This is a genomic window from Acidovorax sp. 107, assembly GCF_003058055.1.
Taxonomy (GTDB): domain Bacteria; phylum Pseudomonadota; class Gammaproteobacteria; order Burkholderiales; family Burkholderiaceae_C; genus Acidovorax.
Map to the genome: position 1 here is coordinate 3,857,670 of NZ_QBTZ01000001.1, position 55,141 is coordinate 3,912,810.

The following is a 55,141-nucleotide window of genomic DNA, read 5'->3' on the forward strand; positions in this document are numbered from 1 at the left end:
GGCTCGACGATGTACTCGAACTCCTCGGGCTTGCGGATCCAGTCCGTCACCGGGAACTTGCGGTTGGCCAGCAGGGTGAAGAAGGGCACTTCCGGGATCAGCCCGGGCACGCCCACGAGCTCCCAGCCGGTCGCTTTGTAGAGGCGCTCGTTGACCTCTTCAAAACGCGGAATGCGGTCGCTCGCGCCCAGCGAGGGCAGGGCGTCGATGAACGCCTGGCTCGCCAGCCCCGGCAGCAAAGCGCGCTGGCGCTCGTACAGGCGGCGGTAGGTGTCGTGGTCGGCGGCGGTGTAGGCCGCGTAGTCTTGCGGGCAGGTGTAGTCCGCGTTGGCACGCGAATAGTCGCCACGTGGAGGGCGGGTGGATTGGCCATAGACGACAGGGGCTTGTCCCATTTTTTTCTCCTTTGCCGCCATGGTCGGCGCACCGCGATGGGGGTACGCACCAGCCCACGCGGCTGCTAATTGATCTTGATTTTTGCGGCCCGGATCAGGAACTCGTACTTGCTGTTTTCCGAGCGCACAAACTGCGCAAACCCGTCGAGCGTCAGCTCTTCGGGCGTGATGCCCATCTTCTTGAACTTCTCCTTGCCAGCCGGCGAGTGCATCGCGGCGCTGAACGCGTTGGCGTACCGGCGTGCGTCCGCATCGGGCAGCGAGGCGGGTGCAAACAGGCCGAACCAGGTGGACACGTTGAAGCCCTGCACGCTGTCGTTGATGCTGGGCACGTTCGGCAGCGCCTCGTTGCGGCTCAAGGTGGTCACGCCAAGCGCCAGGAACTTGCCCGACTGGATCTGCGGCAGGGCCGAGGCCAGGTTGTCGAACACCAGCAGCACCTGGCCGGATTCCAGCGCCGCCAGCGCGGGCTTGGAGCCCTGGAACGGCGTGTGGTCCATCTTGGTGTTGGTGAGCGACTCGAACATCTCGGCCGAGATGTGGCCGATGCTGCCGTTGCCGCCCGAGCCGTACTTGAACTGGTTCGGGTTCTTTTTCAGGTACTGCACCAGGTCGGGCGTGGTCTTGATGCCCAGCTTGGCCGCCTGCCCCGCATTCACCACCAGCACATTGGGCGTGCGCGCCACGAGGACGAGGGGTTTGAAGTCCTTGAGTGCGTTGTAGGGGAAGTTCTTGTACAGCCAGGGGTTCACCGCGTGCGTGGCCACAGCGCCCATCAGCACCTGGTTGCTGGTCTTCCCGGCCTTGGCAACCTGGTCGGCGCCGGTATTGCCACCGGCCCCCGGTTTGTTCTCCACGGTGATGGCGCCCAACTGGGCGGCAGCACCTTCGGCCACGATACGGGCCGAGGTGTCCAGCGGACCACCAGCGGGGTAGGGCACCACGATGGTGAGCGGGGCAGACGGGTTCTGCGCCAGCGCGACAGTGGCTGCGCCGGCCAGAAGGGTGCTGAACAGGGTGCTACGGAGCGACATCGGGATCCTTTTGAGTTCCGGGGAGCGCGCAGTATAGGCACCTGTGCAGGGTTAACCCTGGATGTCCGATGTCTTATGTGTTCAGCACGCCACGGCGGATCTGGTCGCGCTCCAGGGACTCGAACAGCGCCTTGAAGTTGCCTTCGCCAAAGCCGTCGCGGTAGTCGCCTTCGCGCTGGATGAATTCAAAGAACACCGGGCCCAGCATGGGCGTGGAGAAAATCTGCAGCAGCAGGCGGGGCGTGCCGTCGGCGGTGGTGCCGTCCAGCAAGATGCCACGCGACTGCAGCTCTGGCACAGGCTGGCCGTGGCCGGGCAGGCGGGTGTCCAGCATCTCGTAGTACACGTCGTTGGGTGCGGTGGCCAGCTGCACGCCGGCCATGCCTAGCTTGTCCACCACGTCCAGCAGGTTGTCGCAGATCAGTGCGATGTGCTGGATGCCTTCGCCGTTGAACTGCATCAAAAATTCTTCGATCTGGCCACCGCCCTGCTTGGATTCTTCGTTCAGCGGAATGCGGATCTTGCCGTCAGGGGCAGTCATGGCCTTGGAGGTCAGGCCCGTGTATTCGCCCTGGATGTCGAAGTAGCGGATTTCGCGGAAGCCGAACAGCTTTTCGTAGAAGTTGGCCCAGAAGCCCATGCGGCCGCGGTACACGTTGTGCGTGAGGTGGTCGATGAGGTTCAGGCCATGGCCCACGGGGCGGCGGTCTACGCCTTCAATGAATTCGAAGTCGATGTCGTAGATGGACTTGCCGTCTTCAAAGCGGTCGATCAAATACAGCGGTGCGCCGCCAATGCCCTTGATGGCGGGCAGGCGCAGTTCCATGGGGCCTGTGGGGATCTCGATGGGCTGGGCGCCCAGTTCCAGCGCGCGGTTGTAAGCCTTGTGCGCATCCTTCACGCGGAAGGCCAGGCCACAGGCCGAGGGGCCGTGCTCGGCGCCGAAGTACGCGGCTTGGCTGTGGGGCTCGCGGTTCAGGATGAAGTTGATGCCGTTCTGGCGGTACAGCACCACGTCCTTGGAGCGGTGCTTGGCGACCAAGGTGAAGCCGAGCTTTTCAAACACCGCCTCCAGCACGCCGGGCTGGGGCGAGGTGAATTCGACGAACTCGAAGCCCATCAGGCCCATGGGGTTGTCCCAGGCAGCGAGCTGGGCGGTGGTTTCTTGCGGCAAGGCGGCGTTCATGGGGTGTCTCCGGCATTCGTTGATGAATGTCATGGACTGTAGGCGCGCCCTGCCTCATGTTTCTGGCGAAATCAAGAGGCTTTGCTGCTCGATTTGCAGGAATCTTGTGAATGGTCAAAATTTTGCGCAGTCAGGCGGCGCATGCGGCCGGATTGGACGCCGCATCCATGCGGCGTCGCCAGGAGCCTCCAGAACGCTAGGAGCCCGAAGTGCCTGCATTGAGCTGGCGCAGCGCCAGCGCGGCGTCGATGCGTTGTTGCTCCTCAGGCGAGAAGAGCTGCTGGCGCAACTGTTGCAGGCCAGCGCCTTCGCCTTGCTGGGTGCGCGCCTGGCTGTATTGGTCGAGCCGCTGGTTCCAGTGTTGTTCGTCCCGGTCCAGCTGGGCCATGGCCTGGGCGGCTGCCGGGCCGTATTGCGCGCTGCGGGCGGCGTAGCGGGTGCGCTCGTCGGCGTTGCTGGCATTGAAGGCTGCCGTCTGTGCGGCGGCGGCCATGTGTTCGGTGGCGGCGCTGCGTTCGGCGCGGCGCTCGGCGGAGAGTTCGTTGTCGGCCGCCTGCAGCGCCTGGGTGCGTTGCTCGGGGCTGAGCTGGGTGTTGCGCTCAATCTCCAGGCGCGCCAGGGTGTACCGGTCCAGGTCGGCCTCGCGGGCAAAGAGGGCGTCGTATTCGGCGTCGTCAAAGAACTGCAGGCGCACCTTGTGACGTGCCTCCAGGGCGTCGCGCAGTGCGCGTGGGTCGGTCAGGTCCTGCGGCGCGCGCAGGCTGCCCAGGGCCACCCGGTAGTCCACATAGCGCTCGGCCAAGGCCAGCGCCCGTGTGGCCAGGGCGGCGGGGAAATGCTGGTTGACCAGTGCGGCCAGGCGCTGTTTGAGAGTGGCGGGGTCGCTGGCGTCGCCCGCCTCCATCAGCAGCGCTTCCAGTGTGTCGCGCAGGCCGTGCACCAGCAGCGGGTCGGCCGGGCCGTCGGTGGTGATGGCGTGGCGGCGTGCAAAAAAGCGGTTGTCCGCGCCTGGTGCGGACGATGGTTGGACTTGGGCACCGGCGGAGGCAGCAGCCGCCCCCGTCGTCGCTGTGCGCGCATCCCCCGCGCCGGGCCCGGCAGGGCCTCCCAGCCACCAGACCACGGCGGCCGTGGTGAGGGCCAGGACTGTGGCGGCAACCGCCCAGGTGCGCGAGGGCTGGGCCATGGCTTACAGGCCTTGCTGCTTGAGGCGGTTGGCGTGCTGGCGGTACAGCGTCACCGGGTCGGTGGAGAACCAGTCGCGCAGGCCCAGCAGCTGGTTGACTTCGTCGAGGTGGTTCTGGCGGTAGTCGCCCAGGTTTTTGCCCAGGCGCGACGAGCAGGCCGACACCAGGCCGTCGTTGGCTTCGCCAAACACCAGGCTCAGTGTGGCCAGCAAGGCGTCGCTGGCGTCGAGCACATTGGTCAGCGGCAGGGTGCCGGTCCAGGAGTAGTAGCGCACGCCGTTCACCAGCTCGGCGCCGCTGCCGCAGCCGGAGGTGGGCACGCCTTGTGGGAAGCGGCTGTTGAACTTGGCCGAGCCAGCGGTGGTCAGCGAGTCCAGCGCCGCCGTGGGCATCTGGGGCAGACCGGTGCCGCCGGAGGTCAGGTTGATCAGGCCCACCAACGCCTTGGCGGCGGCGCTGGCCACGGCCTCGGACACCGAACCTGCGGGCGCCACGCCACGCAGGATGTCGGCCACGCGCGAACCCCGGTTCACGCCGCCAATGGACGTGACCGATGCCACCAGCTGCGGCGCCACACCGGCCACATAGCGGGTGGTGGGCCCGCCGTGCGAATGGCCCACGAGGTTCACCTTGGACGCTCCGGTCAGCGCGAGGATGGTCTTGACCTGCGCCAGCAACTGCTCGCCGCGCACCTCGGTGCTGTTGGCGGCCGACACCTGGGCCACGTAAACCTTGGCACCGCCCTGGCGCAGCGCGTCGGGGATGCCGTAGAAGTAGTCGATGCCCAGGGCCGAGTCAAAGCCGAACAGGCCGTGCACCAGCACGATGGGGTAGCGCGTCTGGGTGTAGCCCGTTTGTGCCTGCGCGCCCACGCCCAGCAGCAGCAACCCCGCTGTGGCTGCCAGCACCAGTCGCCGCAAAAAGCGGCTGAAAAATCCGGTCATGTGTTTGTCTCCGTTGGTATGGTTTTTTATGGTTGCAAAAACGAACGACCGTTCTTTTTTGCAAGATCAATTTTTGTATTCGACCCCTGGAGTCACTATCGGGACATACCCGCGTGTGCGCCGCACCATGCAGAAATGGCGCAGTTGTTCGTAAAATCCTGCGCCATGAAAGCCTTTGACGCACTCGACAAGCTGGACCGCGCCATCCTGCGCCGCCTGCAGGACAACGGCCGCGAGACGTACGACGTCATCGGAGAACAGGTGGGCCTATCGCCCAGCGCGGTGCTGCGCCGCGTCAAGCGGCTGGAGGACAGCGGCGTGATCCACCGCTACGTGGCCCTGGTGCAGCCCGAGGCGGTGGGGCTGGGGCTCACGGCGTACCTGAACGTGCGGCTCGAAAAGCACACCGAAAGCCATAAACGCAATCCCATGGATCTGTTCCGCGCCAGCGTGCAGACCTGGCCCGAGGTGGTGGAGTGCGCATCGCTGACCGGCGAAATGGACTACCTGCTGCGCGTGGTGGTGGCCGACATGGCGCACTACAGCCGTTTCATCATGGACACCCTGCTCAAGCACCCCAGCGTGCAGGACTGCAAGACCAGCTTTGTGCTGGACCGCGTGAAGGCGACCACGGCCGTGCCGGTGTAACCCGGGACCGACCTTCATTCTTTGACAGCGCCTGTGCGCGTCGCAGGTGTGACTCTTTGTGGCGTCTGTCGGCGCGGTGGAGGTTGCTGCCAAGCGCTCTGCGCTATACGCTCCGATAGGTGCCGAGGGGATATGGCGCAGTCGGATGTGCGGGCCCCCTGCCGTCGCGTCTGCGGCCCCTGCAGAGGAGATTCAGTCCCTGAGTGCTCCTAAATTAATAGCTATTTGGGCATGTTCAATGGGCGCCTGAGGGCGATTTCGCCGTATTTTGAGTCGGATCACTATTTTGTTGCGGCGCAGCAATTTGGACTGGAAAAGATGAGGGAAAACCCTTATATTTGGCGGCATGTTCGCAACCAAAGACTGGCTCAAGGCATCCTGGTACGCAGGCCGGGACATGCTGCGCCCGGTGACGGGTGGCTCTTCTGCCTCTGACATCCACATCCACCAGCAGGAGACGCCCGTGATGGTTCCTATCCGCTCCCTGGGCCCCTCCTATCGGGAGCGGATCACCCAGCACCTGCTGCAGCTGGAGCCTGCAGACCGCTACCTGCGCTTTGGCTATGCCGCCAACGACGAACAGATCCGTCGCTATGCCGATCAGCTCAACTTCGAGCGCGACGAAATCTTTGGCATCTACAACCGCCGCCTTGAGCTCATCGCCATGGCCCACCTGGCGTTCTCGGAAAACCCCGAACACAAGCCCTGTGCCGAGTTTGGTGTGTCCGTGCTCAAGCAGGCGCGGGGCCGTGGCTTTGGCGCGCGCCTGTTCGAACGTGCCGTGATGCATGCGCGCAATGAGGGCGTGAACATGGTGTTCATCCATGCGCTGTCTGAAAACACCGCCATGCTCAAGATCGCGCGCAACGCCGGTGCCACGGTGCGCCGCGATGGGTCCGAGTCCGAGGCCTACCTGCAGATCCCTCCCGCCAGCCTCGACACGCGCATGACCGAAATGGTCGAGCAGCAGTTCGCCGAGGTGGACTACCAGCTCAAGAAGCAGGCCAAGCAGTTCTGGGATTTCCTGGCCAGCGTGCAAGAAGTGCGCAGCGGCGTGCAGCACGCGCGCCACCAGTCGGCCGAGTGAGCCGCCGAGGCCACACCGGACCGTGATACCGGCCGGTGGTTGCCTGTCACGGCAATCCGCTATCCTAGGGGCCTGATTCACTACCGCACGTCCTGCACTCCAGACAGTGTCTGACCCGCACCCCGCGCACCCCGGGCGACCGCCCGAGAGGGAAGACAAGCGCAGCTTCCTGCAGAAAGTGGCCGAGTTCATCCACCCTGGACCGGATTCGACGGAAGAACTCATCGAAACCCTGGCCGAGGCCGAGGACAACGAGGTCATCGGCGCCGAATCGCGCGTGATGCTGGAGCGCGTGATCCGCATGGCCGACATGACGGCGGGCGACGTGATGGTGGCCGCGCCCCGCATGGACCTCGTCAACATCGATGCGCCTTTTGACGAGCTGTTGCACCTGGTGATCAGCACTGCGCATTCGCGGTTTCCGGTGTACCAGGGCGAGCGCGAGAACATCATTGGCATCCTGATGGCCAAGGACCTGCTCAAGCTGCAGCGCGCCCCCGAGCTCAACATCCGTGCGTTGCTGCGCCCAGCAGCCTTTGTGCCCGAGAGCAAGGGCCTGAACGACTTGCTGCGCGAATTCCGAGGCAACCGCAACCACCTGGCCATCGTGATCGACGAGTTTGGCCGCATGGCCGGGCTCATCACCATCGAAGATGTGCTCGAGCAGATCGTGGGTGAGATTGAAGACGAGTTCGACATCCCCGAAGACCAAGGCGACATCTTTGGTTTGGCCGACCGCACCTACCGGGTGAGCGGCGATACCCCCATCGAACGCGTGGCCGAAGCCTTCGAGGTGGCCATTGCAGGCAGCGACCCGGACCAGCATTTCGGCACCATCGGCGGCCTGATTGCCCACGAGATGGGCCATGTGCCCAAGCGCGGCGAGCACCTTCAGCTCAGCGGCCTGCACTTTGTGGTGCTGCACACCAAAGGCGGTGCGGTGCGCTGGTTCAAAGTGTCCCGGGTCGAAGCTACCGACGCCGCCGACTGATGTCGCGGCGCTCTCGGACGGCGAGCGGGCTGCTGCTGCCGCAACTGTTGCTGGCCCTGGCTGCGGGCCTGGCCCAGGCCGCCTCGCTGGCCTGGCCGGGCAGCGGCCAACCCTTGTGGTGGCTGCAACTGGCGTCGATGGCCGTGCTGGCCTGGCTGGTGCGGCCCGCGGGCGCCGCAACCCCGCGCATGGCCATGCCGTGGCAACGCGGTGCGATCATTGGCGGGGTGTTTGCCACCGCTTGGCTGGCTGGCACCTTCTGGTGGCTGTTTATTTCCATGCATTCGTACGGCGGCCTGCCAGCGCCGCTGGCCGTGGCGGCGGTGCTGGGGCTGGCTGCCTTCCTGGCCAGCTACTATGCAGCGGCTTTGGCCATGTTTTGCCGGTATGCGCCGGTCAATCATGCCGGGATTGCTCTTCTTTTCGGAGCGCTCTGGCTGCTGGCCGAACTGGCGCGTGGCATCTGGTGGACGGGATTTCCGTGGGGCGCTGGCGGTTACGCGCATGTGGATGGTCCGCTCGCCGTGCTGGCCCGCCACATGGGGGTGTATGGCATCAGCGCAGTGGCTGCTGCCCTGGCCATGGGCGTGGTGCAGGTGCGTGCCACTGACCTGCGCAACGTGCGCTGGTGGGTGCTCCTCCTGGTGATGGGGGGGCTGCTGGCTTGGGCCACAGTGGACCGCCTGTGTGCCGTCAACCTCTGCCATACCCCGGCCCACCGCCCAGCGCCCCCCTTGAGCCTGGAGCTGCTGCAGGGCAATATCCCGCAGGACGAAAAATTCCAGTCCGGCAGTGGCGTGCCTGTGGCCCTGCAGTGGTATGCGGAGGCCCTGCGCAACGCCAAGGCTGATCTCGTTGTGGCCCCCGAAACAGCCATTCCGTTACTGCCGCAGCAGCTCATTCCCGGGTATCTGGAGGGCATTCAGCAACGCTATGCACAAGGCGGCCAAGCCGCGATGGTGGGCATTCCCCTGGGCGACGAAGCGCAGGGCTACACCAACTCCGTATTGGGCATGAGTGCCGCCACGCAGGCCGAACCCTACCGCTACGACAAGCACCACCTGGTGCCGTTTGGCGAGTTCATCCCGCCGTTCTTCAAGTGGTTCACGGAGATGATGAACATCCCGTTGGGCGACTTCAACCGGGGCACCGTGGGCCAGGCGTCCTTTGCCGTGGCGGGGCAGCGCATTGCGCCCAACATCTGCTACGAAGATCTGTTTGGCGAGGAGCTGGGCGCGCGGTTCATCGACCCAGCCCAGGCGCCCACCGTGTTCGTCAACTTCAGCAACATCGGCTGGTTTGGCGACACCCTGGCGATTGACCAGCACCTGCACATCAGTCGCATGCGCGCGCTCGAATTTGAGCGGCCCATGGTCCGCGCCACCAACACCGGCGCCACGGTCATCATCGACCACAGGGGCGTGGTGACGCACCAGCTGGCCCGCTACACGCGCGGCGTGCTCAAAGGCGAGGTGCAAGGCCGCGGGCTGGACGCGCAAAGCGGCTGGGCCATCACGCCCTACGCGTGGTGGGTGTCTCGCTGGGGGCTGTGGCCGCTGTGGGGCCTGGGGGCTTTGGCGCTCGTGGGGGCCATGGTCGCCGCCAGGGGCCGCGGGGCGCGCGGCGATTGATCCAGGTCAGGCCTTGCGCACGGTGCGCCAAGGGCCTGCGCAGCCCCCTGTTTAGAGGTGGCTCCCTATGCCTTGATAATAGAGCCCTGCAACCAGGGGCTGGTGTTGCGTAAAAAGATGAGATGACTTGCGCCCAACAAAGGGCGGGCATGCTGATGGCGCTGAAGGCAAAAACCTTGCTGCGCCTCTGTGTGCGCAAGTCCCAATGATTTGAGGCGGGGCCACCCGCCGTTCTGGAGCACGACTGAAAATGGCAGATTCCTTTTCCTACGAACAACTGATCGCCTCGGGCGAGGGCCGGCTGTTCGGCGCTGACAGCGGGCGACTGCCGCTGCCACCCATGCTGATGTTTGACCGCATCACGCACATCGATGGCGATGGTGGCGCGCACGGGCTGGGAAAGATCCGTGCCGAGCTGGACGTCAAGCCCGACCTGTGGTTCTTTGCCTGCCACTTTCAGGGCGATCCGGTCATGCCCGGCTGCCTGGGGCTGGATGCCATGTGGCAGCTCATCGGCTTCTACCTGACCTGGCTGCAGCTGCCGGGCCGGGGCCGAGCGCTGGGTGCGGGTGAGGTCAAGTTCACGGGCGAAGTGGGCCCGGACGTGAAGCTCGTCACCTACGAAATCGACATCAAACGCGTCATCAAACGCAAGCTGGTGATGGCCATTGGCGATGCCCGCCTGCTGGCCGACGGCAAGGAAATCTATGTAGCCAATGACCTGCGCGTGGGCCTGTTCAAACGCGAGGAAGACGGCAAGGAAGCAGCATGACCACCAAGAAGCGCGTAGTCATCACCGGCGCGGGCATCGTCTCGTGCATTGGCAACGACCTGGCCACTGTGGAAGCCTCGCTGCGCGCGGGCACCAGCGGCATCAAAGCCGTGGAAAAGTTCAAGGAGCTGGGTTTGCGCAGCCAGGTGGGCGGCGCGCCCGAGATCGACATCGAGGCGCGCATCGACCGCAAGCAGCTGCGCTTCATGGGCGACGCGGCGGCCTATGCGCAGATTGCACTGGAAGATGCGATCCAGCAGGCAGGCCTTTCGCCTGAGCAGGTCAGCCACCCGCGCACCGGCCTCATCATGGGCTCGGGCGGCGGCTCGCCCGCCAACCAGATCGAAGCGGCCGACACGCTGCGCGAGAAGGGCATCCGCCGCGTAGGGCCGTACCAGGTCACGCGCTGCATGAGTTCCACCGTGTCCGCCTGCCTGGCTACCAACTTCAAGGTCAAGGGCATCAACTACTCCATCACCTCGGCCTGCTCCACGTCGGCGCACTGCATCGGCGCGGCCGCGCAGCAGATCGCCTGGGGTGTGCAGGACGTGATGTTTGCGGGCGGCGGCGAAGAGCTGAGCTGGGGCATGTCGCTGCTGTTCGACGGCATGGGCGCCATGTCCAGCAAGTACAACGAAACGCCCGAAAAGGCTTCGCGCGCCTACGACGCTAACCGTGACGGCTTCGTGATCGCCGGCGGCGGCGGCGCCGTGGTGCTCGAGAGCCTGGAGCATGCCCAGGCGCGCGGCGCCACCATCCTGGCCGAAGTGGTGGGCTTTGGCGCCACCAGCGATGGTGAAGACATGGTGGCCCCGTCGGGCGACGGCGCCATTGCGTGCATGCAGCAGGCCATGGCGGGGCTCGACGCCCCCATCGACTACATCAACACCCACGGCACTTCCACGCCCGTGGGGGATATGCAGGAAGTGCGCGCCATGCGTGCCCTGTTTGGCGACAAGGTGCCGCCGTTCTCGTCCACCAAGTCGCTCACTGGCCACTCGCTGGGCGCGACCGGCGTGCAGGAGGCGATCTACTGCATGCTCATGCTGAACAAGGGCTTCATCGCTGGCTCGGCCAACGTCGAGACACCCGACCTGGCCCTGGGCGACATGCCGCTGGTCACCCAGACCCGCGATGCGCAGCTGACCACCGTGTTGTCCAACAGCTTCGGCTTTGGCGGCACCAACGCCAGCCTCGTGCTGCGCCGCTGGAACGACTGACCGCCTCGCTCCCTCGCGGAGTGGTGGCTTGGCCTGCGCCACGGCCTGCCTGTCTTCGGACCGGCAGGCCGTTTTTCATAGCGTGAACGACCACGCTCAGCGCCTGGTGGCCTTGGGGTTGGGCTGCAGGGCCTCGTGCAGCAAGGCGGGCAGCATGCCCAGCATGCGCGTGGCCTGCAGGCCCGGCGGAAAGGCGCGCGCGTGGTAGCTGTACAGCGACATGGGCGCCAGTTCGTGCAGCTCCTGCGCCACCATTTGCGCAGGGTCCAGGCCCTTGGCGGTGAGAAAGTCCACCACTGTCCAGCCCATGCCACGGCGCACCAGTTCCAGCGCCAGGCGCGATGTCTGCACCTGGATGCCGGGCCCGGCGGGCGAACCGAGGCGGTGCGCGATTTCGTCAATCGCCTGGCGCATGGGGTCGTCACCCACCAGGCGGATCACGGGCACCTGTGCCAGCCGTGCGCCGGGGCTGGCAGCACGGGGCGCACGCGCCCACACGCTGGTTGCCACCGCCAGGTACAGGCGGCCGCTGACCAGCAGGTCGCTCGCAATTTGCGGGTGGGGATGTTTGTAGAAGCCCAGGCAAAAGTCCACGCTGCGCGTGAGCAGGGCCTGGGTCATCTGGTCCTGGTGGATGGTGCGCACCTCCACACCCACCTGCGGATGCTGCTCGGCATGGTGCTGCAGCAGGCGTGGCAGAAATTCGTGGGTGATGGACGGTATGGCACCCAGCCGCACATCGCCCGAATCACTGGTCGCCAGATTGCGCGCAGTGCGTTTGAGGGCGTCCAGCTGCCGGTAGATGCCCGTGGACTCGGTGGCCAGCACCTGGGCCTCGGGTGTGGGGGTCAGGCCGGCCGGCGAGCGGTTGAACAGCCGGTAGCCCAACTGCAGCTCGGTGTGCGCCACGGCCTTGCTTACGGCCGAGGGGGTGATGCACAGCAGGCGTGCGGCAGCACTCATGTTGCCGGTTTGCAGCACGGCCTGAAAAACTTCCAGCTGTCGCAAGTTCATGGCGGGGTCGTTTCGTGGCGTGGGCCGATGGGCCCTTGGCGGCCGTCAAACGGCCCTTCAATGGTATGAGCTCAATTCATAAGGGTGGGTCAATTATTCCGCATGACTGTGTTCTGGTTTCTCATAGGATGCGGCACCGCTTCACCGGCGGTTTTGAACAAAGCGGCGTAACACGCGCCGCGACCCACAAAAATCAGGAGACCTCTTCATGCGCATTGCTTCCTCCCCCACCGCCAGCCGCTGGCTCGCGGGTTTGCTGTTGTCCGCAGCCTCTGCCGTCGCCATGGCCCAGGCGGCCAAGCCCAACGTGGTGGTGCTGGCCACCGGCGGCACCATTGCCGGTGCGGGCGCCTCGGCCGCCAACAGCGCGACCTACGCTGCCGCCAAGGTGCCGGTGGACAAGCTGCTGGCAGGCTTGCCCGAGCTGGCCAACGTGGCCAAGGTGTCGGGTGAGCAGGTGTTCCAGATCGCCTCAGAGAGTTTCACCAACGAGCACCTGCTGCGCCTCGGCCAGCGCGTATCGGCCCTGGCCAAGCAGGCGGATGTGGACGGCATCGTCATCACCCATGGCACCGATACGCTGGAAGAAACCGCGTACTTCCTGAACCTCACCGTGCGCACCAACAAGCCCATCGTGGTGGTCGGCTCCATGCGCCCCGGCACGGCCCTGTCGGCCGACGGCGCGCTGAACCTGTACGACGCCGTGACCGTGGCCGCCAGCAAGGACGCCGCCGGCAAGGGCGTGCTGGTCACGATGAACGACGAGATCCAGAGCGGTCGCGACGTGAGCAAGACCATCAACATCAAGACCGAGGCTTTCAAGAGCCAGTGGGGCCCGCTGGGCATGGTGGTGGAAGGCAAGAACTACTGGTTCCGCGCCCCGGTCAAGCGCCACACGACCAACTCCGAGTTCAACATCGACGACATCAAGGCCCTGCCTGCTGTAGACATCGTGTACGGCTACGGCAACATGAACACCACCGGCATCGACGCCTACGGCAAGGCCGGCGTCAAAGCGCTGATCCACGCCGGCACCGGCAACGGCTCGGTGGCTGCCCAGGCGGTCGATTCGCTCAAGGCCCTGCGTGCCTCGGGCGTGCAGATCATCCGTTCGGCCCGCGTGCCCGATGGTTTTGTGCTGCGCAATGCCGAGCAGCCTGACGACAAGTACGACTGGGTCGTGGCCCATGACCTGCGCCCACAAAAGGCCCGCATCCTGGCCATGGTCGCTTTGACCAAGACCAACGACAGCAAGGAACTGCAACGCATTTTCTGGGAGTATTGAGAAGACCCCCTGAGTCGCTTCGCGCCTTCCCCCTGAAGGGGGACGCCCCCAGCGCGGCGGGGCGGCCCTTGCGCGGGGGCACTGGCCCAGGCAGCGCCTCGTGGTGGCGCTGTGGGCCAGTGTGATGGATCGTGAGTTGATTTGACTTGGTGCACAACGGGTGCACCGACAGGCTACCCGCAAAGGTGGTCACTGGTACGCACCGGCTTATAGCGCGCGTGACTGGTTGGGAAGGCTGGGGCTCCAAAAGGGCTCCGGCCTTTTTTCATGGGTGCGGGCCGATGTTGTGGGCGCTGTCGCAGCACACGCGGCGGGGCGCCGTAAAATCACCGGTTTGCGCGCGCGATGCCCGTCCTGGTTGCCTTGTGGGGCGACGGGCCTGGGGTTTGCTCACGCGCCGCGTTTTCTTCTTTTCCCCTTACTTGCCCGGCCCTGGCTTGCCAGTGCCTCAGCCACAGACGCCATGTTGACATTCCAGCAAATCATTTTGAAGCTGCAGTCCTACTGGGACGCGCAGGGTTGCGCCCTTTTGCAACCCTATGACATGGAAGTGGGCGCCGGCACCTCGCACACCGCCACCTTCCTGCGCGCCATTGGCCCTGAGCCGTGGAAGGCCGCCTACGTGCAGCCCAGCCGCCGCCCCAAGGACGGCCGCTATGGCGAGAACCCCAACCGCCTGCAGCACTACTACCAGTACCAGGTGGTGCTCAAGCCCGCTCCAGCCAACATCCTGGAGCTGTATCTGGGCTCGCTGGAAGCCCTGGGTTTCGACCTGAAAAAGAACGACATCCGCTTTGTGGAAGACGACTGGGAAAACCCCACGCTCGGCGCTTGGGGCCTGGGCTGGGAGGTCTGGCTCAACGGCATGGAAGTCACGCAGTTCACCTACTTCCAGCAGGTCGGTGGCATCGACTGCAAGCCCGCCACGGGCGAAATCACCTACGGCCTGGAACGTCTGGCCATGTACCTGCAGGGCGTGGACAACGTCTACAACCTCAAGTGGACCGACACGCTGAGCTACGGCGATGTCTACAAGCAAAACGAGGTGGAGCAGTCCACCTACAACTTCGAGCACAGCGACGCCGACTTTTTGTTCACCGCCTTCAACGCGCATGAAAAGCAGGCCAAGTACCTGATGGAGCAGCAGCTCGCACTGCCCGCCTACGAGCAGGTGCTCAAGGCTGCGCACAGCTTCAACCTGCTGGATGCGCGCGGCGCGATCAGCGTGACCGAACGTGCCGCGTACATCGGCCGCATCCGCAACCTGGCGCGTGCTGTGGCGCAGAGCTACTACGAGAGCCGCGAACGCCTGGGCTTCCCCATGGCGCCGCGCGAGTGGGTGGAACAGATGACGAAGAAGGCTGCGTGAGAGAAATGACGATGACAACCCAAAACCTCCTCGTTGAACTGTTTGTCGAAGAACTGCCGCCCAAGGCATTGCAAAAGCTGGGCGATGCCTTTGCCACCGTGCTGGGCGACCAGCTCAAGGCCCAGGGCCTGGCGACGGCCGCCTCGGTGGTCACGCCCTTTGCGTCGCCCCGCCGCCTGGCTGCGCATGTGACGGCCGTGGCCGACAAGGCCGCTGACAAGGCCGTGCAGCAAAAGCTGATGCCCGTGACCGTGGGCTTGGACAAAGACGGCAACGCCACGCCTGCATTGCTCAAAAAGCTGCAGGCCCTGGGCGCCGATGTGTCCAACCCCGCAGCCGCCGTGGCTGCTCTCAAGCGTGCCCAGGACGGCAAGGCCGAAGCCCTGTTCTACGACAGCGTGGTGCCTGGCGCCACGCTGCAAGCCGGTCTGCAGCAGGCGCTCCATGAGGCCATTGCCAAGCTGCCCATCCCCAAGGTGATGAGTTACCAGCTCGAAACCGACTGCGAGCTGCCCGGCTGGACCAGCGTGAACTTTGTGCGCCCCGCGCACGGCCTGGTCGCGCTGCATGGCAGCACCGTGGTGCCTGTGAAGGCGCTGGGCCTCACGGCAGGCAACAGCACCACCGGCCACCGTTTTGAAGCAGCCGTGTCGCCCGTGGTGCTGCAGGACGCCGACAGCTACGCCGCCACCCTGAAGAAGGACGGCGCCGTGATCGCCAGCTTTGCCGAGCGCAAGGCGGAGATCGCCCGCCAGCTCGCCGCTGCTGCCGCGAAGGTGGGCAATGGCGCCCGCCCGATTGAAGACGAAGCCTTGCTCGACGAAGTGACCGCGCTGGTCGAGCGGCCCAACGTGGTCACTTGCTCGTTCGAGACCGAGTTCCTCGACGTGCCGCAGGAATGCCTCATCCTCACGATGAAGGCCAACCAGAAGTACTTCCCGTTGCTGGACGCCGCTGGCAAGCTCACCAACAAGTTCCTGGTGGTCAGCAACATCAGCCCCGAAGACACCAGCTTTGTGACCGGCGGCAATGAGCGTGTGGTGCGCCCGCGCCTGGCCGATGCGAAGTTCTTCTTTGACCAGGACCGCAAGAAGACCCTGGCCTCTCGCGTCGAGGGCCTGGGCAAGGTCGTGTACCACAACAAGCTGGGCACCCAGGGCGAGCGCGTGGAGCGCGTGCGTGCCATTGCCAAGGCGATTGCGTCCCAGCTGGGTGATGCGCAACTGGTGCAGGACGCCGACCTGGCCGCGCAACTGGCCAAGACCGACCTCGTGACCGACATGGTGGGCGAGTTCCCCGAGCTGCAGGGCATCATGGGCGGCTACTACGCCCTGAACGACGGCCTGGGCGAGACCGTGGCGAACGCCATCGAAGACCACTACAAGCCCCGCTTTGCGGGCGACACGCTGCCCCGCAACACGGCCGGCGTGGTGGTGGCCCTGGCCGACAAGCTCGAAACCCTGGTCGGCATGTTTGGCATCGGCAACCTGCCCACCGGCGACCGCGACCCGTTTGCGCTGCGCCGCCATGCGCTGGGCGTGATCCGCATGCTGGTCGAGAAGAGCCTTGCCCTCGATTTGGACGTATTTCTGAACATTGGCTGGGCAGTTTTCTGCGACGAAGGTATTCAGAGGAATTGGGCGCAACAACAGCAAGAAAAGGCGATTGCAGCACTCGAAGGGAAACCAGGGCTCCAAGCAGTAGGTCATGGATACGCAGTTCGATCTGTCGAACCATCGACAAAGCAAGCGCTGGCCGACTTCATCTACGACCGCCTTGCCGGCAGCCTGCGCGAGCAGGGCTACCGCGCGCAAGAGGTGGACGCCGTGCTGGCGTTGCGCCCGCAACGCCTGGCCCTGGTCGAGAAACAACTGGCCGCAGTGCGCGCCTTTGCCGCCCTGCCCGAAAGCCCGGCCCTGGCCGCAGCCAACAAGCGCGTGGGCAACATCCTCAAGAAGGCCGAGGTGGAAGGCGTTGTGGATGCCCATGTGAATCCCGACCTGCTGCAGGAAAAGGCCGAGCAGGACCTCTACGCAGCGTTGCAGCGTTTTGTCCCTGAGGCCAATACCCAGTTCGACGCCGGTGACTACACCGCCAGCCTGCAAACCCTGGCCGTGCTGCGCGCGCCGGTCGATGCGTTCTTTGACGACGTGATGGTGAACGCCGAGCAGCTGGACCTGCGCCTGAACCGCCAGGGCCTGCTCAAGACGCTGCACGAAGCCATGAACCGCGTGGCTGACCTGTCCCGTCTGGCGGCCTGACCCCCGGTGCTGGTAGGCTGGTGGTTCTCACAAGGCAAACCCCTCCCATGAAACTCGCCATCCTCGACCGCGACGGCACCCTCAACCCGATGGGGGATGAATACATCACCTCGGCCGACGAGTGGACCGCGGTGCCCGGCGCGCTCGAAGCCATTGCCCGCCTCAACCATGCGGGCTGGCACGTGGTGGTGGCCACCAACCAGCCTGGCCTGGGCCGGGGCCTGTTTGATGTGGTGGCGCTCAACGCCATCCACGCCAAGATGCACCGGCAGGTGGCTGCGGTAGGCGGGCGCATCGACGCCGTGTTCTATTGCCCCCATGCGGCGGACGAGGACTGCAGCTGCCGCAAGCCCGCGCCGGGCCTGCTGGAACAGATCTGCGACCGCTACGGCGTGGAGCGCGACGAGGTCCGCGTGGTCGGCAGCTGCGAGGCGCACCTGCAAGCCGGCGCGGCCGTGGGGGCCCAGTTGCATCTGGTGTGCACCGGCCGGTCTGCCCCGCTGCGGCCGGGCGGCGCATTGCCCGTGAGCCTGCCGCCTGGCACGCAGGTGCACGCGAGCCTGGCCGACTTTGTGGACCAGTTGCTGCCGGCGACGCCCGGCCCCGCAGTCCCCTTGGCCGCAGCGCCCTTGCCACTGTCGGGGCATGGCGGGGCAGTATCTTGATGCTATTTAATTCATAGCTGTTTGCGCATATTTCACTAGCGCTTGCGGCCAAAAAGACATCCCAATGGCTCTTATCCGTTCTGTCATTCACCTTCTCTGGATGGGCATCACCGTGGTGCCCTACGCATTGACCATCATGCTGGGCACGCTGCTGGGCGTGCGGGGCGTGCCCCTGTACCGCATTGCACGGGCCTGGCTGTCGCTGTGCATCAGCGGCGCGCGGGTCATCCTGGGCATCCGCGCCGAGGTGACCGGTATGGAGAACCTGCCGCAGGGCGCCAACGAAGGCGCGATCCTGCTGGTCAAGCACCAGTCCACGTACGAGACCTTCTTGATGCCGGTGATCATGCCGCACCCCCTGGCCTACGTGTTCAAGAAGGAGCTGCTGCACGTGCCCTTCTTCGGCTGGGCCATCGGGCGGCTGGACATGATCCACATCGACCGCAACCAGCGCACGCAGGCCTTCAACCGGGTGGTGCAGCAGGGCAAGGACCTGCTGGCCAAGGGCATCTGGATCATCATGTTCCCCGAGGGTACGCGCATCGAGCGGGGACAGAAGGGCAACTACAAGACCGGTGGCACGCGCCTGGCCATTGACACTGGCGCCCCCGTGATCCCGATTGCCGTGACCTCGGCCAAGGTGTGGCCCCGCAAGGCCTTCGTCAAGCGCCCCGGCGTGGTGGACGTGTCGATCGGCAAGCCCATCTCCAGCGTGGGACGCCAGCCCGACGAACTGATGCGCGAGGTGGAGGCCTGGATCGAGGCCGAGATGCGCCGCCTGGACCCCGATGCTTACCCGGCCCCAGCGGCCAACACCGCGGCCAACAGCGGGAAGTGAACCGACCGTGATGCAGCGGCTTGTGCAACTGGCGCTGGACCTGTTCGACCCGCCGGGCGCGCCTGCAGCAGCCCCTAGCCCCATGGCTGCGGGTTTGACGTCAAATCAGCCGCAAGCGCTAGTCGATCAAGCGCTGGTAGCTCCTAAAACGATAGTGCAGCGCCCAGCGGCACCCGCAGTGCCGCTGCCCTCGCTGCTGTCTCCCGCCGAATTCCGCCACCCGCAAGCCAACCGCGAGGTCTTGCTGGGCGACGCCGTGGTGGCCTATGCGTTGCAGCGTGCGCGCCGCCGCAGCATCGGCTTCGCGGTGGGCCCCGACGGCCTGTCGGTGCGCGCCCCCAGCTGGGTGACGCTGGGCGCGGTGGATTCTGCGCTGCGCGAAAAATCCGACTGGATCCTGCGCAAGCTGGGCGAGGCGCGCGAGCGCCAGCAGCGCATGGAAGGTGGACGCATCGTGTGGACCCATGGCGCAGAGCTGCCCTATCTGGGCGAGCCGCTGCGGTTGGTGCTGGACCCCAGCCACGGCTTCGCAGGCAAGGGCGGGGCGCTGGTGGCGGCAGATCAGAGCGGCGAGGCCATGCGCGGCCTGCACATCGGTCTGCCCCACAGCGCCAGCCCCGCGCAGATCCGAGACGCTGTGCAGGCCTGGCTGATGCGCGATGCACGCCGCCATTTCACCGAGCGGCTGGACCACTTTGCGCCGCTCCTGGGCGTGCGATGGGCCAGCCTGCGCCTGTCGAGCGCCAACACCCGCTGGGGCAGCGCCAAGGCCGACGGCTCCATCCGCCTGAACTGGCGCCTGCTGCACTACCGCCCGGCCATCATCGACTACGTGGTGGCGCATGAGCTGGCCCACCTGCGTGTGATGGACCACAGCCCGCGCTTCTGGGACACCGTGGCCACCGTGGTGCCCGACTACGCGCAGCTGCGCAGCCACCTGCGTGACGAACCGGCCCCCCTATGGTGAATCCCCCTGAGTCGCCTTCGGCGCCTTCCCCCAAGGGGGACGACGCCCTCGCTGCGGGGCGGCCCTTGCTAGGCGTCCCTCGCACCGGTCGCGCCCAGTCCAAACGTTTTGCCTAGTGCCCAGAAAGGATCGAAACCATGACAAATACGCTCTCCTCCGTTTCTCCCGCCGACGGCTATGCCGGTGACGTGACGCCCCAACAGGCCTGGCAATGGGTGCAGACCGGGCAAGCCGTGCTGGTGGACGTGCGCAGCGACGCCGAACGCGAGTGGGTGGGCCACGTGCCCGGCGCCGCTTCTGTGGCCTGGAAGCAATGGCCGGGCATGGCGATGAACGCCGACTTTGATGCCCAGATGCGCGCTGCTGTGCCCGAGGGGGCGCGGGCCGTGCTGCTGTGCCGCAGCGGTGTGCGCTCCATTGCCGCCGCGCGCCGCGCAACCGAGCTGGGCATCACTGCGTACAACATCCTCGAAGGGTTTGAAGGCGATGCGGATGCGCAAAGCCAGCGCGGCAAGAAGGGCGGCTGGCGGTTTCATGGTCTGCCGTGGAAGCAAGGCTGACATCTAGGCGCAGCCCGAGCCCGGCCGGCAATGAACCCCTCCGTGGCATGCGGTGGCTCAGGACGGTACGGGGCCCATGTGGCGCTGTCGTGCATCCTGGCGCAGCAGGTCTTTCTTGATCTTGCCGGACGCTGTGACTGGGAACTGATCCACGAAGAAGATCTGTTCGGGGTACTTTTGCCGAGCGACGCCGGAGTGGTCGAGCAGCGCCAGGATGTCCTGGGCAGCCGGTGTGCAACCGGGTCGCGCGATGACATAGGCACACACCGTTTCACCCAGCCGCGCGTGGGGCATGGCGACCACTGCGGCGGCTTGGACGCTGGGGTGCTGGTGCAGGAGGTCCTCCACCTCCTTGGCACTGATCTTCTCGCCGCCCCGGTTGATGAGGTCCTTGATGCGCCCCGTGAAGACGATCGCGCCTTCGGGCGTGAGCCTGCCCACGTCACCCGTGTGGAAGTAGCCGGCCTTGTCGAACGCCTCGCGCGTGTGTTCCGGGTTGGCATAGCCCAGGAACAATGCAGGTCCGCGCACGCAGATCTCACCCTCTTGGCCCAGGGGGGCCTCTTCGCCATTGGCCGCCTCTATACGTACCTCGTAGTCCACCACCTTGCCGTCGGTTTCTGCGGCCAGCTGCTGCTCGTGTGGTTGCATGAAGCCCAGCGTGATCATGGGCGCTTCGCTCGATCCATACACCCGGAAGGATCGGCAGTGGCTCAGGATACGGGGAACTCTGTAAATGACTTCGGGCGCCACGGCGGCGCCGCCGCACGGAAACAACCGCAGTGAGGGTAAGGTGCGGCCTGTGGCCTCGGCGCGGTCCATGAGCTCCTGCAGAAATGGGGTAGCACCGATGGTGAAGGCCACCCGATCACGCTCGATGATGTCCATTGCCTGGGCGGCGTCCCATTTCTCCATCAGCACGGCGCGTACCCCTCGGTAGAACGGCATTTCTATGCCATGGCTGAAACCGGTGACATGCGTGACCGGCGAAGGCATCAATGTCGTCTCGCCAGGCTGCAGTTGCCAGTAATCAGCGCACATCAATACGGCACGCATCAAGGTGTTGTGCGAGTGCAGCACTGCCTTGGGGTGTCCGGTGGTGCCCGATGTGTACAGCACGAGCTTGACGGCATCGGGCGATACGGTGGGCCACTGCGGAGCAGGGGCCGTGTTGGCCGACAGGGCGGACAGGGCGGACAGGGCGGACAGGGCGGACAGATCTTCCCATGAGCTACCCGGTGCAGTGCCGCGCACCGTCCAGACATGCTGCAGGTCTGGCAGCCGGGGTTGCAGGCGCTGCATCATCTGCGCATGGTCAAAGCCCCGAAATTCCCGGGCCACGAAGATCCCCTTGGCGCGGCTGTCGCGCAGGATCAGTTCCACCTCGTGGTCTCGGTAGATCGTCACGATGGGGCACAGCACCACGCCCAGCAGGCTTGCCGCTAAATCGATGAGCACGCTCTCGTGCCAATTGGGGGTCTGAAAAGCCAGGACATCACCGGGCCGATAGCCGCGCTGCCAGAGTGCCGTCGCCAGGCGTTGTGCATCGCTCCACAAGGCGCCAATCTGGTGAGGTACGCCGTCGTCGACGTGGGTGACGCGCTGCGGTTCCTGCTCTGCAATGCGGCGGGCGCACTGCGCCACTGTGGTGTTCTGCCAGGTACCGTCGGCGCGCCATTGGTCCGCTTGGGCGGTATCGAGTCGAACGGGCCAGCCGCTGATGTCTTGATGGATGGAGGAAGCGGGGTTCTGGCGTTGCATCGGGGAAAATCTTTCAGACGGCAAGGTATTGGGTCTTGAGGGCGGGTTGTGCATCGAACTGCGCCCAGTCTCCCTCGAACACGAGGTTGCCGCTGTCCAGCAGGTACACGTATTCGGCGCATTGCCGCGCATAGGCAATGCTTTGCTCCGCCAGCAGCAAGGTTAGCTGCAGGCGCTCCCGGGCGCGGCGCACTTGCAGGGCCAGATCGTGTGCGACCTTGGGGGCCAGGCCCTCGGCGGGTTCATCGAGCAGCAGCACCTTGGGGGATGCCATCAATCCGCGCGCTACCGCCACCAGCTGTTGCTGTCCGCCAGAGAGCTGGTAGCCCAGGCGTTCCTGCAGGTCGTTTAGCAGCGGAAAGAGGTCGCACACCATCTCCACGGTCATGTGCGGGCTGCGACTTCCGGCGGCATGCAGTGCCAGTTCCAGATTCTGGCGGACTGTCAGGTTGGTGAAGATGCGCCGGTCCTCCGGCACCAGCATCAGGCCCATGCGCGCACGGGCCTCGGTGCTGACGCCTGCAAGGCTGCGACCTTCCAGCAGAACGCTGCCCGTGGCTTGGGGGCCCGCGTCCAGTAACGTCTTGAGCAAGGTGGACTTGCCCGCGCCATTGCGTCCCAGTAGAGCGACGCCGCCACCAGTGGGCACCCGCAGGCTCAAGCCGAACAGGGCCTTGCTGTCACCGTAGCGGGCATGCAGATCGCGAACTTCAAGCATGGTCGTCACCGTCTCCGAGGTAAATGTCTTTGACCCGCTGGTCTTCGCGAATGGCCTGTGGACTGCCCGATGCGATCAGCTGCCCATGGTGCAGTACGGAAATCCGATCGGCCAGGCCGAACACCACATCCATGTCGTGTTCGGTCATGAGCAGTGACAGCCCGCGGGTTTTTTTGATGTGCCGCAGTAGTTGCACCGTGGCCTGCCGTTCGGCGGTGGACATGCCGGCCGTGGGTTCGTCCAGGAACAGCGCCACCGGCTCCAGGGCGAGCACCATGGCCATTTCCAGTCGCTTGCGGTCGCCATAGGCCAGGCTGCTTGCGACCGCGTGCCTCAACGGGGTCAGTCCGATATCGTTCAGCAGCGCCAACAACCTATCATCAACGGGCCGCCCTGCCTGAGCGCGGGGCGAGCGGGCATGGGCTTCCAGCGCGATGTGCAAGTTGTCCTGCACGGTGAGCTTGCCAAACACCCGCGCCACCTGGAAGGTGCGGCCGAAGCCGCGCTGCACCCGCTGGTGCGCAGGCAATGCGGAGATATCCTCCCCGCGAAACTGCACCTGTCCCCGATCGGCCAACAGTTCGCCGGTAAGCACCTTGAACAACGTAGTCTTGCCCGCTCCGTTGGGGCCAATGACCACATGCGACTCGCCCTCGCCAATGGTGAGGCTGACATCGCGCAGCACGCCAATGCGGCCGTAGGACTTGTCCAGCTGGCGCGCGTCCAGCAAAGTGGTGCTCATGGCCTGGGCTCCTGGGGTTTGTGGTGGGCAGGGCGCGAGCGGGTGGTCCAGCGGGAGAGCACGCCCAGCATGCCGCCGGGCAGGGCCAGCACCACCAGCAGCAGCAGCAAACCCGTGACCAGATCCGACAGCCCCACCAGCGTACGAGTGACATAGAACACCGTGCTCAAAGCTATGGCTCCCAGCACGGGCCCCCAGAAATATGCGCTGCCGCCCAGCAAGGTGTACAGGATGGGGTTGGTCGATTGGGACCAGTGCGCCAGCTCGGGGGTAACGATCTGAGCCCAAGGCGCTACCAGCGAGCCGGCGGCTGCGGTGGTGGCACCCGCCAGGGTGAACACCATCCACCGGTGCCGCTGCACCGGAATGCCGAGGAACTCTGCCCGTTCCGGGTCCTGGCGGATTGCCTGGAGGGCGCGGCCGAAGCCGGTGCCTGTCACCCAGCGCAGCAGGGCGATCAGCGCCACACTCACCAGCACGATGAAGTAATAGAACGTGTCACCCCTGCTCAGGTCCCAACCCCAGCCACCCAGGCTGAATCTGGGGCGCGGCAAGGCGCTGAGGCCGTCGTTCTTGCCCAGAAAGCCCGTGTTGGCCACCAGCAGATGTACCAGTTCGGCAAAAGCCAAGGTCAGTATGGAGAAATAGACCCCTTCGCTGCGGCGCAGCGCCACAAAGCCGATACAACCGGCCAGCAAGCCGCCGGCGATGGCCGCGATCAGCAGCGACGGCACCAGGGGCCAGCCGAGCTGCTGGGTGAATACCGCAGTGGCATAGGCCCCCGCCGCATAGAACATCGCCTGTCCGAAGCTCAATACGCCCGACGTGCCGAACAGCAGGTTGAACGACAAGCCGAAGACTGCATTGATCCAGACCATGCCGGCAATGAAGATCAGGCCCCGGTTGAGCAGGTGCGGCACCAGCAGGCCCACGGCCGCCAGCGCCAGCAGGATCAACAGGTCGCGGCGCAGGTGGGAGCCCACAAACAGACTGGCTTGCATGGTTTAGTGCCTCCGGCCCATGAGCCCTTGGGGGCGCAGCAGCAAAATCAGCGTCATGGCAATGAAGAACGGCAGGCCTGGCAGGCTGGGCAGCACCCATTGGCCGACAGCGTCAATCAGCCCCAGCAGGATGGAGCCCAAAAAGGCACCGCTGATGCTGCCCATGCCGCCAATGATGATCACGCCAAAGGCCTGGATCACAAAGCCGCTAGCCAATGAGGGGGACAGCGTCTGGTTGGCCAACAGCAGGCCGCCAGCCAGACCTGCCAGCGCAAAGCCGATGGCAACTGTGGCGGTGTACACCAGGCGCACATTCACGCCCAGCAACCGGGCCATCCACGGGTCGGCGGCAATCGCCTTGACCAGCCGCCCGGGGCGCGTGCGGTTCAGGAAGAACTCCATTGCCACAAACACCGCGATGCCGCAGGCAACAATGAAAGCAGACATCTTTGGAATGACTGCCTGGCCCGCAAGCCAGGCGCCGTCGAGCACCGTAGGCGGCATGACGCTGCGGTAGTTGAGCCCCCAGATGAGCTTGGTACCGCCCTCACACACGAGCAGCAGCGCGTAGGTGGCGATCAGCACATAGGCGTCGTCCACACCGCTGAGGCGGCGCAGGATGAGGCGATCGACTGCCAGGCCAAGCGCCGCCACAACAACACCTCCTACCAACGCACCGAACAGGTACATGGCCATGGATTCGCTACCGCCCAGAGACTGAGTCAGCGAGTACGCCGCATAGGCGCCAATCATGAAAAAGCCGCCGTGCGAGAAGTTCAGGATGTGCAAGGTCCCGAAGATCAGCGTGAGCCCGGCGGCGACTAGAAAAGTCGCCATGGCCCAGGTCAGGCTGTTGACCAACAGGGTCAGAACGTCAGCGAACACCATGGCATGTATCCGTTAGGCCGTGCGCAGCACGAGCTTCTTGCCGGGCGACGCGGGCAGCAGCACCGACTTGCCCTCGACCTTCTGGTATTGGGCCACGCGGTAGCCCTTGTCGGTGGCGGCTGGTTCGATGTAGACAAGCTCCACATCCTTGATAGCCTGGTTGTCCTCTGCGCGCAGCGTACGGGAGCCCGTGACGGTATCCCAGGTCAGGCCCTTGAGGTTGGCAATGACCGATTTTGTGTCTGTGGACTTGCCCTTCTCGATGGCCTTGGCCAGCGCATAAATGCTAGCGTGTGCTTCTGCGGCCCAGCCCAGTGGTTCGGGGTCCTTGGTCTTGGCCAGATAGTCGGCCACAAAGCGGTCGCTCATGGCGTTGCCCTTGTTGGCTTCGGCGTAGTAGTGCATGCCGGTCCAGTGAGGGGGCAATTGCTGCTTCATTCCCCGGGCGACCAGGAATTCATTGGCGGCATCGCACACGACCTTGTAGCGTTGCATCAGTCCAAATCCGCGGGCTTGCTGGAACATGGTGATCGCATCGCCTCCATAGGTCGCGTTGTACACGCCGTCTGCCTGTTGACGCAGGGCCTGGGTGATGGAGTTGCGATAGTCGGAGACGCCGTAGGGAAGCAGGATCGGGTCCAGGATCTCGGGCTTCTTGCCCGTGAGAGCCGGATAGAACTCCAGCAGTCCGTCCACGAAAATGCTCCACATCGTGCGTCCGTATTCGTGGTCCGGGATCAGTCCGGTCCAGCGAGTTATCTGCGGATACTTCTCCGCCATCAGGCGGGCCTGGGCGCGGCCTCGTGCATCCGGTGCGTCGCCTGGGCGGAACAGATTCGGTGAGTAGTTCTCGTGGTTCATCTTTTCCGTGCCTGCGCCGCAGGTCATGAACACGCCGTTCTCCTGTTGCATTACGGGAATCAGCGCCAGCACTACAGCGCTGGAGATTCCGCCGGTATGCAGATTGATGCCCGCACCCAGCAGCTCGCGCGCAGCGGCCAGTGCTGCGGCCGGATTGGCCTTGTCGTCACGGATTTCAAGGGCGACCTGCCGGCCCTGAATGCCCCCGGCCTTGTTGATCTGGTCAACTGCGATCTCAGCACCGTTCTTGACATACGAGCCGATGAATTCTTGGGGGCCGCTCAGCGGGGTGATGAGTCCGATCTTGAGTGGCCCCGCTTGCGCGTGCGCCAGGTTCAGCCCGGGAAGGGACAGTGTGGACGCGGCTGCGGCTGCGCCGTACTTCAGTATGTCTCTGCGATTCGCTGGGTTCATGGTTGTCTCCTGGGGTGTTTCTGCTGACAAGGGTTATTGGCCGGTGAACACTGGTTTGCGCTTCTCGGAGAACGCCTTGACGGCCTCTGCGTGGTCGGCAGTGCGGTTGGAGAGGCACTCGTACGCCACGCCGGCATCGAAGTAGCTGTGGAACAGCTGCTTGAGCGGCAAGTTGGTGGCAATCTTGGTCCAGCGGATAGCCTTGGTGGCGCCTTGCTCCAGCCGGGCCGCCAGCTGTGCGATAGCATCGTCCAGCGCATGCGGCGCAACGACTTCGGTGATCAGGCCGATGCGCTCGGCTTCTGCCGCGGTCATCAGCTCGCCGGTGAAGAGATACTTGCGGGCCTTGGCGTAACCCACCAGTTGAGGCCAGATGATCGCGCCGCCATCCCCGGCCACCAGCCCGACGCTGACGTGCGGATCGCCGATTTTTGCAGTGTCTGCTGCAATGACGATATCGCACAACAGGGCCAGGCTGGCTCCCAGGCCTGTGGCATGGCCGTTAAGCCTGCACAGCAGCGGCTTTTCCAGGTCCAGCTGGCTGAAGACGATGTCCTTGGCCTCTCGGGCCGTTTTTTCAAACTCTGCGGGGTCGTCCACGGAGCGCTGCATCCAATCAATGTCGCCTCCGGCACAAAATGCTGCGCCGTCGCCGGTCAGCACGACGATGTCGCTATCAGGGTCGCGCTGCGCGTCGGTGAACACCTGGGAGAGCTCATGATGTAGTCGAGCATTGACTGCATTGCGTTGCTGTGGTCGGCTCAGCGTCAGGGTGAGCACCCGCCCCTGGCGTTGGAAGCGGATGCATTGGTAGTCATCAAAGTCCATGCTTGCTCCGTGGAGTGAGTTCAAGGGTGAAGTGCTGTGCTGGCTTGTGTGAATGCTTGGAAGTGGTGTTCGGTAGAGCCGTACCACTGCTCGTTGACCCGGGAGCGCCGCAGGTAGTGGCTGATGGCGTATTCCTCGGTGATGCCGATACCGCCGTGCAGCTGCACCGCCTCTTGCGTGACCAGGCGTGCGCTGTCGCAGGCCACTGCCTTGGCGGCATGAACCTGTGCCGCACCGTCGGGGGCTGCACTGGACAGTTGACGCATGGCCTGACGTACGACGGATTCGCTCTCCGCCAAGCGGATGTACATGTCCACGGCGCGGTGCTGCAGCACCTGTTGTGAACCCAGTGTGGTGCCGAACTGTCTGCGCGTCTTGAGATATTCAAGTGTGAGTGTCATGGCTCCTTGCATGACCCCTACCGAATCGGCTGCGACCGCCAGGGTGGCCAGCAGTACGGCCTGTGCATGAGCCCTGGCGATTCCGCCGGAGGTGGATTCGCGCAGGAGGACCCCGCCGCATTGGCGCAGGGCGACAGACGCGGCCCCCCTGCCGTCTAGCAATGGCAAGGCCTGCACACCGAGTCCTGGGCTTCCTGCCGGTACGGCATACAAGCCCTGCCCATCCACGGGGACCAGCAGGGTTTGCGCAATGTCCGCGTCGGGTATCCACGGCCATTTAGCATTCAGGCCTCCTTGTGTGATGGTGGTTGCAGTGAGTGCAGGCGTGACCACTAGGCGCTGCTGTCCAGACACTGCATCAGCCAAGAGCCGGTCGCGGTCAGCGCTGGGCTCGCAGGCCGATAGCAACCGCGCTGGCACCACACCACTACTGATGAACGGCTCGGTCAACAGCGCCCGACCTGCTGCCTGGGATAGCAGCATGATCGAAGACGGCCTGAAACCCAGGCCACCGAGCGCCTCGTCGGCCGAAACAGCACACCAGCCCATGTGTCCGAGGTCACTCCATACACGCGCGTCAAAACGGCGTTGGGGGCCTTCCAGGTGCATGCGGGCGTCGAGCTTGTATCGGTCTTGCAAGTAGCGTTGCGCTGCATCGGCCAGTGCTGCGTCGGTTTCGTCGAGCCATTGCGTTGGTTTCATAGTCCCAGCTCTGCCTTGCTGATGATGTTGCGTTGGATTTCGTTGGAGCCTCCGTAAATCGTGGAGGCTCGGCCATGCAGATATTCGCGCACGGCGCCTGCGGTTTCAGGTGGGCCGAGGCGCGAGGTTGCCTGCTGCTCATGCACCAGTGCCGGGTCGTAGACGGTGGCGCTGGCTCCGAGCCAGTCCATGGAGGCCTCTGAAATCGCCTGCTGCAGCTCGGAGCCACGGATCTTCATGATCGAGGCCTCGACGCCTGCACTGTCCTGCGTGCTCATGTTGCGCGCGGTTTCCAGGCAAAAGGCGCGCAGCACGTGCAGCTGTAGCTGTAGCCTGTGCAGGCGGCGTTCGAACTCTGGCAGGTCCACGCCTTCACCGCCTGCTCGCTCGCGCACAAGGCGCTGCAGGTGCTGTAGCTGCCGCATGGACCGGCCTGTTTCTGCCGCAAGCACGCGCTCGTTGCCCAGCAGAAATTTGGCGTAGTGCCAGCCGCGACCCTCTTCACCTACCAGGTTTTCCATGGGAACTTCTACGTCGTCCAGAAACACCTCGTTGACATGGTGGCAGCCATCCATGGTGCGGATCGGCCGGATCGTGATGCCGGGAGTACGCATGTCGATCAGCAAAAAAGAGATGCCTTGCTGGGGTCGTTCTTCGTCGCTGGTGCGCACGAGGCAGAACATCCAGTCGGCCCATTGCACGTAGCTGGTCCAGATTTTTTGACCTGTTACCCGGTAGCCGTTGCCAGTGCGTACGGCCCGTGTTTTGAGTGAAGCGAGGTCTGAGCCGGCGCCGGGTTCCGAGTAACCCTGGGCCCACCACTCGGTGGAAGCAAGGATCGGCGGCAGGAACCTTTCCTTTTGTGCTGGCGAGCCAAATGTATAGATCACCGGGCCGACATAGTTGACCCCGAAAGGAATCAGCCAGGGCGCTCCGTTGAGCGTGCTCTCTTCTTCGAAGATGAAACGCTCCAGCGGGCTCCAGTCGCAACCTCCATATTGGCGCGGCCAGTGCCCGGCAGACCAGCCCCGGCGGTGCAGCGCATGCAGAAATTCCAGGTTGTCCTGTTTGTTCAGGAAGAGATTGCCATGTACCTTGTGTCTGAGACCTTGAGGCAGTTCATGCATGCAGAACGTCCGCACCGCCTGGCGAAACGCTCCTTCGGCATCCAGCCCTGCGTGCTGGGTGACGGGGGAGGGCAATGGGTTGGTGGAGTGCATGGAATGTCATTTAGATGAATTAAAATGAATTGTGAGTCATAATTCATTTTTGTCCAGTCCAATGCATGACATCGCGGGTAAACACTGAGATTTCTGCCCCAGTGGGGTTCCGCTAGACTGAATCGCTGCGATGCCCAACACGTCGCAGTGCAACACGAGAGGAAACGGATTGGCCCAATCACCGAAGTCCGCCAAGGGCACGGCAGACCTTTTGCCGAGCGAGAGCTGCGTGCCGTTGTCGCCCAAGCCGCGTCTGAATCGCGCCGAGAAGGCTGCGATGACCCGAGACAAGCTGCTGTCATCCGCTGCAGCGGTTGTGGGGGAGTACGGCTACCGTGAGGCATCGGTGCAGCGCATCACCTCTCACGCGGGCATCGCGCAGGGCACTTTCTATCTGTACTTTGAATCGCGGCAGCTGCTGTTCGATGAACTGCTCCCGTATTTTGGTCGGGTGCTTTTGGAGCATGTCCGCGCTCGCGCGCATGGAGTCAAGGGGTTTTTTGAAGTCGAGGAAATTGGGGTGCGTGCAGTGTTTGACTACCTGCAGGAACACCCTTGGTTCTGGCGGGTTCTCAACGAGGCCGAGGTCGAGGCGCCCAAGGCCTGGGCTGCCCATCACGCAGAGGTCTCCCAGCGATACGTAAAGTTTCTCCTACGCGCGGTGGAGCGAGGCGAAATCACAGGCTATTCCAAGGATGAACTAGGCACGCTCGCTTACATGCTGATTGCCGCCCGCGACTATTTGTACATCTATACGAAAAGCCCATTGCGTCCGGCAAGCGCTGGGAACGATGACGTGATTCGGACCTATATGCGATTCTTGCGCCACGGCCTCAAAGTACATAAGGCATGACCGGCGCGGTTCTTCGGAACGCCTTGGTAGGGATAGTGGTAAAAAATTGCCCGTGCCTGATGAACTGGCACGGGCAGCTCTACGGAGATGCCAAGCGAAAGGCTATTTCGCCAACGGCGGAATGCGCAGCTTCTGGCCGGGGTAGATCTTGTCGGGGTGGCTCAGCATGGGCTTGTTGGCCTCGAAGATCACGGGGTACTTGTTGGCGTCACCGTAGAACTTCTTGGCAATGGCGCTCAGCGTGTCGCCGCGCACCACGTCGTGGTACTGGGCTTCGGGCTCGGGGTTGGTCACCTCCATCAGGTTCTCGACGCTGGTCACGCTGGCCACGTTGCCGCAGCACAGGGTCACTTTTTCTTTGGCGGCCTGGGTGGGGGCGGTGCCCTTCACCGTGACCTTGCCCTCGGGGCCCTGAAAGGCCACCTGCACATTGCTGGCGCCCAGGTTTTGCGCTGCGATGTAGGTCTCGATGGCCTTGCTCGCCTTGGCGTTGAGTTCATCCTGCGTGGGGGCGGCGGCGGTGGCAGCCTGTGCGTCCTTGCCGCCAAACAGCTTTTCACCGGCTTCCTTGATGAAACTGAAAAGACCCATGTCGTACCTCCTGAGGTTGCAGAAAAAGGAAGAACCACTGTAGCGGCAATAGCTGGCAGTGGCGTGTCGGACAGCGGAGCGACACGATTTCTCACAATTTGTGGACGGGAAAGGGTGACGCGGCGGTGGGCTGTCGCCCTCGGGCAGGGGCGCATCGCAAAACTCGGGATAATCCGCCGCATGACTTTTCTGGCCATCGACGTCGGTAACACCCGTCTCAAATGGGCGTTGTACGACGCTCCCCGCCCCGGGGCTGCGCTCATTGCGCATGGCGCCGAGTTTCTGGACCATATCGACCGCCTGGCTGAGGGCAGCTGGGCCTCACTGCCCCACCCGGACCGCATGCTGGGCTGTGTGGTGGCGGGTGATGCCGTCAAGCGTCGCGTACAAGAGCAGATGGAAATCTGGGATGTCACTCCGTCGTGGGTGGTGTCGTCGGCGCAGGAGGCAGGGCTGAACAATGGCTACGACCACCCGTCCCGCCTGGGCTCGGACCGCTGGGTAGCCATGATCGGCGCACGCCACCATGTGCTGGCACGTGGCCCGGCGCGGCCATTGATCGTGGTAATGGTGGGCACGGCGGTGACGGTGGAGTGCATCGACACCGAGGGCCGTTTCATGGGTGGCCTCATCCTGCCTGGCCACGGCATCATGCTGCGGGCGCTCGAAACAGGCACTGCCGGTCTGCACGTACCCACAGGCGAGGTGCGCCCTTTTCCCACCAACACCAGCGATGCGCTGACCAGCGGTGGCACCTACGCCATTGCGGGGGCTGTGGAGCGCATGTACCAGCACCTGCTGCAGCACTGCGGTCAGGAGCCCGCCTGCATCATGACGGGCGGCGCGGGCTGGAAGATGGCGCCCAGCATGACGCGGCCCTTCGAGCTGGTGGACAACCTGATTTTTGATGGGTTGCTGGAGATCGCTTCGCAGCGGTTTGGGGGGTGAGGGCTTTTGAGCTCTGCATCACTAGCAGTGCGACACGGCAATCTACTGCAAACCTCTGTGAAAAACTGGCGCTGCGCAAGCCAGAGACACCGAGCAAGGGCCGTCCCGCAGCGAGGGTGTCGTCCCCCTTCCCGAATGGCGTAGCCAGTCGAGAGAAGGGGGAAGCGGCAAAGCCGCTCAGGGGGATGCCTTTTACTCTTCTTCCAGCTCCGTCCGCGCCATCTCCACATCCAGCCGCTCCATGGCGTCCATCGGCTCGGCGGCGGCGGCTTTTTCGTACAGCGCAGTAGCTTCCTTCATCTTCTTGTCGCCTTCCAGCATGACGAGCGCGTTGGCGTACTCGATCATCGCAATGGCGGAGCCTGGGTTGAGCTTGAGCGCTTCCTGGAACAGCTTGAGGCCTGTGTCCTTCTTGGCTCCGTAGGTCATGCCGCCAATCAGTGAGCCCACCTTGTCGATCACTTCGGCATGGAAGGCACCGAGCGCAATGCGCGCGTCGGCGTGTTTGGGCGACAAACCGATGGCCTTTTCGAGCGACTCTTTCACCTTGCCGCCCAGGCCCTGCGCCAGCGCCTTGGCCACGCTGATGCCCTGGCTGTAGCGGCCCAGTGCATAGGCATGCCAGTACCAGGCGTTGGCGTTGTCGGGCTCTGCCGCCGCCTGGGCCTGCGCCCGTTCGGCCACCTGCATGAACAGGTCCAGGCGCGTCTTTTCCTTGGGCTCCAGGTAGTTGGCGTAGATGGAGGTGGCCTTGTTGGCTGCAGTGATGCCCGCGCCACCAGCTGCCAGGCCTGCAGCCGCCGCTTTCTCAAAGTCACCGTTGTGGAACAGCGCCCAGGCTTCCAGCACGGCGGCGTCCTTGGGGCAGGGTTCGGCATCACCGCCATGCAGTCGGGCCCAATGCTTCTTGACGCTTGCAGCGTCGAACCGGTAGTCGCCTGCGTGGGGGAAGGGGGTCCATTTGGCCATGGTGTGTGTCTCCGGAGGTTCTTGTGGGGGGGCTGTGGTGGGCTGTCTCTGTATCAGCCAGACACTGGGGCGTAGGCGCCGACCAGCTCCAGCAGGTGGGCGCGCTGACCGCTTTCGAGGTACGGCATGAGCAGGTTCAGCACATGGTGGGCGCCCCGCAGCAGCGCGGACTGGGCGCTTTCGGGCTCCAGCGCGCGGCGCGGGTCGCGCACGTATTCAAAACTGAGCCAGTAGGTCAGCACCACGACCATGCTGGTGGCAGTGGCCTCCAGCTCGCGCGAGTCGATGTGCAGTGCGTCTGTACGCGCCATGCCGTCCAGCATGGCTCGCACTGCGCGGGTCTTGTTCTTGAGGATGGCCTGGAAGTGGGTTTCCAGACGCCGGTTCTTGGACAGCAGGTCGTTGAGGTCGCGGTACAAAAAGCGGTACTGCCAGATCAGCTCGAACAGCGAGTGCATGAAAAACCAGGCGTCCTCCACATTGCGTACACCGTCGGCGGCGGCCAGCAGCTCGGTGAGCGAGCTTTCGTAGCGATCAAACAGCGCGTTGATCAGCTCATCCTTGGCGGGGTAGTGGTAGTACAGGTTGCCGGGGCTGATGCGCAGCTCGGCCGAGATCAGGGTGGTGGAGACGTTGGGTTCGCCGAACCGGTTGAACAGGTCCAGCGTCACTTCCAGAATGCGTTCTGCGGTGCGGCGTGGCGCTTTCTTCACCATGTGTGCGGGCCCCTTCGCGTCGTTGTGTGTCGTTGTTGCGTTGTCTCTGATGGCTACTCTAACCCACGCAGTCATGCTGCAGTGCGACATGAGCTGAGGGTGCGCGTGCTGCATCCAGACTGCTTGTAGCGCACTTCAAGGGTTTCACCAAAAAAAGAAAAGCGGCCCAGGCACCGAGGTGCGTGGACCGCTTTGTGCGGGTGGGGTGCTTGCCGGCGGCAAGCCTCCGATCAGCTGGCCGAGGGCGTGCTGGTGGCTGCGTCGGCCGCGGCACGTGTTGCGGTCTTCTTAGCCGCTGCCTTCTTAGCGGGGGCTTTGGCTGCGGGCTTGGCGGCCGCCTTGGCAGGCGCGGCCTTCTTTGCAGCCGCCTTCTTGGCGGGGGCCTTGGCTGCGGGTTTGGCGGCTGTCTTGGTAGGTACGGCCTTGCTGCCCTTCGCAAGTGCGTCCACACGGGCGCTCAGGGCTTCCAGGTCGCGGGCAGAGGGGACGCCCAGCTTGGATAGCGCCTTGGCCACACGGTCTTCAAAGATGTTTTCGAGCTTGTCCCACTGGCCCTGGGCCTTGGAACCGATGTCGCTGGCCATGGTGGTTACGCGGCTGGTGGCTTCGGTGATCTTTTCTTCGGCCACGGCCTGGGTCTTGCGCTGGATAGTCAGGCCTTCCTTGACCAAGGCTTCAAACACCTTGCCGCCTTCTTCCTGCGCCTTGGAGAAGGCGCCCAGGCCGGCCAGCCAGATCTGCTGTGCGGAGTCCTTGACGGTGCTGGACAGTTGGGCGTTGCTCTTCTTCTTGTCAGCGCTGAGTTTCTGCAGTTTCTTGACCATAAGGCCTCCGTGGTGCGGTTGGTTGGGGTTGCCGGGGCGATTTTGCCTTCGGCGCATGGCCGCACTGTACGCCGCGCGGCGCGCAAGGTGTAGGCGTGTGCTCCTAAAAATGTAGAGCGTGCCATCTAGCCCGCCCGGCAGCCGGGCGCCTAGCATCGGCGCGGGTTTCTGCTGAATCGGTGCGCGCAGGCCTTGGGCAAGAATGAAGCTATCTCAGAGGAGTTATCCATGCAGTATTTCGTGACGGGGGCAACGGGGTTCATTGGCAAGCGGCTGGTCAAGAAGCTGCTGGAGCGCAAGGGGGCGGTGGTCCACTTCCTGATCCGCAAGGAGAGTGCAGACAAGGTGGCCGACCTGCGCAGCTTCTGGGGCGTGGGCCCTGCACGTGCCGTCCCCGTGTTTGGCGACCTCACGGCCAAGAAGCTGGGCGTGGCGGCCGACGACGTGAAGAAGCTCAAGGGCCAGATAGATCATTTCTACCACCTGGCGGCCGTCTATGACCTGGGTGCCGATGAAGAGACCCAGGTGGCAGTGAACATCGAAGGTACGCGAAACACGGTGGACCTGGCCAAGGCCATCGATGCCGGGCACTTCCACCATGTCTCGTCGATTGCAGCCGCAGGCCTGTACGAAGGCGTGTTCCGCGAAGACATGTTCGACGAGGCCGAGGGCCTGGACCACCCGTACTTCCAGACCAAACACGAGAGCGAAAAAATCGTGCGCCACGATTGCAAGGTGCCTTGGACGGTTTACCGCCCGGCCATGGTGGTGGGCGACAGCCAGACCGGCGAAATGGACAAGATCGACGGCCCCTACTACTTTTTCAAGCTCATCCAGCGCTTGCGCCAGCTGCTGCCACCCTGGATGCCCACGGTGGGCCTCGAGGGCGGGCGCGTGAATATCGTGCCTGTGGACTTCGTGGTCAACGCTCTCAACGTTATCAGCCACCGGAAGGACATCACCAAAAAGTGCTACCACCTGGTGGACCCGGTGGGCTACCGCGTGGGCGACGTGCTCGACATCTTCAGCCGCGCCGCACACGCACCGCGCATGAACCTGTTCGTCAATGCCGCGCTGCTGGGCTTCATTCCCAAGGGCATCAAGAAAAGCTTGATGGCGCTGGCGCCCGTGCGCCGCGTGCGCAACGCCGTCATGAAGGACCTGGGCCTGCCCGAGGACATGCTCACCTTTGTGAACTATCCCACGCGCTTTGACTGCCGCGAGACCCTGGCGGCGCTCAAGGGCTCGGGCGTGTCGTGCCCCAACCTCAAAGACTATGCTTGGCGTCTGTGGGACTATTGGGAGCGCCACCTGGACCCTGAGCTGTTCATTGACCGTACGCTCAAGGGTACGGTGGCGGGCAAGGTGGTGCTGATTACCGGTGGGTCGTCAGGCATCGGGTTGGCGGCCGCGCACAAGTTTGCTGAGGCAGGTGCCATCACCATCATCTGTGGGCGCGATCAAGACAAGCTGGACGAGGCCTGCGCAGAAGCCAAGGCCAAGGGCTATAGCTTCATTGCCTATTCGGCGGACATTGCCGACATGGCTGACTGTGACCGCTTTGTGCAGTTGCTTATCGACAACCACGGAGGCGTGGATTTCCTCATCAACAACGCAGGCCGCTCCATTCGTCGTGCCATCGAGTCGAGCTACGACCGCTTTCATGACTACGAGCGCACCATGCAGCTCAACTACTTCGGCTGCCTGCGTGTGACCATGGGCTTCCTGCCCGGCATGGCCGCCAAGCGCAAGGGCCATGTGGTGAACATCAGCTCCATCGGCGTGCTGACCAACGCGCCGCGCTTCTCGGCCTATGTGGCCAGCAAGGCGGCCCTGGACGCCTGGACGCGCTGCGCGTCCAGCGAATTCGCGGACCAGGGCATCACCTTCACCACCATCAACATGCCGCTGGTGCGCACGCCCATGATCGCGCCTACCAAAATCTACAACAACGTGCCCACCCTGAGCCCCGAAGAGGCGGCCGACATGATCGCGCAGGCCTGCATCTTCAAGCCGGTGCGCATCGCTACGCGCCTGGGGATCACCGGGCAGATCCTGCACGCGCTGGTGCCGCGTGTGGCGCAGATCACGATGAACACAAGCTTCCGCATGTTCCCGGATTCCACGGCCGCGAAGGGTACCAAGGATGCCAAGCCGCAGCTGTCGGCCGAGGCGGTGGCGCTGCAGCAGATGATGCGTGGCATTCATTTTTGAGGCTGCGTCGCCTTGCCCGAATGTGCTCGCGTTGAACTCTGTTACCCGGTGATCAGGCGGGCGGGGATAATCACAGGCTTTGCCGAGCTGGCATTTCACACAGCCTCCCTATGATTCTGGTTACTGGCGGCGCGGGTTTTATCGGCGCCAACTTCGTTCTTGACTGGCTTGCCGCCTCCGGCGAGCCCGTGGTCAACCTCGACAAGCTCACCTACGCGGGTAACTTGCACAACCTGGACGGCATCCAGGGCGACCCCCGTCACATCTTCGTGCAGGGCGACATCGGCGACTTCGCCCTGCTGGCCCGCCTGTTGGCTGAGCACAAGCCCCGCGCCGTGGTCAACTTTGCGGCCGAGTCGCATGTGGACCGCTCCATTCATGGGCCCGAGGACTTCATCCAGACCAACATCGTGGGCTCGTTCCGCCTGCTCGAAGCCGTGCGCGCCTACTGGGGCGCGCTGCCCGAGGGCGAGCGCGCGGCCTTCCGCTTCCTGCACGTCTCCACCGACGAGGTGTACGGCTCGCTCGCGCCCAACGACCCTGCCTTCGCCGAGACGCGGGGCTTCGAGCCCAACAGCCCCTACAGCGCCAGCAAGGCCGCCAGCGACCACCTGGTGCGCGCCTGGCACCACACCTACGGCCTGCCGGTGCTCACCACCAACTGCAGCAACAACTACGGGCCCTACCACTTCCCCGAGAAGCTGATCCCGCTGATGATCGTGAACGCCCTGGCGGGCAAGAACCTGCCGGTGTATGGCGACGGCATGCAGGTGCGCGACTGGCTGTACGTGAAGGACCACTGCAGCGCCATCCGCCGCGTGCTCGAAGCCGGTGCCCCCGGCGAGACCTACAACGTGGGCGGCTGGAACGAGAAGCCCAACATCGAGATCGTGAACATGGTGTGCGGCCTGCTCGACGAGCTGCGCCCCCGCGCCGACGGTCAGAGCTACCGCACCCAGATCACCTATGTGAAGGACCGCCCCGGCCACGACCGCCGCTATGCGATCGATGCGCGCAAGATCGAGCGCGAGCTGGGCTGGAAGCCCGCGGAAACCTTCGACACCGGCATCCGCAAGACCGTGCAGTGGTATCTGGAGCATGCCGACTGGGTGGCCAGCGTGCAGACGGGCGCGTACCGCGGCTGGGTGGAGACCCAGTACGAGCAGCAGCCTGCCTCTGCGACGGACGCCCGCGCATGAACATCCTGCTGTTTGGCAAAGGCGGCCAGGTCGGTTGGGAGCTGCAGCGCAGCCTGTCGGTGCTGGGAACGGTCACGGCGCTCGACTTCGACAGCACCGAGCACTGTGGCGACTTCGCGAACCCCGCCGGTGTGGCCGAGACGGTGCGTGCATTGCGTCCTGACGTCATCGTCAATGCCGCGGCCCACACCGCCGTGGACAAGGCCGAGGGCGAGGCCGAGCTGGCCCGCACCCTGAATGCCATCACTCCCGGCGCCATCGCGGTGGAAGCCGCGAAGCTCGGCGCATGGCTCGTGCACTACAGCACCGACTACGTCTTCGGCGGAAGCGGCACCCGCCCCTGGGTCGAGACCGACACGCCCGCTCCCTTGAGTGTGTACGGTCGCACCAAGCTTGAAGGCGAGCAGCTCATCGCTGAGGCTTGCGCGAAGCACCTGATCTTGCGCACCAGCTGGGTCTACGCGGCGCGTGGCGGCAACTTCGCCAAGACCATGCTGCGCCTGGCGCAGGAGCGTGAGCGCTTGACCGTGATCGACGACCAGTGGGGCGCACCCACGGGGGCCGATCTGCTGGCCGACGTGACGGCGCATGCGCTGCGCCACCTGCAGCAGCGTCCGCAGGACGCGGGCCTGTACCACTGCGTTGCAGCCGGTGCAACGAACTGGAACGAGTACGCGAAATTCGTGATTGCGCAGGCACAGATTGCGCAACCTGCTATCAAAATAAAAGCAAATGAGGTTGCGCCCGTTCCGACGAGCGCGTTCCCCACTCCCGCTGTGCGTCCGCACAACTCGCGCCTTGATACCGACAAGCTGCGGGCCACCTTCGGCTTGAAGATGCCGCACTGGCAAGCGGGCGTGGCGCGCATGCTGGCTGAAATTCTCTGATCGGCACCTTCACATGACGCAACGCAAAGGCATCATCCTTGCCGGAGGCTCCGGGACCCGGCTGCATCCGGCCACCCTGGCCATCAGCAAGCAACTGCTGCCGGTGTACGACAAGCCCATGATCTACTACCCGCTGAGCACCCTGATGCTCGCGGGCATCCGTGACATCTTGGTCATCAGCACGCCGCAGGACACACCGCGGTTCGAGCAGCTGCTGGGCGACGGCAGCCAATGGGGCCTTAACCTGCAATATGCCGTGCAACCCAGTCCGGATGGCCTGGCGCAGGCTTTTATCATCGGAGAGTCCTTCCTGGCCGGTGCGCCCAGTGCGCTGGTGCTGGGCGACAACATCTTCTACGGCCACGACTTCCACGAACTGCTGGGCAACGCACAACAGCGGACGGTGGGCGCCAGCGTTTTTGCCTACCATGTGCAGGATCCGGAGCGATACGGCGTGGCCGAGTTCGACGTTCACGGCAAAGTGCTTTCGCTGGAGGAAAAGCCGATGCAACCGAGGAGCAGCTACGCAGTCACAGGCCTGTATTTCTACGACGAGCAGGTAGTTGATATGGCCAAAAATCTTGTGCCGTCACCCCGTGGTGAGCTTGAGATCACCGACTTGAATCGCTTGTATCTGGAGCTGGGGCAGTTAAACGTGGAGATCATGGGGCGGGGCTATGCGTGGCTTGATACGGGAACGCACGACAGCTTGCTCGAGGCGGGCCAGTTCATCGCCACGCTCGAGCGCCGCCAAGGTCTGAAGATCGCCTGCCCCGAGGAAATCGCGTGGCGTCAGCGCTGGATCGACGCGACCCAGCTCGAGCGCCTTGCAATTCCCCTCAGCAAGAACGGCTACGGCCAGTACCTGCTGCGCATGGCCCAAGAAAAAATCTACTGAGAACCCGAATGCAAGCCACTCGCCTCGCCGTTCCCGATGTCGTCCTGATCGAGCCCAAGGTGTTCGGCGATGCGCGCGGGTTTTTCTACGAAAGCTTCAACCAGCGCGACTTCAACGCTGCCACCGGCACCGACTATTCGTTCGTGCAGGACAACCACAGTCGCAGCAGCCAAGGTGTGCTGCGCGGCCTGCATTACCAGATAAAGCAGCCCCAGGGCAAGCTCGTCCGCGTGGTGCAGGGAGCCGTGTTTGACGTGGCGGTGGACATCCGCAAAAGCTCGCCCACCTTTGGCCAATGGGTGGGAGCGGAACTGAGTGCCGACAACCACCGCCAGCTCTGGGTGCCGCCGGGTTTTGCGCACGGTTTCGTGGTGCTCAGCAAAACAGCCGAGTTTTTGTACAAGACCACCGATTACTACGCGCCGGAGCATGAGCGCTGTATCGCCTGGAACGACGCCGATCTGCGCATCGATTGGCACTGGGGCGGCCGCCCCGTCCTGTCCGACAAAGATGCGCGCGGTCTTGCGCTTGTGCACGCCCAATTGTTTGCCTGAAACTCTCCCCCTACCTCTTATGCATCCTCCCGATCCCATTCCTTTGTTCTCAGCCGCTGCAGTCAACACAGGCATGGATCTGGCCACCGCCGTTCAGCAAGTGCTTGACAGTCACTGGTACGTACTAGGCCAGCAGGTGCAGGGCTTTGAGTCAGAGTTTGCGCGCTATATCGGGACAGAACACTGCGTGTCTGTCGCCAACGGAACCGATGCTCTGGAACTTGCATTGCGGGCCGTGGGCGTGGTCCCCGGGGACAAGGTCGTGACTGTCGCCAACGCGGGGTTTTACGGCAGCACCGCGATCCGCGCCATTGGTGCCGTTCCCTTGTATGCCGATGTCGACGAGACCACGCTCACGCTTTCTCCCATGGCGTTGGAGCAGGCCCTGGCCAGCCAGCCAGCGGCCGTCATCGTCACCCATCTGTACGGACAGATGGCCGACATGCCGGCGCTGTCGGCGTTGTGTGAGCGCGCGGGTGTGCCGCTTATAGAAGACTGTGCTCAGGGGCACGGCGCCTCGTTGGCAGGGCGCAAGGCGGGGAGTTGGGGGCAGTTGGGCTGCTTCAGTTTCTATCCCACCAAAAATCTTGGGGCATTGGGAGACGGCGGCGCCATCACGACGGGCGATGCGGCCTTGGCAGCCGGGCTGCGCACCTTGCGCCAGTACGGCTGGTCGCATAAATACACAGTCGCCGTGCCAGGTGGGCGCAACAGCCGGCTTGACGAAATACAGGCGGCCATCTTGCGTGTCAAGTTGCCTTTGCTGGACTCACAGAATGCCCAGCGCCGTCAGATTGCCGCGCACTACAATCGGGCGCTCGCTGCGTTGCCCTTGCAGTGCCCACCCTCGGTGAATTGCGATAACGCGGCCCATCTCTATGTGCTGCGCTCTCCGGTGCGCGACGCGCTGCGTGCTTTCTTGCAAGCTCATGGCATTGCGACCGATGTGCATTACCCCGTTGCTGATCACCTGCAGCCCGCCTACTCGCATGCCCATCTGGTGGGTGCGCTGGAGGTCACGCAGGCCGCCTGCGCGGAGGTGGTTTCCTTGCCATGTTACCCCGGGATGTCACAAGCCGATGTGGACCGCGTCATTGGTGTTGTGCAGGCGTTTTTTATGCAGGACAAAGGCCCAGCGTGCTGAGTCTCGTTGTCCCTGTGTACCGTAACGAAGAGTCTCTGCCTGATTTGCTCGCCGCGGTGCAAGGCCTGAGCGAGCAGCTTAGCGGAGCCATGGAAACCATTTTCGTGGTAGATGGTAGCCCTGACAGGTCGTACGAAATTCTACGAGAGCGCTTGGCACAGTGTGCGTTCCGCTCGCGCCTGGTTTTGCTCACACGCAATTTTGGCTCCTTTGCGGCCATCCGCGCGGGGCTCGAAATTGCTGATGGGCCGTATTTCGCGGTGATGGCCGCTGATCTGCAAGAGCCCCCCGAACTGGTGCTGCAAATGTATGGCATCCTCGCGCAAGATCAGGCAGACATTGTGGTGGCCGTGCGCGAGGCGCGCATGGAGCCGTTGCTCAAGCGCTTGCCTGCGCAAATTTTCTGGGGCTTGTACCGCCGCTACGTCGTTCCTGACGTGCCACCCGGCGGTGTGGATGTGTTTGCCTGTAATCGCGTTTTTCGCGATACGCTCATGCAGCTGGAAGAACGCCACAGCTCGCTGATCGCGCAAATTTTTTGGCTGGGTTTCAGGCGCCGGCAAGTGCCCTACGTGCGCCAGCCGCGCCAACATGGCAAATCGGCCTGGACACTGCGTAAGAAAATCAACTACCTCATGGACAGCGTTTTTGCCTTTACCGACTTGCCCATACGCCTGCTGGTTCGGGGCGGCGCCATGGGGGCAGCGGCTGCCGCAATAGTGGGGCTGATCGTTGCGGTGGCGCGGGCTATAGGTGCAATCACGGTGCCAGGCTATGCCATGACCATGTTGATGATTGTGTTCTTTGGCGCGCTCAATCTGCTGAGTTTGGGCATCGTCGGGTCTTATGCTTGGCGAGCCTATGAAAACACCAAGGCCCGTCCGCTGGCCATCCGCTTGCGCGTCGAAACCTTCAACTCCCTTGAATCCCGCGTATCTTCCCATGGCTGACGCATTTGTTCATCCTCAGGCTCTGTGCGAGAGCCCTCATCTGGGCGCAGGAACGCGTGTCTGGGCCTTTGCGCATCTATTGCCCGGCGCGCGCGTTGGCGCTGACTGCAATATCTGCGACCACGTGTTTATCGAAAACGATGTCGTTTTGGGTGACCGCGTCACCATCAAATGTGGCGTGCAGTTGTGGGATGGCGTACGTCTGGAAAACGACGTGTTTGTCGGCCCCAATGCCACTTTCACGAATGATATTTTTCCGCGCAGCAAACAGTATCCGCAGGCGTTCGCGCATACCCATGTGCGTCGCGGAGCGTCTATCGGCGCCAACGCCACTATCCTGCCGGGCGTGACTATTGGCGCGAGCGCCATGGTGGGGGCTGGGGCCGTCGTAACCCACGACGTGCCCCCCAATGCCGTGGTGGTTGGCAATCCAGCGAAGATCGTCGGCTATGTGGATCCAGCTTCACATGCCGCCGGCGAACAGGCCGATAGTTCTGCTGCGACCATGCCTGCTATCGGCGTACGCTCAACCCGGGTGCGCGGCGTGACTTTGCACATTCTCCGCCAGGTGGTGGATATGCGCGGCAGCCTGTCGGTAGCGGAGCTGGGGCAGGATGTGCCCTTTGAGGCGCGCCGCTACTTCTTGGTATTTGACGTGCCCAGCATCGAAATCCGCGGAGAGCATGCGCATTTGCAATGTGCCCAGTTTCTGGTTGCGGTGAAAGGCAGCGTACATGTGGTGGCCGACGATGGTCGTTGCCGCGAGGAGTTCGTGCTTAGCCACCCGTCACAGGGGCTGTTGTTGCCGCCCATGACCTGGGGCATCCAATACCGCTATTCGTCTGATGCCGTGCTTCTCGTATTGGCTTCCGAGCGTTATGACGCGGCCGACTATGTACGGGACTACGACGCATTCTTGGCACTCGTCCATTCGCAACCTTTTGGGTCGTGAGCTGCTTTTTTATTATTCAATAATGCCGAGCAGCCTACTGCGTTTCCTCGCATCTGGCGCAGCCAATACGCTGGTATCGTATGTCTTATATTTATTGTTGCTGCGCTTTATGCCTTACCAGTGGGCTTATAGCCTAGCGTATGCCGCAGGCATTGTATTGGCTTACGTACTTTATCGATACTACGTATTCAAGGCCAGCGGCGGAAAACTTGGGCCCATGATGGTGGTGATGATTTATTTTCTTCAGTACTGCCTTGGTCTTGGGCTGGTATTGATATGGGGGCAGTGGCTTGGGCTCCCAGTAGTTTTTGCCCCTGTATTTGCTATTTTCTTGTCTATTCCTGTTACTTACGTGCTCAGTCGAAGAGTTTTTCGACATAGGGAAAAAAAATGATGGCGGCGTGGTTTGCAGGCAGGCTTTAAGCGATTAATAGATTTTAATATTTTCTACACGAATATAAGGTTGTCGCCATTTCATAAATGGTATCTCTATAAGTCGATAGCTGGCGCCGGCAATTGGCAGCATCAATCCAAAGCAGACCAGTGCCCATGCAAGTGCCGTGTAGAAGTTTGAAATATCCATGATTTTTTCATGAATAAAACGTGCGGCAGAGAAAACAAAGAACATGTGCAGTAAGTAGATGGAATATGAGTACTCGCCTACTTTTGCCAACATGCTGGATGCAAAGCCGGTCGAGTGCTTGAATGAGGTGTCGTACCAGCTAATGAAGAGCGCAAAGAACAGGCCTTCAATGGTGCCCATGACGACCCAGATGGGGTTGGTAGATGGGTAGCTCGGGGAGCGCATAAAACCGCCAAGTGCGTCGAATTTCCAGTAGAACGCAAAAAACAGAGCAGAAGTCATCGCCATGGAAAAATGGCGGCCTCTCATGCTGTTGCCAAAGCGGTATGCCAGCATGCCAAGCAGAAATTGATCGATTCTTCCAACGATGGTGAAATAGGCAAGATTTTGCACCTCACCACGATTCTCATAAATGAGCCATCGAAGTGCTACGGCTGCGACCAAGATGCCACCCATCGCAGTTTTTGATTTACTCAGCAAGATAAGCAGCAAGGGCAATATTAGGTAAAAATGGAACTCCACAGTGATGGACCAACCACCATTTGGCAGTGATGGGGCGATCAGTCCTTCCGCGATGGAGAGAAGATAGTTTTTTATTTCATCTGAACTAGTGCCGGTGTAGGCAATGACAAAAAAACGAATGAAAATCACGAAAAGCAGCAATGGAAGCAGTCGAAGGCCTCTATTCCATAAGAATTTTTTGTAATCTATCTTCTTGTTGCTCAGGAGTTTTGAGAATAAATAGCCGCTCAAGACCATGAATAAGGCAACGCCTGTGTGTCCTTCGTCCAGCAAGGCCAGTGGAAATATGACCGGGGCCTGACTGAATGGAACGGGGTAGCCATTGACCGAGTGAAGAAAATGCCAAGTGAAGACGATGAAGGCCGCCAGCGCACGGACATGATCTAGGGCAATATAGTGGGCTCCAGACGTTGATTTCATGTGATGTTTTTGAGATGTGCTCTTAATTTACTCGTTGCGATCAATGATCTTCTTCACGGATTTGTACAGTTCATCTGATCCAAACCGACCATTGCCCGGGTCCAGAGAGAAGATATTGTTGTTACGTGCCACAAGGGCCCCTTGCCAGCGCGGCTCCAGAAAAAAAGACAAAAACTCCGCTCCCTGCGCGGCATGCCGGTCCAGCATGCGCTGCACGGCAGGGGCGTCCATGGCCTTGAGAGGGTGGAATTCCGTCACACCATAGCCGCGGTGCGCAGTGTTGGCATACCACTGCGAGAAGGTAGTGCCATAGGTGGCATCGCCATACAGGCTCACGCCCAGCCGGATGTCTCCCATGGGTTGCAGCGATGCCTGGATGGCGTACTTATTGGCATCCCAGCTGGGGTTGGTGAACGGAATGATCTGGTGCGTGTAATGCGGGGTGCCGGCCAGACACGACTGGTGCACCACGCCATCAAAGAATTTCAGGTAGTCCGCGACCTGCTTTTGTCGGAAGGCATGCCACAGTGGCACGAGCGGGTTGTAGTAATAGGCCGACTGCTCGGCGGGCATGTCGATGTGGGCCTGCAGTACGCCATCGGCCGGCGCGCTGGCGGGCAGGGGCTTTTGCGGCAACGCTTGGGGAGCGCTCTGCTGCCGGTCCATCAGTGCGATGTGGCGCGTGCCCAGGGGCGTCAGGCGGCCGGGTTTTTGCTCCAGAAACATATCGATGCGGTGCAGGCCGGTGGGCAGGCCCCGGAAGTCCATGTCCAGCCGCCAGCCAGTGTTGGCGTCACCAAACTCGGGCTTGGCCGCCAGCACGTCCTGCCGTCCCTGATTGACGGGGGTTTTACCCACGAAAACACCATTGCGGTAGACATGCACCCATGCAGGGGCGGCACCCTCGGACTGCTCAATATAGGCCCAGCCGGCAATGGGCAGGCTGCCTTGTGCAAAAGAATCGATATGCTCGGTAAAGCGCTGCAAGGGCTCGCTGCGGATATCACGCGATGGTGGCTGTACTTCACCGAACGAGGCATAGTTCGCGCCTAGCACGCGGTTGAGTTGCTCGATGCGTGGGAACTCCTGCCGCAAGAACTGCCGAAACCCCGCCACCGATTGCGTGCTGTAGTCGGTCACGCGGTAGGGCCTGTTGAATCCCATGCCGGCCTCGAAGTCGGGAAACAGGTGGTGCAACTCGCCCAGCAGCGTCACACCCTTGATCTTTGCAATGTCCTGCGCGGGCAGGCGGCACATTTCCTCCAGCAAGGCTTCCGTTGCCTGCACGCGGCGAGCGGTCAGCGCGGTCTGCGTGCTGGCGAAGGACCAGTTGTTAATAGCCGAGTTGTAGTAGCGGCCTTGGGCCAGTGGGCCGTCGCGCGTCTGGGCCAGGTTGGCCGGGTCCAGGGCCAGCGCTTTTTCCAGCGGCGCATCGGTGGCGAAATGCGTGGAGAACAAATATAGGATCAGGGGCCGGTCGGTGTCGCGCACGGTGCGCACCAGCCGCCCAACGGTGTCTTTGTCAATGATCCAGCCCTCGGGGCTTTGGCGAAACAGCTGCAGCAAGGGCACAGGCAAGGTGTAGCCTAGAGGGTAGGGGCCTGGGGTGCTGTCTCCGTTTCCTCGGGGCTGCAGCGCCGAAAGGGTGGACTCCACCAGTGCCGCCGCTGATCCATTAGGGCCCGTGCAGGTGGCCAGCATGTCGGGCGTGTCTGGCGTGGCCGCGCTGTCTTGCGCGAGAACGCAGGAGTCGATTACGCCAATCATCGGCGCCAGCAGCATGGGGCCCTGCCTGGGCGCTCTTTCGGGCGTATGACGGGACAGCAGCACGCACCCGGCCGCACCTGCGGCCAGCACCCCACAGGCAGCAATGGAGATGGCCAGGGTGGTTGTGCGGTGGGTGGGGCGATGATTCATGGCGAATGCGGCGGCAGGGGTCGTCTGGGAGGTGGTGCGCAGGGGTCAATGAATGTAAGGCAAAGCACCAAACCGATCGACCCAGGGGCGAAAAAATATAAGGAAAATGAGGCCCTGGCGCTTATAGGGTCAGTGCAAGCAGCTATAAAAATAGAAGTAACTGCGTTTAGCGTCGTAGGGTTGTGTGCCGCGCCGCCGGGAGGTTTACATCGCCCCGTTACACTCACGCCCATTCTCCGCAGACCGCTGCTGCGCCGTATCCAGACCATTCATGACGACAAACACAATTTCGGCCCTTGCCGAACCGTTGGGCGATGACGCCGTGCAGCCCCCGCGCATTGGCGAACTGCTGGTGCAGGCCGGAAAGCTCAGCGCGCGCGACCTGGATCGCGCGCTCTCCGCGCAGCAAGAAATGGGCGGTATGCTCGGGCGTGTGCTGGTGAGCCTGGGTCTGGTGTCCGACAGCGACGTGGCGCTGGCTCTGTCCATCCAACTCGGCATCCCCCTTGTGCCGGCTGATGGCTTTCCCGACCTCATGCCAGAAGTTGAAGGCCTGCTGCCTGAGTTCTTGCAAGCCAACGCCATCTACCCGCTGCGCCTGGAAGGCGGCGAGCTGCACGTGGCCATGGCCGTGCCGCAGGATGCCTTCGTGGTCAAGGCTCTGCATCTGTCCACTGGCTGCACCATCCGACCGCACTTGGCGCTTGAAGGCGACATTGAAAAGGCACTGGCCGAACCGGTCGAAGAGGCCGATGACGCCGATGATGGTTTTGGAGACGGCTCTGACGGCGGAGACTTTGTTGAGCATTTGAAAGACCTGGCCAGCGAGGCGCCCGTCATCCGCTTGGTCAACACCATCATCGGTCGCGTGATCGACCTGCGTGCTTCTGACATCCATCTGGAGCCGTTCGACGACGGCCTGCACGTGCGCTATCGCGTCGACGGGGTGATCCACCCCGGCGAACTGGTGCCGCCGCGCCTGTCTGCCGCCGTCAACTCGCGCGTCAAGCTGCTGGCGCACCTGGATATCGCCGAGCGCCGCCTGCCGCAAGACGGCCGCATCAAGACCCGCGTCAAGGGGCGTGAGCTGGATCTGCGCGTTTCTACTGTTCCCACCGTGCACGGCGAAAGCGTGGTCATGCGCGTGCTTGACCGCGCCAGCGTGCGCCTCGAACTCGAAAAGATGGGCTTTGAAAAGGACACGCTGAGCCGATTCAACACCCTGCTGGCGCGCCCGCACGGCATCTTGCTGGTCACCGGCCCCACCGGCTCAGGCAAGACCACCACGCTGTACGCCGCACTGGCCAAGATCGATGCCGCAGCGCAAAAGATCATCACCGTCGAAGATCCGGTCGAATACCAGCTCGAAGGCATCAACCAGATCCAAGTGCATTCGCAGATCAACCTGACCTTCGCGAACGCCCTGCGCTCCATCCTGCGGCAAGACCCCGACATCATCATGATCGGCGAAATGCGCGACGGCGAAACCGCACAGATCGCCGTGCAGTCCGCGCTAACAGGGCACCTGGTGCTGTCCACCTTACACACCAACACCGCCGCTGGCGCCGTGATCCGCATGCAGGACATGGGCGTGGAGCCCTACCTCATTACCTCGGCCGTCAACGGCGTGCTAGCCCAGCGCCTGGTGCGCACACTGTGTGGGCACTGCAAAGAGCCCTACGAGCCGGGCCCCGAAGTGCGTGAAAGCTCGGGCCTGTTGCGTTTTGGCAGCGTGGGCAAGCCCATATACCGGGCGGTGGGCTGTGAGCAATGCCGCCAGTCGGGCTACCGGGGGCGCACAGGCATCCATGAGCTGCTGGTGCTCGACGAACCCATGCGCCGCGCTATCATAGAAGGGCGCGACGCCAACGTCCTCAACACCATCGCCGCACAAAGCGGCATGCTGAGCCTGTACGAAGATGGCCTGCGCAAGGTGGTGGCGGGCCACACGACGCTGGACGAATTGGCCCGCGTCACGCAGGACCAGACCGATGCCTGATTTTGTCTGGCGTGCCGCCGCAGCCTCTGGCAAGGTCGAGGAAGGTCTGCTCAGCGCCGCCAGTGCGGCTGCAGCCCTCAAGCAACTTCGCGGCCAGGGGCTGACGCCGCTGAGCATCAACGACGCCAGCAAGGCCCCCGCATTGGCGGGCGGGGCTAGCGCGGCGAATGCCTCTAGTGGCCCTGCGCGGCCCAAGGTGCGCCAAGCCAAAGGCCCGGTCACCGCGCCCGATGTATTGGCGCTGACTTCAGAGTTGGCCATCATGCTGCGCGCAGGTCTGGCGCTTGACAACGCCCTGCGCGTGCTGATCGACATGAGCCACAAGCCCAGCATCGGCGCTCTGGTGCAGGGTATCCTGGATGCAGTCAAGGGCGGCACTCCGCTCAGCCGAGCACTGGCCGCGCACCGCGAGCTGTTTGGCGACTTCTACATCAATATGGTGCGCTCGGGCGAGGCCAGCGGCCAGATGTCCGCCGTGCTTGACCGCCTAGTCGAACACATGGAGCGCCAGCGCGCCCTGCGTGACAACGTCATCTCGGCCACCATCTACCCTGCCATCCTGCTCGGGGTGGCCGTGCTCTCGCTTGTCGCCATGCTCGGTTTCGTCGTGCCGCAGTTCGAAAAACTGTTCACCGACATGGGCGATGCACTGCCCATGCCCACGCGCCTAGTCATGGGCCTGGGCCATGCGTTCACGCGCTATGGCTTGTTCATGGGTGTGGTGGCCGTGGGCGGCGGCATGCTGCTGACGCGCTGGCTGCGCTCATCCTCGGGTAGGCGTTGGTGGCAGACTCTGGTGCTGCGCCTGCCGCTCATGGGTCCGCTAGCGCTCAAGTACCAGCTTACGCTGTTTTCGCGTTCCATGGGTACCTTGCTCGGCAATGGTGTGCCCATGCTTACAGCGCTGCACATCGCCACCGAAACTGTGGGCAATGTCGTGCTGCAGCAGGCGCTGGGGCGTGTGGCTCCCATCGTCAAGGAAGGCGGCCGGGTGGTGCAGGCGCTTTCGGCCACCGGCATCTTCGAGCCCCTTGCCATCAACCTCATCCGCGTTGGCGAAGAAACCGGCCGCATCGGCCCCATGATGCTGGAGCTGGCGAATATATTGAACCGCGAGGTCGAAACCGGCATCAAACGCCTCCTTACGCTGGTCGAGCCCGTGCTCATTCTGGTGCTGGGCGTGCTGATCGCCGCCATCATTGTTTCCATCCTGCTCGGAATCCTATCCATCAATGACCTGGCCGTATAATTTTTGTTTGTTCAAGGAACCGTCTCCAATGGTGAGTATTCGTGCCCGCCGCACCTGCGGCACCGCCTTTGCCCGCAAGTCTTCGCATGGCTTCACACTCATTGAATTGCTGGTCGTACTGGCCATTCTCACGCTGCTGGCCGGTTTGGTCGGCCCGCGCGTGCTCGGCCAGCTCGGCGGCGCCAAGTCCAAGACTGCGGGCGTCCAGATCGCCGACCTCGACAAATCGCTCGAACTCTTCAAGCTGGACGTAGGCCGCTACCCCACTACCGAGGAAGGACTCGACGCCTTGGTCAAAAAACCCGGCAGCGTGAATGGCTGGACGGGGCCGTATCTGAAGGGAGGCGTGCCAACCGACCCATGGGGCCACCCCTACCGCTATGCGAATCCCGGCCCGAATGGTGGCATTGAGATTCTCTCCCTCGGTGCCGATAGCGCCCCTGGCGGCGAGGGCGAGAACGCAGATATCCGCAACACAAACTGAGCAGCCAGGCTGCCGGGGCCGATGCCAAACGTTCGCGGATTCACGTTGGTCGAACTCTTGGTGGTCTTTGCCATCATGGCTGTGCTGATCAGCGTGGTGCCTGTGGCCTACGACAGGGCTAGGGAGAGTGCGCAGTATCGCGACGTCGTGCGCGGCATTCTCAGCGACATGCGTAAGGCGCGCCAGGTAGCGCGGCTGCGTGGGCGCGAAACGCGCTTCATCCTCGATCTGGCGCAGCACCGGTACGGAGTTGCGGGGGAGGCGCTGCGCCCCCTGCCGGACACCATTGACTTCCGTGCTTTGGTCGCGGAAGGCGAAATGCACAACGGTGTCGCCGCTATTCGCTTCCTGCCCGACGGCGGTGCCACGGGGGGCAGCGTGCAGGTAATGCGCAAAACCGGCACGGGGGTGCAATTGCGGGTGGATTGGCTTTCCGGGCGGGTGACCCAAACCGCCTTGGCTCCATGACGAGGGCTGTGCGCTGGGGGCGTGAGACGGGTATGTCCTTGCTGGAAGTCCTGGTGGCCTTCTCGATCATGGCCATGGCCTTGGGCGTGCTCTACCGGGCCACTGGAGGCAGTGTTCGCTCGGTCTCTACCATCGAGGCCACCCAGCGTGCCGCGTCATTGGCGCAATCCCTGCTGACCCTGCGTGACGCCGTGCCTGCAGTGGGTTGGGCTGATACGGGAGAAACCGCCGGGTTTGCCTGGAGCATTCACAGCACGCCGTATCCAACCGACGTGGCGCATGCCAACGTGCCGCCATTGCATGAGGTGACGGTGGAGATCCAGTGGACCGATGCAGGCGTCGGGCGCACCCTGCGTGTCGTCACCTTGCGCCCCGAGCGCAAGCCATTGCCAGGGGGCACTTCACCATGAAAATCCGTGCAGCGCGCGGCCTGGGCTTCACCCTGGTGGAACTCCTGGTCGTCTTGACACTGCTGTCGCTCATGGTGCTGGCCATGGCATCGGCGTTTCGCACAGTGGCGCAAAGCCAAGAGCGCGTTGACAATAAGCTCACGCAGATCGAAGACTACCGGTTGGCTGTCGGCTTTATCCGCGACACCTTGGGGCGCATCTCTGCCCGCAGGCAAGTGCGTGGCATGGATGAGAAAACCAGCTCTTACCTCTTTGCCGGCGCTACGGACGTCGTGGCCTGGGTCGGTGTCATGCCCGCACGTTATGGAAGTGGCGGGCGGCATTTTTTCCGACTCGGTCTGGAGAAAGTCGAGGGTCAGACACGCCTCGTGCTGCGTTTTGTGCCGTGGGCGCCCGATGCCGCCGCCTTCCCCGATTGGGCGGCGGCCGACAGCCGCATCCTGGCCGACGAAGTACAGGCCCTTTCAATGCGCTACGAAAACGACCGTGAGGAGCCGCCCGCCTGGGGCGTTGGCTGGGCTGATCCAACCCAACTGCCGGGCCGTATCGCCATCGACATCGCCACGGTAGCCGGAGACTGGCCCACGCTGGTAATTCCCTTGTACAAACTGCCGCTCACTGACGGCAGTAACGAGGACTTCTCGGTAGGTGGAGGCCGCCGCCGATGAAGAGCCGGCCGCTTCGCCGCCGCCGCAGCGGCATGGCGCTCATCGCAGTGCTCTGGATCGTCTCCGCACTTAGCATCATGCTCATGGGGCTGGTGCACAACCTGCGCGGAGAGGCCCGTCTTGCAGGCCAATCGCGGCAGATCGCCGAGGCTGCAGGCCTGGGGGACGCGGCCATCCACATCGTGCTGCAGGCAATGATGGCCCGCACCCTGCAGGGACAGCGGCAGCAAAGGCTCCAAGTGGTGCCCGTTGTCTATGGCGGACGGGACATCGCGGTCGAGATCCTTCCCCTTAATGGGCTCATTAGCCTCAATGGCGCTGGCGCGCCCTTGCTGGCGCAGATGCTCACCGGGGCGGGTATGCCCCAGAATGCGGCGCAGGCGCTGGCTCAAACCATCGTAGACGTCCGCACCAGCCGCGACGCGCAAGGCGCTGCTAGGAACTTCGAGGCCACCGAAGACCTACTTCAGGTACCGGGGGTCGACTATGACCTCTATGCTAAAATTGCTCCCCTTCTGACAGCTGACGAACTGGGTGGCGACCGTGTCAATCCCATGGCCGCGCCTGAGCCTGTTTTGCTTGTGCTATCGGGGGGCGATGCAGGCAAGGCGGCGGCCATAATTACCCAGCGGGCATCTGGCGCCGTAGGCATCGACACCACCGGGCTCATGGGCGAGTTCATTGAAAACAATGCCGCCACACAGCGCTTTCGGCTGACGGCGCGCATACCGCTCGCCGATGGCGGTGCGGCCGTTGTGGCGCGCAGTGTCAACCTCAGTCCTTCGGTGCGCGATGGCATGCCATGGCACACTTATCGTTTCGAGCAACGCCTGCGTGAAGACACTGCGGCTTACTGAAAATACCATGTCGCCCTCTGCTTCACCATCCCGATTTTTCGGACTGGACACGCATCAACTGCGAGAAACGCTTGCTCAGGCCTGGGCGGAGCTGCGTGACGGCCCCATCCTCGACTGGTTTACCCCCGAGGCACGTGTGCGCTGGTACCGGGCGGACGGCACGCAGGAAGTCTGGCTCGCCAGTGGCGGGCAATTGCGGCGCGACAAGGCCGACGGCCCCCGCACTGCTGCGCCCTTCACGGCCGTCGAAGTACCGGACACCATCGTGCTGCGGCGCCACACCACGCTGCCCACCCTGACTCCCGCAGCCACAGCCCAGGCCATCGCGCTCGAAGCCAGCACCCACAGCCCCTTCCCGTCGCACGAACTCGTATGGGGCGCCCGCACTGCCCCTGCCGCGCAGCGGCGTGGTAGCCAAGACGTAGAAATCGTTCTGGCCTCGCGTGAGCTCATCCAGCAGCACCTCGCAGCCCAACCGGGCGCAGCTGCGCTGGAAAACAGCGAAGCTTGGTGCCGTTCTGACCAGACCGGTGAGCCCATCGCCCTTGCAGGTTTCGCAGAACCGCGCAGGCAGCGCGCGCAGCGCCGTGGGTGCAACCTCAACCTCGTCCTCATGGCGGGCGCACTGGTCTTGCTGGGCGCCATTGCGATCACGCCTAGTTTGCAGTTGCGCGCGCGTGCCCTCGTCGCCATGCAGGACTACCAGCGACTGGCCCGCCTTGCGGCGCCTGCGCTGGCACAGCGTGAATCGCTTGTGCGCTCCCAAGACCAACTGACCGAACTGCGAACCATCCTGGGTGAGCAAGCCGACCCCTTGCAAATCATGGACTTGCTCACACGTGCGCTGCCAGACGACTCATCCCTCCTCACCTTGCAGGTACAGGGCCTGAAAATCACCCTCACAGGGCAGACTGCCAACTCTGCAGCGCTGCTGGAGCGTTTGGGCAACGAACCCGGGCTGCGCGAAGTGCGTGCCCCTACGGCCGCCACGCGCCCGCCCGGAGCCACCAAGGACACCTTCACCATCGAGGCGCAGATCGACCCGGCACTCCTTCTGCAGGCTGCAGTCAGCCCCCAGCCGGACCAGGCGGCCGTGAAATCCGCAGCTTCCTTGGCGCCTGCGACGCCTGCTTCGTCACCGGCCTCTGCTGCCTCTGCGGCGCTCGGGGCACAGCCCAAGGCATCCAAGCCATGAAGATACGCACCCTGTCCTCGGGGGCTATGCTCCTGCTACTCATGCTGGGCGTGGTGCTTGCCGCGCTCGCAGGGGGCGGTTACTACGTCTACGACAAGCACCAGGCGGCCGCGAAGCGCATGGAGGAAATGGAGCCCCGGCATGCGCGCCTACAAGGGCTCCAAGGCAGCGTCGATGTGCTTGAGCGAGCGCAAGCCGAAGCGCAGGGCTTGGTGGCGCAGTATGTCTACCCCGCGGAAACAGACGCTAACCAAGTGGGCAACGCCGCGCAGCAGCGCGTGCGCAACCTGTTCACCGCGGCTGGGCTGCAGATTGTCAGCAGCCAGGTGCTGCCAGCCAAGGCCGAGAAGAACTACGACCGCATACCCCTGGCCGTACGCGCCGAAGGCGACCTTTTGGCTCTTCAAGGCGCGCTGGTTGGCTTGTCGGGGCAAACACCTGTCATCCTGGTGCGAGGAATGAGCCTGCAGACCATTGGCTCCGTCAGGGCCGACACTCCGCAGCGTCTGGCTGTGCAGTTCGACATGCTCGTTCTCAGGGGGCGCCCATGAAGATCCACCCCACGCCGACGCTTCTGGCGGTCAATGCTGCACTGGCTGTGGGCTTGGCCGCGCTATGGCTTGAGCCTTCGGGGCAAGTCCGGGGCACCGCCTGGGTGGCACCTGTCGCAATCGTGCCCGACATCGCACAGCCAAGTGGGATTGCCGCACCCAAAGCCGCCGACACCAGTCGCTTTCTGGCTGTGCTCGAGCGCCCCCTGTTCTCGCCCAATAGGCGCGCCCCTCCGCCCGCCCCCGTCAAGGTGGAAACTGTGCCAGAGCCCGACGCGCTAGCAAACATCCAGCTTCAAGGGGTGTATTCCTCTGGCGACGGAGGGGGGATTCTTGCAAAAATCGACGGTAAGGATCGCAGGCTAGCGGTGGGCGGTGCCTTGGGAATGTGGACACTCAAGAGTATTGAAGGCCGTGATGCCGCTTTTGCTCGGGGGGAGGAGATAAGGGTATTACGGCTCATTCCCTCGAAACTGGGGGCTGCGGTGCCCGCGCCTATGGGTACCTCAGGTAACTCAATCGACGCACA

At 63.4% G+C, this 55,141-nt stretch carries 55 protein-coding genes (2 of these 55 only partly in view); 34 read left to right on the forward strand and 21 right to left on the reverse strand.

Translation table 11 applies throughout. The annotated features are described in order from the left end of the window. From phhA to C8C99_RS18035, 5 genes are all read right to left on the reverse strand, one after another. Positions 1–395 carry the start of a phenylalanine 4-monooxygenase gene (phhA, locus tag C8C99_RS18015; protein WP_056059511.1) on the reverse strand. 445 nt of this gene lie to the left of the window's left edge, so only the first 395 of its 840 coding nucleotides appear in the window; its start codon is at positions 393–395; its stop codon lies beyond the left edge, outside the window. A 65-nt stretch (positions 396–460) separates the two neighbouring features. Next, positions 461–1,429: a tripartite tricarboxylate transporter substrate binding protein gene (locus C8C99_RS18020; RefSeq protein WP_056647153.1), complete on the reverse strand. Its 969-nt coding sequence runs from the start codon at positions 1,427–1,429 to the stop codon at positions 461–463. A gap of 73 nt (positions 1,430–1,502) precedes the next feature. Further along, positions 1,503–2,615 carry a 4-hydroxyphenylpyruvate dioxygenase gene (gene hppD / locus C8C99_RS18025; RefSeq protein WP_056647150.1) on the reverse strand — a complete coding sequence of 371 codons (1,113 nt, stop codon included), beginning with the start codon at positions 2,613–2,615 and terminating at the stop codon, positions 1,503–1,505. A 196-nt stretch (positions 2,616–2,811) separates the two neighbouring features. Then, positions 2,812–3,801, reverse strand: coding sequence for a lipase secretion chaperone (locus tag C8C99_RS18030; protein ID WP_056647147.1), 990 nt, complete (start codon positions 3,799–3,801; stop codon positions 2,812–2,814). Positions 3,802–3,804: 3 nt separating this feature from the next. Next, a complete protein-coding gene (locus C8C99_RS18035) occupies positions 3,805–4,746 on the reverse strand; it encodes a triacylglycerol lipase (protein WP_108626478.1) in 942 nt (313 codons plus the stop codon). A 165-nt stretch (positions 4,747–4,911) separates the two neighbouring features. Between C8C99_RS18035 and C8C99_RS18040 the strand changes: the two genes are divergently transcribed. The 6 genes from C8C99_RS18040 (at position 4,912) to fabB (ending at position 11,095) form a co-directional block, all read left to right on the forward strand. Next, entirely contained in the window at positions 4,912–5,394 is a 483-nt protein-coding gene (locus C8C99_RS18040; protein WP_015012403.1) for an Lrp/AsnC family transcriptional regulator, read from the forward strand. A 346-nt stretch (positions 5,395–5,740) separates the two neighbouring features. After that, the gene (locus C8C99_RS18045) at positions 5,741–6,481 is read left to right on the forward strand and encodes a GNAT family N-acetyltransferase (RefSeq protein WP_056647141.1); all 741 of its coding nucleotides are present in this window, start codon (positions 5,741–5,743) and stop codon (positions 6,479–6,481) included. A 106-nt stretch (positions 6,482–6,587) separates the two neighbouring features. After that, positions 6,588–7,472, forward strand: coding sequence for an HlyC/CorC family transporter (locus C8C99_RS18050; RefSeq protein WP_108626479.1), 885 nt, complete (start codon positions 6,588–6,590; stop codon positions 7,470–7,472). Further along, positions 7,472–9,103, forward strand: a complete 1,632-nt coding sequence (lnt, locus tag C8C99_RS18055; RefSeq protein ID WP_108626480.1) for an apolipoprotein N-acyltransferase — start codon at positions 7,472–7,474, stop codon at positions 9,101–9,103. The genes C8C99_RS18050 and lnt overlap by 1 nt, the downstream gene beginning before the upstream one ends. 250 nt (positions 9,104–9,353) lie before the next feature. Then, complete coding sequence (fabA, locus tag C8C99_RS18060; RefSeq protein ID WP_108626481.1) at positions 9,354–9,875, forward strand: 3-hydroxyacyl-[acyl-carrier-protein] dehydratase FabA; 522 nt, start codon at positions 9,354–9,356, stop codon at positions 9,873–9,875. Then, entirely contained in the window at positions 9,872–11,095 is a 1,224-nt protein-coding gene (fabB, locus tag C8C99_RS18065; protein WP_108626482.1) for a beta-ketoacyl-ACP synthase I, read from the forward strand. The genes fabA and fabB overlap by 4 nt, the downstream gene beginning before the upstream one ends. Positions 11,096–11,191: 96 nt before the next feature. Here fabB and C8C99_RS18070 read toward each other — a convergent pair whose 3' ends face one another. Further along, complete coding sequence (locus C8C99_RS18070) at positions 11,192–12,109, reverse strand: LysR family transcriptional regulator (protein WP_056647125.1); 918 nt, start codon at positions 12,107–12,109, stop codon at positions 11,192–11,194. Positions 12,110–12,317: 208 nt separating this feature from the next. Here C8C99_RS18070 and C8C99_RS18075 point away from each other — a divergent pair, with 208 nt between their 5' ends. The 7 genes from C8C99_RS18075 to C8C99_RS18105 all read left to right on the forward strand — a co-directional run bounded on the left by C8C99_RS18075 (position 12,318) and on the right by C8C99_RS18105 (position 20,054). Beyond that, positions 12,318–13,394, forward strand: a complete 1,077-nt coding sequence (locus C8C99_RS18075) for a type II asparaginase (protein ID WP_056647122.1) — start codon at positions 12,318–12,320, stop codon at positions 13,392–13,394. 463 nt (positions 13,395–13,857) lie between these two features. Then, complete coding sequence (glyQ, locus tag C8C99_RS18080; protein ID WP_010462637.1) at positions 13,858–14,763, forward strand: glycine--tRNA ligase subunit alpha; 906 nt, start codon at positions 13,858–13,860, stop codon at positions 14,761–14,763. A gap of 11 nt (positions 14,764–14,774) precedes the next feature. Further along, the gene (gene glyS, locus C8C99_RS18085) at positions 14,775–17,024 is read left to right on the forward strand and encodes a glycine--tRNA ligase subunit beta (protein WP_108627229.1); all 2,250 of its coding nucleotides are present in this window, start codon (positions 14,775–14,777) and stop codon (positions 17,022–17,024) included. Positions 17,025–17,071: 47 nt separating this feature from the next. Beyond that, positions 17,072–17,689, forward strand: coding sequence for a D-glycero-beta-D-manno-heptose 1,7-bisphosphate 7-phosphatase (gene gmhB / locus C8C99_RS18090; RefSeq protein ID WP_108626483.1), 618 nt, complete (start codon positions 17,072–17,074; stop codon positions 17,687–17,689). A gap of 64 nt (positions 17,690–17,753) precedes the next feature. Then, the gene (locus C8C99_RS18095) at positions 17,754–18,527 is read left to right on the forward strand and encodes a 1-acyl-sn-glycerol-3-phosphate acyltransferase (RefSeq protein WP_108626484.1); all 774 of its coding nucleotides are present in this window, start codon (positions 17,754–17,756) and stop codon (positions 18,525–18,527) included. 10 nt (positions 18,528–18,537) lie between these two features. Then, positions 18,538–19,494, forward strand: a complete 957-nt coding sequence (locus C8C99_RS18100) for a M48 family metallopeptidase (RefSeq protein ID WP_108626485.1) — start codon at positions 18,538–18,540, stop codon at positions 19,492–19,494. Positions 19,495–19,631: 137 nt separating this feature from the next. Continuing rightward, positions 19,632–20,054, forward strand: a complete 423-nt coding sequence (locus C8C99_RS18105; RefSeq protein WP_056647110.1) for a rhodanese-like domain-containing protein — start codon at positions 19,632–19,634, stop codon at positions 20,052–20,054. A 57-nt stretch (positions 20,055–20,111) separates the two neighbouring features. Here the strand turns inward: C8C99_RS18105 and C8C99_RS18110 are convergent, their stop codons facing one another. From C8C99_RS18110 to C8C99_RS18150, 9 genes are read right to left on the reverse strand one after another with little or no spacing between them, the layout of a single operon-like run. Continuing rightward, entirely contained in the window at positions 20,112–21,815 is a 1,704-nt protein-coding gene (locus tag C8C99_RS18110; RefSeq protein ID WP_199226451.1) for an AMP-binding protein, read from the reverse strand. Between the two features lie 13 nt (positions 21,816–21,828). Beyond that, positions 21,829–22,533, reverse strand: a complete 705-nt coding sequence (locus tag C8C99_RS18115; protein WP_056647105.1) for an ABC transporter ATP-binding protein — start codon at positions 22,531–22,533, stop codon at positions 21,829–21,831. Beyond that, a complete protein-coding gene (locus C8C99_RS18120; protein ID WP_056647102.1) occupies positions 22,526–23,275 on the reverse strand; it encodes an ABC transporter ATP-binding protein in 750 nt (249 codons plus the stop codon). Before C8C99_RS18120 ends, C8C99_RS18115 begins: the two co-directional genes overlap by 8 nt. After that, positions 23,272–24,276, reverse strand: a complete 1,005-nt coding sequence (locus C8C99_RS18125) for a branched-chain amino acid ABC transporter permease (protein ID WP_056647098.1) — start codon at positions 24,274–24,276, stop codon at positions 23,272–23,274. Before C8C99_RS18125 ends, C8C99_RS18120 begins: the two co-directional genes overlap by 4 nt. 3 nt (positions 24,277–24,279) lie before the next feature. Further along, positions 24,280–25,164 (reverse strand): branched-chain amino acid ABC transporter permease, encoded by an 885-nt coding sequence (locus C8C99_RS18130; RefSeq protein ID WP_056647095.1) that lies wholly within the window; start codon positions 25,162–25,164, stop codon positions 24,280–24,282. 12 nt (positions 25,165–25,176) lie between these two features. Further along, positions 25,177–26,439 (reverse strand): ABC transporter substrate-binding protein, encoded by a 1,263-nt coding sequence (locus tag C8C99_RS18135; protein WP_056647092.1) that lies wholly within the window; start codon positions 26,437–26,439, stop codon positions 25,177–25,179. A 33-nt stretch (positions 26,440–26,472) separates the two neighbouring features. Further along, complete coding sequence (locus tag C8C99_RS18140; protein ID WP_056647088.1) at positions 26,473–27,267, reverse strand: enoyl-CoA hydratase/isomerase family protein; 795 nt, start codon at positions 27,265–27,267, stop codon at positions 26,473–26,475. A gap of 20 nt (positions 27,268–27,287) precedes the next feature. Beyond that, entirely contained in the window at positions 27,288–28,370 is a 1,083-nt protein-coding gene (locus tag C8C99_RS18145; RefSeq protein WP_056647084.1) for an acyl-CoA dehydrogenase family protein, read from the reverse strand. Next, positions 28,367–29,590: an acyl-CoA dehydrogenase family protein gene (locus C8C99_RS18150; RefSeq protein ID WP_082576963.1), complete on the reverse strand. Its 1,224-nt coding sequence runs from the start codon at positions 29,588–29,590 to the stop codon at positions 28,367–28,369. Before C8C99_RS18150 ends, C8C99_RS18145 begins: the two co-directional genes overlap by 4 nt. Before the next feature lie 130 nt (positions 29,591–29,720). Between C8C99_RS18150 and C8C99_RS18155 the strand changes: the two genes are divergently transcribed. Continuing rightward, positions 29,721–30,443 carry a TetR/AcrR family transcriptional regulator gene (locus C8C99_RS18155; RefSeq protein WP_082576962.1) on the forward strand — a complete coding sequence of 241 codons (723 nt, stop codon included), beginning with the start codon at positions 29,721–29,723 and terminating at the stop codon, positions 30,441–30,443. Positions 30,444–30,545: 102 nt separating this feature from the next. Here C8C99_RS18155 and lysM read toward each other — a convergent pair whose 3' ends face one another. After that, positions 30,546–31,034, reverse strand: a complete 489-nt coding sequence (lysM, locus tag C8C99_RS18160; protein WP_056647081.1) for a peptidoglycan-binding protein LysM — start codon at positions 31,032–31,034, stop codon at positions 30,546–30,548. Between the two features lie 180 nt (positions 31,035–31,214). Between lysM and C8C99_RS18165 the strand changes: the two genes are divergently transcribed. Continuing rightward, on the forward strand, positions 31,215–31,982 hold the full coding sequence (locus tag C8C99_RS18165; RefSeq protein ID WP_056647078.1) for a type III pantothenate kinase: 768 nt from the start codon (positions 31,215–31,217) through the stop codon (positions 31,980–31,982). A gap of 192 nt (positions 31,983–32,174) precedes the next feature. Here the strand turns inward: C8C99_RS18165 and C8C99_RS18170 are convergent, their stop codons facing one another. From C8C99_RS18170 to C8C99_RS18180, 3 genes are all read right to left on the reverse strand, one after another. Further along, entirely contained in the window at positions 32,175–32,951 is a 777-nt protein-coding gene (locus C8C99_RS18170; RefSeq protein ID WP_056647075.1) for a hypothetical protein, read from the reverse strand. Between the two features lie 53 nt (positions 32,952–33,004). Beyond that, positions 33,005–33,667 (reverse strand): TetR/AcrR family transcriptional regulator, encoded by a 663-nt coding sequence (locus tag C8C99_RS18175; protein ID WP_056647073.1) that lies wholly within the window; start codon positions 33,665–33,667, stop codon positions 33,005–33,007. Between the two features lie 230 nt (positions 33,668–33,897). Beyond that, entirely contained in the window at positions 33,898–34,491 is a 594-nt protein-coding gene (locus C8C99_RS18180; RefSeq protein ID WP_056647069.1) for a phasin family protein, read from the reverse strand. 228 nt (positions 34,492–34,719) lie between these two features. Between C8C99_RS18180 and C8C99_RS18185 the strand changes: the two genes are divergently transcribed. From C8C99_RS18185 to C8C99_RS24440, 9 genes are all read left to right on the forward strand, one after another. Beyond that, entirely contained in the window at positions 34,720–36,705 is a 1,986-nt protein-coding gene (locus C8C99_RS18185; protein ID WP_056647066.1) for an SDR family oxidoreductase, read from the forward strand. Positions 36,706–36,815: 110 nt separating this feature from the next. Further along, positions 36,816–37,904, forward strand: a complete 1,089-nt coding sequence (rfbB, locus tag C8C99_RS18190) for a dTDP-glucose 4,6-dehydratase (protein ID WP_056647064.1) — start codon at positions 36,816–36,818, stop codon at positions 37,902–37,904. Next, positions 37,901–38,791 (forward strand): dTDP-4-dehydrorhamnose reductase, encoded by an 891-nt coding sequence (gene rfbD / locus C8C99_RS18195; protein WP_056647057.1) that lies wholly within the window; start codon positions 37,901–37,903, stop codon positions 38,789–38,791. Before rfbB ends, rfbD begins: the two co-directional genes overlap by 4 nt. 13 nt (positions 38,792–38,804) lie before the next feature. Beyond that, a complete protein-coding gene (gene rfbA / locus C8C99_RS18200; RefSeq protein WP_056647055.1) occupies positions 38,805–39,689 on the forward strand; it encodes a glucose-1-phosphate thymidylyltransferase RfbA in 885 nt (294 codons plus the stop codon). A gap of 8 nt (positions 39,690–39,697) precedes the next feature. After that, positions 39,698–40,243 carry a dTDP-4-dehydrorhamnose 3,5-epimerase gene (rfbC, locus tag C8C99_RS18205; protein ID WP_056647052.1) on the forward strand — a complete coding sequence of 182 codons (546 nt, stop codon included), beginning with the start codon at positions 39,698–39,700 and terminating at the stop codon, positions 40,241–40,243. A gap of 73 nt (positions 40,244–40,316) precedes the next feature. Continuing rightward, the gene (locus C8C99_RS18210) at positions 40,317–41,387 is read left to right on the forward strand and encodes a DegT/DnrJ/EryC1/StrS aminotransferase family protein (protein WP_233247260.1); all 1,071 of its coding nucleotides are present in this window, start codon (positions 40,317–40,319) and stop codon (positions 41,385–41,387) included. Further along, positions 41,381–42,337 (forward strand): glycosyltransferase family 2 protein, encoded by a 957-nt coding sequence (locus C8C99_RS18215; RefSeq protein WP_056647046.1) that lies wholly within the window; start codon positions 41,381–41,383, stop codon positions 42,335–42,337. Before C8C99_RS18210 ends, C8C99_RS18215 begins: the two co-directional genes overlap by 7 nt. Further along, entirely contained in the window at positions 42,330–43,289 is a 960-nt protein-coding gene (locus C8C99_RS18220) for a WxcM-like domain-containing protein (protein WP_056647041.1), read from the forward strand. Before C8C99_RS18215 ends, C8C99_RS18220 begins: the two co-directional genes overlap by 8 nt. A gap of 22 nt (positions 43,290–43,311) precedes the next feature. Further along, positions 43,312–43,683: a GtrA family protein gene (locus tag C8C99_RS24440; protein WP_158274177.1), complete on the forward strand. Its 372-nt coding sequence runs from the start codon at positions 43,312–43,314 to the stop codon at positions 43,681–43,683. A gap of 33 nt (positions 43,684–43,716) precedes the next feature. Here the strand turns inward: C8C99_RS24440 and C8C99_RS18230 are convergent, their stop codons facing one another. Beyond that, positions 43,717–44,814: an acyltransferase gene (locus C8C99_RS18230; protein WP_056647037.1), complete on the reverse strand. Its 1,098-nt coding sequence runs from the start codon at positions 44,812–44,814 to the stop codon at positions 43,717–43,719. 27 nt (positions 44,815–44,841) lie between these two features. Further along, the gene (locus C8C99_RS18235; protein ID WP_056647035.1) at positions 44,842–46,731 is read right to left on the reverse strand and encodes a hypothetical protein; all 1,890 of its coding nucleotides are present in this window, start codon (positions 46,729–46,731) and stop codon (positions 44,842–44,844) included. 271 nt (positions 46,732–47,002) lie between these two features. Here C8C99_RS18235 and C8C99_RS18240 point away from each other — a divergent pair, with 271 nt between their 5' ends. The 10 genes in view from C8C99_RS18240 to C8C99_RS18285 are tightly spaced (at most 32 nt apart) and all read left to right on the forward strand, a layout consistent with a single transcriptional unit that may run on beyond the window. Then, positions 47,003–48,730 carry a GspE/PulE family protein gene (locus C8C99_RS18240; protein WP_056647032.1) on the forward strand — a complete coding sequence of 576 codons (1,728 nt, stop codon included), beginning with the start codon at positions 47,003–47,005 and terminating at the stop codon, positions 48,728–48,730. Beyond that, the gene (locus tag C8C99_RS18245) at positions 48,723–49,979 is read left to right on the forward strand and encodes a type II secretion system F family protein (protein ID WP_108626486.1); all 1,257 of its coding nucleotides are present in this window, start codon (positions 48,723–48,725) and stop codon (positions 49,977–49,979) included. Before C8C99_RS18240 ends, C8C99_RS18245 begins: the two co-directional genes overlap by 8 nt. Positions 49,980–50,007: 28 nt before the next feature. Then, entirely contained in the window at positions 50,008–50,463 is a 456-nt protein-coding gene (gspG, locus tag C8C99_RS18250) for a type II secretion system major pseudopilin GspG (protein WP_108626487.1), read from the forward strand. Positions 50,464–50,484: 21 nt separating this feature from the next. Further along, a complete protein-coding gene (locus tag C8C99_RS18255; protein ID WP_108626488.1) occupies positions 50,485–50,931 on the forward strand; it encodes a GspH/FimT family pseudopilin in 447 nt (148 codons plus the stop codon). Then, on the forward strand, positions 50,928–51,341 hold the full coding sequence (locus C8C99_RS18260) for a prepilin-type N-terminal cleavage/methylation domain-containing protein (RefSeq protein WP_108626489.1): 414 nt from the start codon (positions 50,928–50,930) through the stop codon (positions 51,339–51,341). Before C8C99_RS18255 ends, C8C99_RS18260 begins: the two co-directional genes overlap by 4 nt. Then, positions 51,338–52,009 carry a prepilin-type N-terminal cleavage/methylation domain-containing protein gene (locus C8C99_RS18265; protein ID WP_108626490.1) on the forward strand — a complete coding sequence of 224 codons (672 nt, stop codon included), beginning with the start codon at positions 51,338–51,340 and terminating at the stop codon, positions 52,007–52,009. Before C8C99_RS18260 ends, C8C99_RS18265 begins: the two co-directional genes overlap by 4 nt. A 32-nt stretch (positions 52,010–52,041) precedes the next feature. Then, positions 52,042–52,866: a type II secretion system protein GspK gene (locus C8C99_RS18270; protein ID WP_108626491.1), complete on the forward strand. Its 825-nt coding sequence runs from the start codon at positions 52,042–52,044 to the stop codon at positions 52,864–52,866. Between the two features lie 7 nt (positions 52,867–52,873). Beyond that, on the forward strand, positions 52,874–54,061 hold the full coding sequence (locus tag C8C99_RS18275; protein ID WP_158274178.1) for a PilN domain-containing protein: 1,188 nt from the start codon (positions 52,874–52,876) through the stop codon (positions 54,059–54,061). Next, the gene (gspM, locus tag C8C99_RS18280; protein WP_108626493.1) at positions 54,058–54,612 is read left to right on the forward strand and encodes a type II secretion system protein GspM; all 555 of its coding nucleotides are present in this window, start codon (positions 54,058–54,060) and stop codon (positions 54,610–54,612) included. The genes C8C99_RS18275 and gspM overlap by 4 nt, the downstream gene beginning before the upstream one ends. Further along, a protein-coding gene (locus C8C99_RS18285; RefSeq protein WP_056647010.1) for a hypothetical protein crosses the window boundary here: on the forward strand, positions 54,609–55,141 show its 5' portion. 142 nt of this gene lie beyond the right edge of the window; 533 of the gene's 675 nt are visible here — the first part of the coding sequence; its start codon is at positions 54,609–54,611; its stop codon lies off the right edge, out of view. The genes gspM and C8C99_RS18285 overlap by 4 nt, the downstream gene beginning before the upstream one ends.

What these genes read in the sequence shown, in the direction of transcription:
- lysM (WP_056647081.1), bottom strand. Translation starts at nt 31,034, where the DNA reads ATGGGTCTTTTCAGTTTCATCAAGGAAGCCGGTGAAAAGCTGTTTGGC.
- C8C99_RS18155 (WP_082576962.1), top strand. Translation starts at nt 29,721, where the DNA reads ATGCCCAACACGTCGCAGTGCAACACGAGAGGAAACGGATTGGCCCAA.
- rfbD (WP_056647057.1), top strand. Translation starts at nt 37,901, where the DNA reads ATGAACATCCTGCTGTTTGGCAAAGGCGGCCAGGTCGGTTGGGAGCTG.
- glyQ (WP_010462637.1), top strand. Translation starts at nt 13,858, where the DNA reads ATGTTGACATTCCAGCAAATCATTTTGAAGCTGCAGTCCTACTGGGAC.
- C8C99_RS18105 (WP_056647110.1), top strand. Translation starts at nt 19,632, where the DNA reads ATGACAAATACGCTCTCCTCCGTTTCTCCCGCCGACGGCTATGCCGGT.
- fabA (WP_108626481.1), top strand. Translation starts at nt 9,354, where the DNA reads ATGGCAGATTCCTTTTCCTACGAACAACTGATCGCCTCGGGCGAGGGC.
- lnt (WP_108626480.1), top strand. Translation starts at nt 7,472, where the DNA reads ATGTCGCGGCGCTCTCGGACGGCGAGCGGGCTGCTGCTGCCGCAACTG.
- C8C99_RS18035 (WP_108626478.1), bottom strand. Translation starts at nt 4,746, where the DNA reads ATGACCGGATTTTTCAGCCGCTTTTTGCGGCGACTGGTGCTGGCAGCC.
- C8C99_RS18070 (WP_056647125.1), bottom strand. Translation starts at nt 12,109, where the DNA reads ATGAACTTGCGACAGCTGGAAGTTTTTCAGGCCGTGCTGCAAACCGGC.
- C8C99_RS18210 (WP_233247260.1), top strand. Translation starts at nt 40,317, where the DNA reads ATGGATCTGGCCACCGCCGTTCAGCAAGTGCTTGACAGTCACTGGTAC.
- C8C99_RS18180 (WP_056647069.1), bottom strand. Translation starts at nt 34,491, where the DNA reads ATGGTCAAGAAACTGCAGAAACTCAGCGCTGACAAGAAGAAGAGCAAC.
- C8C99_RS18185 (WP_056647066.1), top strand. Translation starts at nt 34,720, where the DNA reads ATGCAGTATTTCGTGACGGGGGCAACGGGGTTCATTGGCAAGCGGCTG.
- C8C99_RS18110 (WP_199226451.1), bottom strand. Translation starts at nt 21,815, where the DNA reads ATGCAACGCCAGAACCCCGCTTCCTCCATCCATCAAGACATCAGCGGC.
- C8C99_RS18095 (WP_108626484.1), top strand. Translation starts at nt 17,754, where the DNA reads ATGGCTCTTATCCGTTCTGTCATTCACCTTCTCTGGATGGGCATCACC.
- rfbC (WP_056647052.1), top strand. Translation starts at nt 39,698, where the DNA reads ATGCAAGCCACTCGCCTCGCCGTTCCCGATGTCGTCCTGATCGAGCCC.
- C8C99_RS18040 (WP_015012403.1), top strand. Translation starts at nt 4,912, where the DNA reads ATGAAAGCCTTTGACGCACTCGACAAGCTGGACCGCGCCATCCTGCGC.
- C8C99_RS18135 (WP_056647092.1), bottom strand. Translation starts at nt 26,439, where the DNA reads ATGAACCCAGCGAATCGCAGAGACATACTGAAGTACGGCGCAGCCGCA.
- C8C99_RS18245 (WP_108626486.1), top strand. Translation starts at nt 48,723, where the DNA reads ATGCCTGATTTTGTCTGGCGTGCCGCCGCAGCCTCTGGCAAGGTCGAG.
- C8C99_RS18265 (WP_108626490.1), top strand. Translation starts at nt 51,338, where the DNA reads ATGAAAATCCGTGCAGCGCGCGGCCTGGGCTTCACCCTGGTGGAACTC.
- C8C99_RS18045 (WP_056647141.1), top strand. Translation starts at nt 5,741, where the DNA reads ATGTTCGCAACCAAAGACTGGCTCAAGGCATCCTGGTACGCAGGCCGG.
- C8C99_RS18140 (WP_056647088.1), bottom strand. Translation starts at nt 27,267, where the DNA reads ATGGACTTTGATGACTACCAATGCATCCGCTTCCAACGCCAGGGGCGG.
- hppD (WP_056647150.1), bottom strand. Translation starts at nt 2,615, where the DNA reads ATGAACGCCGCCTTGCCGCAAGAAACCACCGCCCAGCTCGCTGCCTGG.
- gmhB (WP_108626483.1), top strand. Translation starts at nt 17,072, where the DNA reads ATGAAACTCGCCATCCTCGACCGCGACGGCACCCTCAACCCGATGGGG.
- fabB (WP_108626482.1), top strand. Translation starts at nt 9,872, where the DNA reads ATGACCACCAAGAAGCGCGTAGTCATCACCGGCGCGGGCATCGTCTCG.
- C8C99_RS18145 (WP_056647084.1), bottom strand. Translation starts at nt 28,370, where the DNA reads ATGAAACCAACGCAATGGCTCGACGAAACCGACGCAGCACTGGCCGAT.
- C8C99_RS18125 (WP_056647098.1), bottom strand. Translation starts at nt 24,276, where the DNA reads ATGCAAGCCAGTCTGTTTGTGGGCTCCCACCTGCGCCGCGACCTGTTG.
- rfbB (WP_056647064.1), top strand. Translation starts at nt 36,816, where the DNA reads ATGATTCTGGTTACTGGCGGCGCGGGTTTTATCGGCGCCAACTTCGTT.
- C8C99_RS18030 (WP_056647147.1), bottom strand. Translation starts at nt 3,801, where the DNA reads ATGGCCCAGCCCTCGCGCACCTGGGCGGTTGCCGCCACAGTCCTGGCC.
- gspM (WP_108626493.1), top strand. Translation starts at nt 54,058, where the DNA reads ATGAAGATACGCACCCTGTCCTCGGGGGCTATGCTCCTGCTACTCATG.
- C8C99_RS18150 (WP_082576963.1), bottom strand. Translation starts at nt 29,590, where the DNA reads ATGCACTCCACCAACCCATTGCCCTCCCCCGTCACCCAGCACGCAGGG.
- C8C99_RS18165 (WP_056647078.1), top strand. Translation starts at nt 31,215, where the DNA reads ATGACTTTTCTGGCCATCGACGTCGGTAACACCCGTCTCAAATGGGCG.
- C8C99_RS18115 (WP_056647105.1), bottom strand. Translation starts at nt 22,533, where the DNA reads ATGCTTGAAGTTCGCGATCTGCATGCCCGCTACGGTGACAGCAAGGCC.
- C8C99_RS18230 (WP_056647037.1), bottom strand. Translation starts at nt 44,814, where the DNA reads ATGAAATCAACGTCTGGAGCCCACTATATTGCCCTAGATCATGTCCGT.
- C8C99_RS18260 (WP_108626489.1), top strand. Translation starts at nt 50,928, where the DNA reads ATGACGAGGGCTGTGCGCTGGGGGCGTGAGACGGGTATGTCCTTGCTG.
- C8C99_RS18100 (WP_108626485.1), top strand. Translation starts at nt 18,538, where the DNA reads ATGCAGCGGCTTGTGCAACTGGCGCTGGACCTGTTCGACCCGCCGGGC.
- C8C99_RS24440 (WP_158274177.1), top strand. Translation starts at nt 43,312, where the DNA reads ATGCCGAGCAGCCTACTGCGTTTCCTCGCATCTGGCGCAGCCAATACG.
- C8C99_RS18175 (WP_056647073.1), bottom strand. Translation starts at nt 33,667, where the DNA reads ATGGTGAAGAAAGCGCCACGCCGCACCGCAGAACGCATTCTGGAAGTG.
- C8C99_RS18255 (WP_108626488.1), top strand. Translation starts at nt 50,485, where the DNA reads ATGCCAAACGTTCGCGGATTCACGTTGGTCGAACTCTTGGTGGTCTTT.
- C8C99_RS18120 (WP_056647102.1), bottom strand. Translation starts at nt 23,275, where the DNA reads ATGAGCACCACTTTGCTGGACGCGCGCCAGCTGGACAAGTCCTACGGC.
- C8C99_RS18235 (WP_056647035.1), bottom strand. Translation starts at nt 46,731, where the DNA reads ATGAATCATCGCCCCACCCACCGCACAACCACCCTGGCCATCTCCATT.
- C8C99_RS18075 (WP_056647122.1), top strand. Translation starts at nt 12,318, where the DNA reads ATGCGCATTGCTTCCTCCCCCACCGCCAGCCGCTGGCTCGCGGGTTTG.
- gspG (WP_108626487.1), top strand. Translation starts at nt 50,008, where the DNA reads ATGGTGAGTATTCGTGCCCGCCGCACCTGCGGCACCGCCTTTGCCCGC.
- glyS (WP_108627229.1), top strand. Translation starts at nt 14,775, where the DNA reads ATGACAACCCAAAACCTCCTCGTTGAACTGTTTGTCGAAGAACTGCCG.
- C8C99_RS18275 (WP_158274178.1), top strand. Translation starts at nt 52,874, where the DNA reads ATGTCGCCCTCTGCTTCACCATCCCGATTTTTCGGACTGGACACGCAT.
- C8C99_RS18270 (WP_108626491.1), top strand. Translation starts at nt 52,042, where the DNA reads ATGGCGCTCATCGCAGTGCTCTGGATCGTCTCCGCACTTAGCATCATG.
- C8C99_RS18130 (WP_056647095.1), bottom strand. Translation starts at nt 25,164, where the DNA reads ATGGTGTTCGCTGACGTTCTGACCCTGTTGGTCAACAGCCTGACCTGG.
- C8C99_RS18020 (WP_056647153.1), bottom strand. Translation starts at nt 1,429, where the DNA reads ATGTCGCTCCGTAGCACCCTGTTCAGCACCCTTCTGGCCGGCGCAGCC.
- rfbA (WP_056647055.1), top strand. Translation starts at nt 38,805, where the DNA reads ATGACGCAACGCAAAGGCATCATCCTTGCCGGAGGCTCCGGGACCCGG.
- C8C99_RS18240 (WP_056647032.1), top strand. Translation starts at nt 47,003, where the DNA reads ATGACGACAAACACAATTTCGGCCCTTGCCGAACCGTTGGGCGATGAC.
- C8C99_RS18220 (WP_056647041.1), top strand. Translation starts at nt 42,330, where the DNA reads ATGGCTGACGCATTTGTTCATCCTCAGGCTCTGTGCGAGAGCCCTCAT.
- C8C99_RS18170 (WP_056647075.1), bottom strand. Translation starts at nt 32,951, where the DNA reads ATGGCCAAATGGACCCCCTTCCCCCACGCAGGCGACTACCGGTTCGAC.